Raw genomic sequence first — 55,827 nt, forward strand, 5'->3', positions numbered from 1 at the left:
GCGTTCGGCGCGCGCGCCGTTGAAGGCGTGGGTGTGCAGCAGCATCTGCATTTCGCTGTGCAGGCGGTGCAGGGGGCGGGCCGCGCGCGCGTCGGGCAGCCAGGGGCGCAGGTCGCGCAGCAGCGCCCGCTCCAGGGACGCGGTGGCGAGCGTGGCGAACCACTCGCTGCGCGCGAGCCAGCGCGTGGGCTGGTCGTAGTGCAGGTGGATTCCGTCCTGCGCAAACCAGGGCGCGACGATGGCCAGCAGCGCGCGCGACGCGGCCTCGTCCAGGCCCAGCGCCTCGGGGTCGCACAGGCTCACATGGTCGGCGCCGACCTGCCACTGGCAGGGCGTGACGAAGGCCCAGGCCTGGGCGTCGGCGGGCAGGCCCAGGGAATGCCGGTGCCAGGCGGCCCAGGGGATGCGTCCGTCGGCGCAGGGCAGTCCCAGGGCCTGCGCCAGCGCGCGTTCGTGCGGGGTGGAGTAGCTGGTTTGCGCACCGCTGACCGCGGGTTGCATGGTGAGCCGGGCGAGCAGCCGTTGCAGATGCGGCAGGGCCAGGCCTTGCAGGGTCTTGTGGCAGGCCTCGGATGCGCCTGCGGCGTAGGCAATGATCAGGTGGGCAGGGGCCGGCATCCGGGTATTTTGCGGGATGCCACAATCTGCCCCGGACTGCGGCGGGCAATCGCGCACCGCGCAGGCTTTTCACCACCATGCAAATTCCCTACGAACTGGCGCTGGGCTGGCGCTACACGCGCGCGGGCCGTGCCACGCGGCGCAATGGCTTCATCTCGTTCATCTCGGGCGTGTCCATGCTGGGCATTGCGCTCGGCGTGGCGGCGCTGATCATCGTGTTGTCCGTGATGAACGGCTTTCAAAGGGACGTGCGCGACCGCATGCTCAGCGTCGTCTCGCACGTCGAGATATTTGCGCCCCAGGGCGCGGCGCTGTCCGATCCGGATCGCACGCTGGCGCAGGCCCGGCAGAACCCCGAGGTCATCGGCGCTGCGCCGTTCGTCGCCGCGCAGGCGCTGCTCGCGCGGGGCGAGGACATGAAGGGGGTGCTGGTGCGCGGCATCGACCCCGCGCTGGAAGGCGCGGTGACCGACCTGGCAGCGGTCAACGAAGGGCTGCTGCAGCAGTTGGTGCCCGGCGCGTTCCGCGTAGTGCTCGGCCGCGAGCTGGCGCGCGCGCTGGGCGTGCGCGTGGGCGACGCGGTGACCCTGATCGCACCGTCCGGCCAGGTCACGCCGGCCGGCGTGGTACCGCGCCTCAAGCAGATGAAGGTGGCGGGAATGTTCGACTCGGGCCACTACGAATACGACTCGGCGCTGGTGCTGCTGCACCATGAGGACGCGCAGCGCATCTTCCGCCTCGAAGGCCCGACGGGCGTGCGCCTCAAGCTGCGAGACCTGCACCGCGCGCGCGCGGTGGCGCTGGAACTGACGCACAGCCTGAGCGGGCGCTTGCTGATCCGCGACTGGACGCAACAGAACCGCACCTGGTTTGCCGCCGTGCAACTCGAGAAACGCATGATGTTCATCATCCTCACGCTCATCGTCGCCGTGGCCGCGTTCAACCTCGTCTCGACGCTGGTCATGAGCGTCACCGACAAGCGCGCCGACATCGCCATCCTGCGCACGCTGGGCGCGAGTCCGAAGAGCATCATGGGCATCTTCGTGGTGCAGGGCGCGCTCGTGGGCGCGATCGGCACGCTCGCGGGCCTGCTGCTGGGCCTGGGGGTCGCGTGCAACATCGACGTCATCGTCCCGGCGATCGAGCACGCGCTCGGTGCGAGCTTTCTGCCCAAGGACATCTACCTCATCAGCCAGATGCCCAGCGAGCCGCGCAGCAGCGACATCGTTCCCATTGCCGCCATCTCGCTGGTGCTGGCCTTCGTGGCCACGCTCTACCCGAGCTGGCACGCGAGCCGGGTGAACCCTGCCGAGGCGCTGCGCTATGAATGACCGGAACGACCGCCCCGCACCCGCCGATGCAGGCATTGCGCCGCCCTCCGAAGGAGAGCAGCACCCCCTTGCTGACGCCACGCCGGTTCTCGAAGCCCGGGGCCTGAGCAAGCGCTTTACGCAAGGCGGCCTCGACGTGAGCGTTCTGCGCGGCGTTGACCTGCGCATCCATGTGGGCGAAACGCTGGCCATCGTGGGCGCTTCCGGGTCGGGCAAGAGTACCCTGCTGCACCTGCTTGGCGGCCTGGACGCGCCGAGCTCGGGCAGCGTCCACCTCCAGGGGGAGGCGATCTCGACCCTGCCCGCGCAGCGCCAGGGCGAACTGCGCAATCAGCACCTGGGGTTCATCTACCAGTTCCACCACCTGCTGCCCGAGTTCAGCGCGCTGGACAACGTCGCCATGCCGCTGCGCATCCGCCGCGAGCCGCTGGCTCAATGCCATTCCCGGGCGCAGCGCGTGCTCGCGTCGGTCGGCCTGGGCGAGCGCCTGCAGCACCGCCCGGCGGAACTCTCGGGCGGCGAGCGCCAGCGGGTGGCGATTGCGCGCGCGCTGGTGGCGCGGCCCGCGTGCGTGCTGGCCGATGAGCCGACCGGGAATCTGGACCGCAGCACGGCCGATGGCGTATTCGATCTGCTGCTGCAACTGGCGCGCGGGCAGGGGACGGCGTTCGTTCTGGTCACGCATGACGCGTCGTTGGCGGCGCGCTGCGACCGGGTCGCGCGGCTGGTGGCCGGGGTATTGGTCACGGCCTGAACCGCGCCCCGAGCATCAGGTGTAGCGCTTGGCGCGCAGGTTCTCCTTCATCTGCTGCAGGGTCGGCTGCAAGCGGCTGCCGATGCGCAGCGCCACGCAGGTCGCGAGCACGTCGATGATCAGCAGGTGCAGCAGGCGCGACACCATCGGGCTGTACTGGTCGTAGCTCTCCGGGTGGTCCGCCGCCAGATGAATCTGCAGCTGCGGGCCAGCGCAGAGCCGCTGGCCGTGATGGCGATGGTGGTGGCGCCGTTCTTGCGGGCGATGTCGGCGGCGTCCATCAGGTCGCGCGTGCGGCCCGAGTTGGAGATGATCACCGCGCAGTCTTGCGCGCCCAGCAGCGTGGCGCTCATGACCTGCATGTGGCCGTCGCTGGCGGCGATGGAGGTCACCCCCAGGCGGAAGAACTTGTGCTGCGCGTCCTGCGCCACGATGCCGGAGTTGCCCACGCCGTAGAACTCGATGCGCCGGCCCGTCTTCCAACTGGCCGCAATGGCATCGGCTGCCCGTTTGATGGCCGTGGTGCTGGCGGCGTTGCGGTACTGCAGGAAGGCCGCAGCGGCGTTGTCCACCACCTTCACGAGCACGTCGCCGGTCTTGTCGTCGGCGTCCACGCTGCGGTGGACGAAGGGCACGCCCTCGCTCACGCTGCCGACGAGCTTGAGCTTGAAATCGGCCAGCCCGTCGTAGCCCATGCTGCGGCAAAAGCGCACCACCGTGGGCTTGCTCACCTGCGCGCGCCGGGCCAGCTCGCGCACGGGCAACCGGGAGAAGGCGCGTGCGTCGCTCAGCACCAGCCTGGCCACGCGCTGCTCGGCGGGCGGCAGTGACGGCAGGGAGGCGGTGATGCGATGGAGCATGTCAGTTCTTCGACAAAGGGGCAGGGCGGCCATGGGCACCCTGCGGGGCGGTGCGTGAACGTATTGGAACTGAGTTTCCATGGCTCCGCGCGCATTGGCTGCCATGCGCGGCCACAGGGCGCTGCGGAGGCGGGTGGAATAATGACGCCATGAACCAACTCGATGCCCTCAAACAGTTCACCACCGTGGTTGCCGATACCGGCGACTTCAGGCAATTGGCGCAATTTCGACCCCGCGACACCACCACCAATCCGTCATTGATCCTCAGGGCCGTGCAAGGGCCCGAGTACGCGCCGCTGCTGCATGACACCGTGGCGCGCTGGAAGGGGCGCGCGCTCGACGAAATCGCCGACCGCCTGCTGGTGCGCTTCGGCTGCGACATCCTGGCGCTCATCGAGGGCCGTGTTTCGACCGAGGTGGACGCGCGCCTGAGCTTCGACACCCAGGCCACCGTCACGCGCGCCGAGCGCATCGTCGAGCTGTACCAGGCCGAGGGCGTGCACATCGACCGCGTGCTCATCAAGATCGCCGCCACGTGGGAGGGCATACAGGCGGCGCAAACGCTTGAGCGGCGCGGAATCCATACCAACCTCACGCTGCTGTTTGCGTTTGCCCAGGCCGTGGTCTGCGGCCAGGCCAGGGTGCAGCTGATCTCGCCCTTTGTCGGACGCATCTGCGACTGGCACAGAAAGCAGGCCGGCGCCGGCTGGGACGAGGCCGCCAACGCCGGCGCGAACGATCCGGGCGTGCAGTCGGTGACGCAGATATACAACCATTACAAGCGCTTTGGTATTGCCACCGAGGTGATGGGCGCGAGCTTCCGCAACCTGGGCCAGATCAGGGCGCTCGCGGGCTGCGACCTGCTGACCATTGCGCCCGAGCTGCTGGCGCAACTGGCCGCCAGCGATGCGCCGCTACAGCCCGCGCTCGACGCCCAGGCGGCCAGGGGAATGGACCTGCCTGCCGTGCACTACGACGAGGCCGGCTTTCGCTATGCGCTCAACGAGGACGCGATGGCGACGGAAAAGCTCGCCGAAGGCATTCGCGCTTTCGCGGCAGACGCCGCGCGGCTCGAGCAGCTGATTCGCGCCGTCTGAATCGCTCTGCGAACCAGTTCCGCACGTGGCCCCAATGCAACACACAGGGAAAGCCCTGATGGGGTGATGAATCGATGTAATTAGATTACCGACTTCGCCGATCGGCAATGGTTTTCACGGCGCGACAAAGAATCAGAAGTCATATCGGGGAGGTGAGGGAATGGAAAAGACGACAGGGGCAGCTGCATTCGCGGCGCTGTCTGCCAGCGCGGGGGAGGTCGAGGTTCTGCGCGGGAGGACCCCGGGGTGCGAGGCCAGGTACAAGGGTCCCGCTCCGGTGCGCACGGAGCGGTTTCACGCCCGTGCCCGGTGCTCCGTCCAAGGATTTTGCCGAAGCCGCCAAGGGCAGCAGTTTGGTGCCCGGTGCGGTCCAGGGCATGGCGATTGCGCCCGCGGGCGCTCTCAGGAATGTGGTCAGCCCATTTCGGACTGATGACAGGGAGTGGCGTTGCTGACGCCATAAAAAAAATCGCGGCCGCCGCGAAAACCAAATGGAGCTCTTCAATGATGAAAAAACGCCTTACTGCCGTGGCCTTGGCCGCTGCATGCGCCACCAACGGCGCAATGGCACTGGATGTCGCGGGATTTGAAATCACGGGTTACTCACGCGGGGGGCCGGTGTTCGGCTACTCCGACGACGTTAAAGGGGGACTCTCCCTGGGCGGAGACCTGCAGAAATACCGGCTGGGCAACGAAGGGGATTACGGCATCGAAGTCGGCATTGCGCGCAGCTTCGAGAGCGGTGGCGTCAAGTGGAGCGTGAACTACATGCCCAGCAAGTGGGGCAGCGGCGACGTCGCCACCGAAATGGCGTATGTGGAGATGAGCGGCCTGTCCTTCCTGCCCGACGCCAAGTTCTGGGCTGGCCAGCGCCGCCTGCGCATCGAGGACGTGCACATCGTCGACAACTTCCTGATGAACTACGGCGACTACCAGGGTGCCGGCGTGACCGATATTCCCCTGGGAGGCGCCAAGCTCGGCCTCGGCGTGTTCACCGGCGACCAGTTTGACAAGCGCCTGCCCAGCGGCGTGAAGGCGAACCGCTTCAACGCCGATTTCTCCGAGATCAAGGTCAACCCGGGCGGCAAGCTGCGGGTGCTGCTGACGGCCGTCGGCGGCAAAGGCCAGGTCGGTGGGGGTTCGGGATCAGGTGTTTCGCTGCTGCACAACCAGTCCGACCTCGGGCTCAAGGGCATGAGCAACTCGATGTTCCTGCAAACCTCGCGCGGCCATGCGCGCATCGACGGCGAGTTCGAGTCCATCGACGGCAAGAGCGTCGGCAAGAAGGCGCTGCGCATTGCCGACGCGATCGGCTGGCAAAGCGGCCCCTTCGGCGGCCAGGCGCTGATCGGCTACCAGACCGGCAGGGCCGACGCCGTCGGAGCGGTGACGACCAAGGATTTCTCCTTGGGCGGACGCGCATCGTATGCCTTCACAAAGAATTTCAAGGGCCTGACCGAGGTCTCGACCACCACGCGCAAGAGCGCGGGGATGCCGAACCAGCGCCTGAACAAGTTCACGCTGGCCGGCGCCGTGGCGTTGTCGGAAGATTTCTGGTCGCGCCCCGAACTGCGGTTGTACGTCACCAAGGCCAACTGGAATCGCCCCGCTGCGATGGCGAATGCGGCCAGCTTTGGTGCCAATGGCAAGACCTCGCGCACGCTCATGGGCTTGCAGTACGAAGTTTGGTGGTGATGCCCATTTCCAACTCCGGACACTCCATGAGTCCGTGCTGATTGGTCAGTGATTGGTGTGGGTTACTCTTTGGGGGCTGCAGGCCCCCTTTTTTTTCGCGCCGCAGAAACATTCCCGAAACGATTCATGAAGTCACCGCGTTTGCTGGCCGACATCGGCGGCACCAATATGCGCCTGGCCTGGCAGGAGCGGCCGGATGGCCCGCTGCACGACACCCGCGTTCTGCCCTGCGCAGGCTACCCCACGGTGCACGCTGCGATCGCCGCGTATCTGGCCGGGGCCGCAATCGCCGCCCCGCACGAGGCGGCCCTTGGCATGGCCAACCCGGTGACGGGCGACCTGGTGCGCATGACCAACCACAGCTGGAGCTTCTCGCAGAGCGCCCTGCGCGAGGCGCTCGGGCTGCGGCGGCTGATCGTCGTCAACGACTTCACGGCGCTGGCGCTGGCGCTGCCCCTGCTCACCCCCGACCTGCTGCGCCAGGTGGGCGGCGGCGTGGCGGTCGCGGGCAGCGCGGTCGCGCTGCTCGGGCCGGGAACGGGGCTCGGGGTCTCGGGACTGGTGTTCCCGCCGGGCGCGCACAGCGGCGTCCCCCTGTCGGGCGAAGGCGGGCATGTGAGCGTGGCCGCGCAGACGCCGCTGGAGTTCGAGGTGCTGCGCATCCTGCAGGCGCGCTACGGCCATGTGTCGGCCGAGCGCGCCGTGTGCGGCGCGGGGCTGGTGGACCTGTACCACGCGCTGCGCCAACTGGGTCAGTCGGGCGCAGCCGGGGTCGATTCCGCCGCGCAGGTCAGCGATCTGGCCTTGCAGGACGGGGATCCGCTGGCCTTGCAGGCGCTGGAACTGTTCTGCGGCTTTCTGGGCAACGTCGCGGGCAATCTGGCGCTCACGCTGGGCGCGCTCGGCGGCGTCTACATCGGCGGTGGAATCGTGCCGCGCCTGGGTGCCTGGTTCGATCGCTCGCCGTTTCGCGCCCGCTTCGAGGCCAAGGGGCGCTTCCAGCCCTACTTGGCGGCGATTCCGTGCTGGGTCATCGACCCCGGCGCGACCCCCGCGTTGTACGGCGCGGCGCGCGCGCTGGACATTGCGGGTGCGCAGGGGCGCTGATCCCCGTGCGTGCGCTTGGCGAGCTGCGCGTGCCGTCTGTCAGACCTCTTCGCTCCAGCAATGGCCATCGCGCGCAATCATCGCGCTCGCCGCGCTCGGCCCCCAACTGCCCGCCGCATACGGCCGTGGCCTCACCGGGTCGTTCTTCCAGTGCTGCAAGATGGGCTCGACCCAGTGCCAGGCCTGCGCCTGCTCGTCGCTGCGCACGAACAGGTTCAGGCGGGCGGCGATCACGTCGAGCAGCAGGCGCTCGTAGGCACCCACGCGCTCGGTGCCAAAGCGCTGCTCGAAGTCCAGGTTCAGGTGCGCCTGCGACAGCGCGAGCTCGCCCTGGTGCTGCGCCGCACCCTGCGCCAGCAGGTGCAGTTCCAGCCCGTCGCGGGGCTGCAGGTTGATGACCAGCCGGTTCGCCGCTCCTGCGGGTGTTTTGAAGATCGGGTGCGGAACGGGGCGGAAGTTGACGACGATGTGCGCGTCGCGCCCCGCCAGGCGCTTGCCGGTGCGGATGTAGAACGGCACGCCGGCCCAGCGCCAGTTCAGGATCTCGGTGCGCAGCGCGACAAAGGTTTCGGTGCGGCTGTCGGGCGCCACGCCCTTTTCCTGCCAATAGCCCGCAACCGCCTGGCCCTGCACGGTGCCCGCGGCGTATTGCCCACGGATCACCTGCTGGCCGATGCTCTCCGCGGTCCAGGGCTTGAGCGATTGCAGCACCTTGAGCTTCTCGTCGCGGATGGCGTGCGCGCCGGAGTTGATCGGCGGCTCCATGCCGATCGCGCACAGCAGCTGCAGCGCATGGTTTTGCACCATGTCGCGCAGCGCGCCGGTCTGGTCGTAGAACGCGCCGCGCGTCTCCACGCCCAGGTCCTCGGCGATGCTGATCTGGATGTTGGCGATGGTTTCGCGCCGCCACAGGGGCTCGAACAGCGCATTCCCGAAACGCAGGGCGAACAGGTTCTGCACCGAGGGCTTGCCCAGGTAGTGGTCGATGCGGAAAACCTGCTCTTCGCCGAACACGCGGCGCAGGGTGTCGTTGATCGCCTGGTTCGATTGCAGGTCGTGGCCCAGGGGCTTTTCCAGCACCACGCGGGTCGCGGGGCCGTTCAGGCCCACGGCCGCGATCTGCTCGCACACGGTGGTAAACAGGCTCGGCGCGATGGCCAGGTACATCACCACCGAATCGGCGGCGCGCGCGTTCAGCATCTGCGCCAGGCGCTCGTAGTCCTGCGCCTGCGACAGGTCCATGCGCAGGTAATGCAGCAGGGCCGCGAAGCGGGCAAATTCGTCGGGCGTGGGGCGCTTGGCGAGTTCCACGCCGTCAAAGCGCGACTGGATCAGGCTGCGGTAGCGTTCGTCGCTCAGCGTATCGCGCGCCACGGCAATGATGCGCCCGCCCGGCGGCAGCGTGCCGTGCCGGAACGCCTGAAACAATGCGGGCATGAGCTTGCGCCAGGCGAGGTCGCCGGTGCCGCCAAACAGGACGAGGTCGAAACCCATGGTGTCTCCATGAAAACTGGTTCAGGGGCGTGATTTTGCAGGCTCCGGATTGTAATCATGTTACATGGCGCTCATGCGCTCTGTACTTGCGTGAACGCCTTTCATCGCATGCGTGAAAAACCGGGCTGCGGGGCTGCCATGTAATCAAGTTACTGGCTACCATTGCTACCATCGCGCTGTCCCCGACCCGACCCCATGCATTCCAACCGATCGATGTCCACGCCCATGCCCACGCCCATCCGTTGCGACCAGACTGCGCCCTGGCCCCTGCTCGCGGCCCATTTCTCGGCCCGGGGCCAGCGCCTCGACCTGCGCCAGGCCTTCGCGCAGGATGCGCAGCGCTTCGAGCATTTCAGCCAGTGCGCGCCGCACCTGTTCGCCGACCTGTCCAAGAACCTCTGGGAGCGCGACACCGAAGCCCTGTTGCTTGACCTGGCGCGCAGCTGCGGTCTGGAGCAGCACCGCGCTGCGCTGCTCGCCGGGCAGGCCGTGAACAGCACCGAGAACCGGGCCGCGCTGCACACGCTGCTGCGCCGCCCCGCGGGCCTGGCCTGGCCCGGCGATCGGCCCGAGACGGCGCAGCGCCTGGCCGACGTACACGCCACGCTCGACGCCATGCTGGCCTATGCCGAGCGCGTGCGCGGCGACGACGCCATCACCGACGTGGTGAACATCGGCATCGGGGGCTCGGACCTGGGCCCGCACATGGCGGTGCTCGCGCTCGAGGAATTCCGCATTCCCGGCAAACGCTTTCACTTTGTCTCAAACGTTGACGGGCATGAACTGCACGGCGTGCTCCAGGGCTTGCGCCCCGAAAGCAGCCTGTTCCTCGTGGCCTCCAAGACCTTCACCACCGACGAGACCATGACGAATGCGCGCTCAGCGCTGGCCTGGTTTTCTGCGGCGGGCGGGCGCGACGTGGCGCGGCATTTTGCCGCGCTCACCACGCACACCGAGGCCGCGGGCGCGCTCGGAATCACCACCTGCTTCGGCTTCTGGGACTGGGTGGGCGGGCGCTACTCGCTGTGGTCGGCGATTGGCCTGCCGCTGGCCATTGCCATCGGGGCGCAGGGCTTTCGCGATCTGCTCGCGGGCGCGCACGCCATGGACGGGCATTTCCGCAGCGCACCGCTGGCGCAAAACCTGCCCGTGCGTCTGGGCCTGCTCGATGTCTGGTACCGCAATTTCCATGGCTTTGCGAGCCGCTGCATCGCGCCCTACCACGCGGCGCTGCGCCGCTACCCGGCCTACCTGCAGCAGTTGGAGATGGAGAGCAACGGCAAGCGCGTTGCGCAGGACGGCGCGCCGCTGGCCCACGCGACAGCGCCCGTGCTCTGGGGCGAGCCCGGAACCAACGGCCAGCATGCGTTCTTCCAGATGCTGCACCAGGGCCGCGACGTGCTGCCGCTGGAGATCGTCGCCGTGCGCCAGGCCACGCACCCCCTGCCCGGTCACCACGAGAAACTGCTCGCGAACGCGCTGGCGCAGGCCCAGGCGCTGATGCTCGGCCAGGCCAGCGCGGACGGGCATCGGCACTTTCCGGGAAACCGGCCCAGCACCTTCATCCTGCTGGAGTCGCTCAGCCCCGCGTCCCTGGGCGCGTTGATTGCGCTGCAAGAGCACCGCGTGTTCGTGAGCGGCAGCCTGTGGGGCATCAACAGCTTTGACCAGTGGGGCGTGGAACTGGGCAAGACGCTGGCCAAGGACCTTCAGCAGCGGCTGGCCAGCGGCGACGCGGCCGGTCTGGACGGCTCCACGGCGGGGCTGCTGCGCCGGCTGCGCGCAGGCGCATGACATTTGATTTACCGAGGAGAGACGAATGACCGCAGCCCGGCCGGACTTCCGGTCCAGCGAATTTCTGCGCGCGCACAGCCGCGAGATCATGGCCTTCTACGACCCCGTGGCCACCGACCCCGACGGCGGCATGTACCACTTCTTTCTCGACGATGGCACGGTGTACGAGCAGCGCACGCGCCACCTCGTGAGCGCCACGCGCTTCGTCGTGACGCACGCCATGCTCTACCGCATCACGGGGGAAGAGCGCTACCGCAGAGGCGTTCTGCGCGCGCTGTGGTTCGTGCGCACGGCGTTTCTCGACCGTGCCAGCGGGGGCTACGCCTGGCTCATCGACTGGCACGCGGGCGCCGCGACGCCGCTCGACGCAACGCGCCACTGCTACGGCATGGCCTTTGTGATGCTCGCCTGCGCGCACGCGCTGCAGGCCGGCGTTGCCGATGCGCGCGGCTGGCTCGCCGAGTCCTTCGAGATGGCCGAACAGCACTTCTGGCAAGCGGACGCGGGCCTGTACGCCGACGAGGCCGACAGCGGCTGGACCCTCACCGGCTACCGCGGCCAGAACGCCAACATGCACGCCTGCGAGGCCATGATCGCGGCCTTCCGCTTCACGGGCGAGCCCCGCTACATCGAACGCGCCGAGCAACTCGCGCAGGGAATCTGCCAGCGCCAGGCGATGCTCTGCGGCGGCTGGGTGTGGGAACATTTCCATGCCGACTGGTCGCCGGACTGGGACTACAACCGCCACGACCGCAGCAACATCTTTCGCCCCTGGGGCTACCAATTGGGCCACCAGACCGAGTGGGCCAAGCTGCTGCTGCAACTCGACACGCTGCACCCCGCGCCCTGGCATCTGCCCTGCGCCCGGCGGTTGTTCGACACGGCCATCGAAAAGGGCTGGGACCAGGCGCACGGCGGCATCTTCTACGGCATGGCGCCCGACGGCAGCATCTGCGACGACAGCAAATACCACTGGGTGCAGGCCGAGAGCCTGGCCGCCGCCGCCTTGCTCGCGCTGCACACCGCAGAGAAACGCTATGCGCACTGGTACGAGCGCATCTGGGACTACTGCTGGACGCATTTCGTGGACCACAAGCATGGCGCCTGGTTCCGCATCCTCGACGGCGCGAACCGGAACCACACGCGCGAAAAAAGCAACGCCGGCAAGGTGGACTACCACAACCTGGGCGCGTGCCACGACGTGCTCATGGCGCTCCAGGCACATGACAAGCAGCGGCTCTGAAACCCGCTGCGGCAGACGGCGGGGTCGGGCGCAATTCCTGTTGCGCAGGAACAAGGGGAACTGAGCGACGGCTGTCCTGGCCCGGTCGAGGCCGCTTTCAGGCTGCGATGCCGTGCGCCGGCTGCGCGTCCGTCCCCGTGCCGCAGGCATGGCAGAAACGGACAAAGGCGCTCTTGCGGGTGCGGCAATGGTCGCAGTGCTGAAACAGGCAGATGCCGCAGTGCGCGCAGAAGTCGATTTTCTCGTCCCGGCTGTCCACCGGGCGCTCGCAGCCCGGGCAAACGTTCTGCGCCAGGCGCGCCAGGGCCACGTCGTAGCCGAGTTCCTTGCGGCGCTCCTGGTCGGGCAGGGACTCGACCTGCTTTTGGCGCTCCAGGTAGCGGGTGAGCGCCAGGATGGCGGAGCGCCCCACCAGCAGCGTCACCACGATGCCGACCGTATAGCGCACATAGCCGCCGTAGCTGGGCAGGTAGGGCACCAACTCCACGAAGAAAGCAAACAGCGCAAAAAAGATGAAGCCCCACACGAATGGCCAGTAGGTGCCCTTGCGCTTTCTGACGTACAGCCAGCCCGCCAGCGCCAGCAGCGGCAGGGTAAGCGCCAGGCGGTACAGGAACACGCGCAACTCCACCTTGCGGCGCGCGGAGTTCAACTTTTCGTGGGCTTCGGACTCCAGCCGGCTCAGGTGCTCCTGCGCCGCTGCAGCGCCCTGGCGCGCGTCGAGTGCGGCCTGCTCCTGGCGCTCGACCGCTTGCTCGGCCTTGCGCTCGATGCGCTTGAGGGCGTCCAGCGCCTGGGTGCGTGCGATGACTTCCGGATTCTGCTCGGAGCTCTGGGTCACGCTGCGTGCGGCCAACCAGTTGTTGAAGGTCTCGCGCTCGGCCCGGCTCTCGTTGTGCGCCTTGTCGCGTTGCAACTTGGCCTGCTCCAGCGCGGTCTCGGCATCGCGCTCGGCCCGGCGCGCATCCCGCATTTGGTCGCGCAGGGGCTGCGTTGCCTGCATGTCCAGAAAGTCATCCACCTCCAAGGGGGTTTCGACCTTGGGCAGGTCGCTCACAAGGGCGCTGCCCAGGCCGATGAGAAAGCTGGAAAACACCAGCGCCACCAGCCACAGGCCACGCCGGAACCATTGTTCGGACAGTCTCAGGGATTTACTCATGGGCTTCTTTCCAGTACGCCGAGCGTCCAGACCACCCAGACGTCCTTTTCGAGCAGATGGGTGGGACGGCCCGTCTTTTCCCGGGCCTGTTCCAACACGTCGTCCTGGTCCTCCCGATCGAGGGCAAAGCAGGACTCATCCACGGATTGCTTCTTCGCCAATGGCCCTTGCCATCCAGGATGGCAAGGTGGCGCGCGCCGATGCCAGCGTCTGCCAATCCGAGGGTGGCAGTGTGCTGTGCAAGGTGGTCAGCGCTTTGCCCGCATGGGTCGGCCCCAGCCAAGCCAGCGCGCGCACGGCCGCACCGGCCAGCCCGGATCCCGGCGCCAGCATCCAGCGCGGAGCGTGTTTGAGCATGACCTCGGCGCGCCCGAGCTTGAGCTTGCGGGTACGTCCCGAGGTCAGGTAGACCTGCCGGATTGGCAACTGCTGCAGTCAGGCCCAGCGCGTTTGCCGCGTGGGCCCCGTGGGGCGTCACGACCTCGCCAGTTTGGGCGGCCAGCGCTTGCACCACCTTTTCGGGCGCCGGCGCACGCGTCCCGAACCGGCTCGACACCGGTGCGACATAGCTGCCACGCACGACACGCAGCAGCCGGCCTTCCTTGGCGAGCCGGGACAGCGCCTGATCGACAGCGGCACGGCTTGCGAGGTGCAGAAACTCCTTGGGCGACAGCACACCTCCCTCGGCGAGGGACTGTGCGTGCAGCAAGATGGATTCGGGGAGCAGTTTCATGGCCACATCCGGAGCTGGATATCAGAACAATATCCCTGTTTCTGACATTATCCTGGGTCACCCGCCCAGGGCGGAATCCGGACACAAAAATCAGGTCGACAATGCGCGCACCACGGCGTCCGCGCACAGCGCCATCAGGCCGCCGGGCAGCAGGCCGAGAACGAGGATCAGTGCGCCGTTGAGCGCGAGCACCACGCGCACGTCGGTGGGCGCCGAGACATTCGCCGCCGTCAGCGGGGCGTCGAAATACATGAGCTTGACCACGCGCAGGTAGTAGAAGGCGCCAATCAACGACATGAGCACGGCAAACACCGCGAGCGCGATGTACCCGCCCTGGCCGGACGCGAGCAGCGCTTGCAGCACCGACAGCTTGGCGTAGAAGCCGACCAGCGGGGGAATTCCGGCCATGGAGAACAGGCACAGGGCCATGACGCCGGCGTACAGCGGGCTGCGCTGGTTGAGGCCGGCCAGGTCCGAGATTTCTTCGCTCTCGAAGCCCTCGCGCGCCAGCAGCAGGATCACGCCGAACGCCGCCAGCGTGGTCAGCACATAGGTGAGCACGTAGAACATGGCCGCGCCGTAGGCGTTCTCCACCGCTGCCGCGTCAACATGGCCGTTCACTACGCCGGACATCAGGCCGAGCAGAACGAAGCCCATCTGCGCGATGGTCGAATACGCCAGCATGCGCTTGAGGTTGGTCTGCGCAATGGCCGCCAGATTGCCCACGAGCAGCGACCCGATGGCCAGCAGCGCGAGCATCTGCTGCCAGTCGATCGCCAGCGGCAGCAGGCCATCGACCAGCAGGCGCAGGGTGATGGCAAAGGCCGCGAGCTTGGGCGCGCCGCCGAGCATCAGGGTCACGGCGGTCGGGGCGCCCTGGTAGACGTCGGGAATCCACATGTGAAACGGCACCGCGCCGAGTTTGAACGCCAGGCCCGCGACGACGAACACCAGGCCGAAGATCAGCACCTGGTGCCGGATCTGGCCGGCGTTGATGGCCTTGAACACCTGGCCGATGTCGAGCGACCCCGTCGCGCCGTAGAGCATCGACATGCCGTACAGCAGGAACCCGCTGGCCATGGCGCCGAGAACGAAGTACTTCATTGCGGCCTCGGTCGCCGTGGCGTTGTCGCGGCGCAGCGCCACGAGCGCGTAGCTCGACAGCGTGAGCAGTTCCAGGCCCAGGTAGAGCACCAGGAAGTTGTTGCCGCCGATCATGATGAACATGCCCAGCAGGGAGAACATCGACAGCGTGAACAATTCGCCGCCGCGCAGCATGCCGCGGTCCGCCGCGTAGGGGCGGCCGTAGACCAGCGTGAGCATCGTGGCCACGCAGGCAAAGCACTTGAGCCAGTTGCCCATGGCGTCGCTGACCAGCATGTTGCCAAAGCCGTAAAGGGTGTTTCCACTGCTCGCGTACAGCGCCTGCAGCACGGCCACCACGGCGAGCGTGAGCATGCTCAGCGCATAGGTTGCGCCGCGGCGTGCGCTGCTGACGTCCAGATCGACCAGCGCGATCATGCAGGCCATGGCCAACAGCACGATCTCGGGGTAGATCACGAGCCAGCTGATGTTGTCTATCATTTTGAATTCCTCCGTCCGCTCAGTTCAGCTTGGACAGCGCGACATGCCGCAGCAGTTGCGCCACCGAGGCGTCCATCACGTCGGTGACGGGACGGGGGTACAGGCCCATGGCCAGCACGGCGCTGGCGAGCAGGGTGAGCACGAGGAATTCACGCCGGCCGATGTCGCTCAGCCCGCGGACGCTGTCGTGCACCACGGGGCCCAGGTACACGCGCTTGACCATCCACAGCGTGTACGCGGCGCCAAAGACCAGCGCCGTGGCGGCGACGAGCCCGATCCAGAAGTCGGCCTTCACGGCGCCCAGAATGACCATCCATTCGCCGACGAAGCCCGCGGTTGCGGGCAGTCCGCAATTCGCCATGGCGAACAGCAGCGCGAACGCCGTGAACCGCGGCATGGTCTCGACCACGCCGCCGTAGGCGGCGATCTCGCGCGAATGCACGCGCTCGTACAGGACGCCGATGCACAGGAACATGGCGCCCGAGACGAAGCCGTGCGCGATCATCTGCACCAGGGCGCCCGAGACGCCGAGTTCGTTGAACAGGAAAAAGCCCAGGGTCACAAAGCCCATGTGCGCCACCGACGAGTAGGCGACGAGCTTTTTCATGTCCGTCTGGACCAGGGCCACCAGGCCCACGTAGACCACCGCGATGAGCGACAGGGCGATCATCAGCCAGGCCCATTCGCGCGCGGCGTCGGGGGCAATCGGCAGCGAGAAGCGCACGAAGCCGTACGCGCCCAGCTTGAGCATGATCGCCGCCAGAACGGCGGAGCCGCCGGTGGGCGCCTCCACGTGCACGTCCGGCAGCCAGGTGTGCACCGGCCACATCGGCACCTTGACCGCAAACGCGGCGAAGAAGGCGAAGAACAGCAGGGTCTGCGCCTGGCCGCCGAGCGGCAGCCGGTGCCAAGTGGCGATGTCGAAGCTGCCGCCCGACTGGTTGTACAGGTAGATCAGCGCGATCAGCATCAGCAGCGAACCGAGCAGCGTATACAGGAAGAACTTGAACGCCGCATAGATCTTGTTCGGGCCGCCCCAGATGCCGATGATCAGGTACATCGGGATCAGCGTGGCCTCGAAGAACACGTAGAACAAAATTCCGTCGAGCGCGCTGAATACGCCGATCATCAGGCCCGAGAGGATCAGGAACGCGCCCATGTACTGGTTCACGCGCTCGGTGATCGCCTCCCAGGACGCGAGCACCACGATCAGCGTGATGAAGGCCGTCAGCGGAACGAACCACAACGAGATGCCGTCCACGCCCAGGTGGTAGTGGACGTTGAAGCGCTCGATCCAGGCCGCTTTTTCCACGAACTGCATGGCCGCGCTGCCCGGATCGAAGCCGCCGTACAGGGGCAGGGTGACCAGGAAACCGAACGCGGCCCCGAGCAGCGCCATCCAGCGCACCATGGGCGCATGCTCGTCGCGCCCGATGGCGAGCAGCAGCGCGCCGAAGGCAATCGGGATCCAGATGGCAAGACTCAACAAACCCATTTTTGTTCTTCTCCTACTTGTTGAGCCAGACGAAGTACGTCATGAGGGCAAAAACACCCAGGACCATCACCAGCGCGTAGTGGTAGAGATAGCCCGTCTGCATCCGGCGCACGACGCCCGCGACCCAGCGCACCAGCTTCCAGGAGCCATTCACCAGCGCGCCGTCGATGAGCGCCTGGTCGCCGCCCTTCCACAGACCGGTGCCCAGCGCCCGCGCGCCGCGTGCCAGGAGCTTTTCGTTGATCCAGTCGAGGTAGTACTTGTTTTCCAGCAGGCCGTGCAGCGGCCGCAGGCGCGCCGCGATCGCGGCGGGCAGCGCGGGCCTGCGCAGATACATGTAGTACGCGAGCGCGACGCCCGCGAGCGCGAGCCACAGCGGCGCCGCCTGCAAGCCGTGCAGGGCCATGGCCCAGGCGCCGGGAAAGTGCGCGGTCATTTGCGCCATCGACGGGTGCCGGGCCGCGTCCACCACGATGGCCCCTGCGAAGAAGTCACCGAACAGCATGGGCTCGATGAACAGCAGGCCCGCGAGCACCGAGGGAATCGCCAGCAGCATCAGGGGCACCGTCACCACCCAGGGCGACTCGTGCGGCGCATGCGGGTGGGGGTCGGCGTGCCCGCCATGGTCATGGTGTGCGTCCGGGTTCTGGTCGTAGCGTTCCTGGCCGTGGAACACCAGGAAGTACATGCGGAACGCATAAAAGGCCGTCACGAAAACGCCGGCCAGGACGGCGAAATGCGCAAACCCCGCGGCGGGCAGGCGGCTCAAGTGGACCGCGTCGATGATGCTGTCCTTGGAGTAAAAGCCCGCGAACAGGGGCGCTCCGATCAGCGCCAGCGAGCCCAGCAGCGAGGTGATCCAGGTGATCGGCATGTGCCGGCGCAGCGCGCCCATCCAGCGCATGTCCTGGTTGTGGTGCAGGCCCATGATGACCGAGCCGGCGCCCAGGAACAGCAGGGCCTTGAAAAACGCGTGCGTCATCAGGTGGAACACCGCGGCCGAATACGCCGAAGCGCCCAGGGCCACCGTCATATAGCCCAGTTGGGACAGCGTGGAGTAGGCCACGACGCGCTTGATGTCGTTCTGGACGATTCCCAGAAAGCCCATGAACAGCGCAGTGATCGCGCCCACCACCAGGATCAGGTTCAGCGCCGTGTCGGACAGTTCGAACAGCGGCGACATGCGCGCCACCATGAAGATCCCTGCCGTGACCATGGTCGCGGCGTGGATCAGCGCGGAGATGGGCGTCGGGCCTTCCATGGAATCGGGCAGCCACACGTGCAGCGGGAACTGCGCGCTCTTGCCCATGGCGCCGATGAACAGGCAGATGCAGATCGCGCTGATCAGCATCCAGTCGGTTCCCGGGAGCGTGAGGCCGCCGAGCCGCCCGGCCTGGAAAAACACCTCGGCGTAGTTCAGCGTTCCGGTGTAGGCCGCGATCAGACCGATTCCCAGGATGAAGCCGAAGTCGCCCACGCGGTTCACCAGAAAGGCCTTCATGTTGGCAAACACCGCCGACGGCTTGTGGAACCAGAAGCCGATCAGCAGGTACGACACCAGGCCCACGGCCTCCCAGCCAAAGAACAGTTGCAGCAGGTTGTTGCTCATGACCAGCATGAGCATGGAGAAGGTGAACAGCGAGATGTAGGCGAAGAAGCGGTTGTAGCCCGGGTCCTCGCGCATGTAGCCAATGGTGTAGACGTGCACCATCAGCGACACGAAGCTGACCACCACCATCATCATCGCGGTCAGGCCGTCAATCAGGAAGCCGACCTCCATCCGCAGGCCGCCGGCGAGCATCCAGGTGTAGAGCGTTTCGTTGAAGCGCGCGCCGTCCAGGGCCACGCTCTTGAGCGTCATGGCCGACAGGACGAAGGACACGAGCACCCCGGAAACCGCCAGGCTGTGGCCCAGGCGGCGGCCGATCCGGTTGCCGCCAAGGGCCGTGCCGAAGATTCCGGTCAGCACGGCGCCCGCCAGCGGAGCCAATGCGGCGGCCAGGAGCGTTGAAGCAGAGAGGGTTTGACTCATTCTTGAGAACCTTGGGGGAATACTGCGGTGCCGACCCGTCAACCCTTGAGGGTGTCGAGGTCTTGCGCGCTGATGCTCGAGCGGTTGCGAAACAGCAGCACCAGGATGGCCAGACCGATGGCCGACTCGGCGGCCGCCACCGTCAGGATGAAGAACACGAATACCTGGCCGTGCATGTCGCCCAGGTAGTGGGAGAAGGCCACGAAGTTCGTGTTCACCGCGAGCAGCATCAGCTCGATCGCCATCAGCAGCACGATCAGGTTCTTGCGGTTCAGGAAGATCCCGACCACCGCCAGCGCGAACAGCATCGCCCCCAGCGAGAGGAAATGGCCCAGGGTCAGCGTCATGCGGTTTTCTCCTCGGCAGCTGGCGGCTTGGCCGGAACGTCGGCGTCCGCCTTGCGCGTGGCGGCAAACTTGAGCACCTGCAAACGGTCGCGGGCGCGCACGCGGACTTGCGCCGAGGCGTCGATGGCCTTGCTGTCCTTGCGCTGGCGCAGGGTCAGCGCGATGGCGGAGATCATGGCCACGAGCAGGATCACCGCCGCGATCTCCACCGGGAGCAGGTATTCGGTATAGAGCAGTCTGCCCAGCGCCTGGGTGTTCGAGTGCGCGGCATCGACGACGGCCGACTTGGGCTCGTCCATGCCGCGAAAGCCGCCCATCAGCACGGCGGCCATCTCCAGCGCAATCAGCGCGCCCACGGTCGCGGCCAGCGGAAAGTGCTTCCAGAAACCCGTGCGCAGGCGGTCGATGTGGACGTCGAGCATCATCACCACGAACAAAAACAGCACCAGCACCGCGCCCAGGTACACCAGCACCAGCGTGATCGCGAGGAACTCGGCCCGGAGCAGCAGCCAGACCGCAGCGGCCTGCGAAAACGCAAGCATCAGGTAGAGCACCGCGTGCACCGGGTTGCGCGCGGTGATCACGCGCAGGGCGGCAAACAGCAGCACGGCCGAAAAGAGGTAGAAGAAACCGGTCTTGGCGTCCATGAATCGGGTCTTTATGGAAAGTCGGGTCCCGCAGCGTTTAGCGGTACTTGGCGTCGGCCGCCCTGGCCGCGGCGATTTCGGCCTCGTAGCGGTCGCCAACGGCCAAGAGCATGTCCTTGGTGAAGTACAGGTCGCCGCGTTTCTCGCCGTGGTATTCGAAGATGTGCGTCTCGACGATCGAGTCCACGGGGCAACTTTCCTCGCAGAAGCCGCAGAAGATGCACTTGGTCAGGTCGATGTCGTAGCGCGTGGTGCGGCGCGACCCGTCGGCGCGCACGGTCGATTCGATGCTGATCGCCACGGCAGGGCAGACGGCCTCGCACAGCTTGCAGGCGATGCAGCGCTCCTCGCCGTTGTCGTAGCGGCGCAGCGCGTGCAGGCCGCGAAAGCGCGGCGAAAGGGGCGTTTTCTCTTCCGGGAACTGCACCGTCACCTTGCGGCGAAAGGCGTAGCGCCCGGTCAGGGCCATTCCCTTGAACAGTTCGACGAGCAGAAAGCTCTTGAAGAAATCCTTGAGCGAAAAAGGTGCGGCAGCAATGGCAGTCATCGGGGTCCTCTTATTGCCAAATGTTCCAGGGCGAGAGCAGCCACCCGCCAACGATGAGCAGCCACACCAGCGTGACCGGAATGAAAACCTTCCAGCCCAGGCGCATGATCTGGTCGTAGCGAAAGCGCGGGAAGGTGGCGCGGATCCAGATGAACATGGACACCACCAGGAAGGTCTTGATCCCGAGCCAGATCCAGCCGGGGACCGCGTTGCACAGCGCGCTGTCGATGGGCGGCAACCAGCCGCCCAGGAACAGCAGCGTTGCCAGGATGGAGACCAGCCACATGCTCGCGTATTCGGCCAGGAAGAAGACCGCAAAGCCCATTCCGGAGTACTCGACCATGTGCCCGGCGACGATTTCCGCCTCGCCCTCGACGACGTCAAACGGATGGCGGTTGGTCTCCGCCACGCCCGAGATCAGATGCACCAGGAAAATCGGCAGCAGCGGCAACCAGTTCCAGGACAGGAAGTTCAGGCCCTTGTCCGCGGCCATTCCGCGCCCCTGCCCGAGAACGATCTCGGTCAGGTTCATGCTGCCCGAGACCATGATGACCACCAGAAAGCAAAAGCCCATGGCGATCTCGTAGCTCACCATCTGCGCCGACGCGCGCAGCGCGCCCAGAAAGGCGTACTTGGAGTTCGACGCCCAGCCGGCAATGATCACGCCGTAGACCTCGATGGACGTGATCGCCATGACCAGCAGCAGGCCGGCGTTGACGTTCGCCAGCGCCACGTCGGGGCCAAAGGGAATCGCCACCCAGGCGGCGAGCGCCGGCATGATCGCCATGATCGGACCGAGCACGAACAGGCCCCGGCTCGCGGCCGCGGGGTGGATGATTTCCTTGGTCAGCAGTTTCAGGGCGTCGGCAATGGGTTGCAGCAGGCCGAAAGGGCCCACGCGGTTCGGACCATGGCGCACCTGCATGAAACCCAGCAGCTTGCGCTCCCACAGCGTCAGGTACGCGACGGCGCCCATCAGCGGGACCAGGACGCAAACGATCTTGAGCAGGATCCAGAGCACCGGCCAGGCCATGCCGCTCCACCAGCCCACCGCCAGCAGGTTGCGTCCCGTTTCGTAGAGCGCGTCGATCATGCGGCGACTCCTTCAGCGGCCTGGCGTGCGTCGGCCGTGCGTTGCAGCGACGCCGCGCGGCGCACCAGGCTGTCGAGTTGGTAGATGGAGGCGACCACGGGTTCGCTCGCCACCCCGGTCAGCGGGGCGGACTGCGCGGCGTTCGACACCGCGTTCGACAACTGGTCGGCCGGCAACTGCGTGATGCTGCCCGCGGGCGCATTCGTTGCGCGCGCCAGCACCTCCTGCGCGCTCTCGAAGTCAAAGCCGGGAACCTCCAGCAGATTTGCGAGCACGCGCAGCACCTTCCACGCGGGACGGGCTTCGCCCGGCGGGCGGACTACGGCGTGAAAGCTCTGCAAACGGCCTTCGGCGTTGACAAAGCTGCCCGGGGTTTCCGTGAATGCGGCGATCGGCAGCAGCACGTCGCTGAATTCCATATTCGCCCGGAACGGGCTCAGGGTCACGACCATTTCGGCCGCGGCCAGCGCTGTCGCGGCCCGCACGCCGGCGGCCGAGTCGTGCACGGGTTCGGTGTTGAGCAGCAGCGCGGCCTTCAGCGCGCCGCCGAGCATTTCACCGGCGTGCAGGCCGCCGTTCACGGGCCAGGCGCCCGCAAACTGCGCGCCCACGGTGTTCGCCGCTTGCGTGAGGTAGCCGACCGTGGCCCCCGTGTGCGTGCCAATCCAGTTGGCAAGCGCGAGCAACTGCGTGGCCTGGGCGTGGTGCGCGGCCGCATTGCCGAGCAGCACGGCCTTGCGCTCACCGCCGAGCAGGGAGCGGGCAATCGCGGTTTCCGCGGCGGTATCGGACCCATCGGCCCCATCGGACGAGAGCACGCCCTGCGGCGCAGCGATGCCCTTCTCCCGCGCGAGCGCTGCGGCAATGCCACCGAGCGCCCGCACCCATTGGCCGGCGCCGTGCACCACCAGCCTGTGCGCGACCGGCAGGGCCCAGTCGCGCGCCACCGAGTCGAGCGCGCTGACCTCGCAACCATGGCGCGCGGCCTGGCGGATGCGCTGCGCAAACAGCGGATGGTCCTTGCGCAGGTTCGACCCCACGACGAGCACGCGCTGCAGCGTCGAGAGCGCAGCGATCGAGGTCCCGAGCCAGCGAATGCCCTCGGGGGCGGCGAATTCGGCGTTGCGCAGGCGGTGGTCGACGTTGTCGCTGCCCAGGCCGCGCAGCAGCGCCGCTGCCAGGTAGAGCTCTTCGAGCGTGCTGTGCGGGCTGAGCAGCGCGCCAATGCTGCCCGCGCCATGCGCGCTGCGGATGCTGCGCAGGCCCTGCGCAACGTACTCCAGCGCGCTCTGCCAATCGACTTCCTTCCAGACCCCGCCCTGCTTGAGCATGGGCCGGGTCAGGCGGTCCTCGGCGTTCAGCGCCTCGTAGGAGAAACGGTCGCGATCGGCGATCCAGCATTCGTTGACGGCCTCGTTCTCGAACGGCAGGACGCGCATCACCCGGTGGTTCTTGACCTGCACGATCAGGTTCGCACCCGTGGAATCGTGCGGGCTCACCGAGCGCCGGCGCGACAGCTCCCAGGTCCGGGCGCTGTAGCGAAAGGGCTTGCTGGTCAGCGCGCCGACCGGGCAGATGTCGATCATGTTGCCCGACAGTTCGGAGTCCACCGTGCCGCCCGTCACCGTGGTGATTTCCGCATGCTCGCCGCGGTGGATCATTCCCAGTTCCATCACGCCGGCCACCTCCTGACCAAAGCGCACGCAGCGCGTGCAGTGGATGCAGCGGTTCATCTCTTCCATGGAGATCAGCGGGCCCACGTCCTTGTGCGGGACCACGCGCTTTTCCTCCGTGTAGCGCGAGGAGCTGCTGCCGTAGCCTACGGCCAGGTCCTGCAGCTGGCATTCGCCGCCCTGGTCGCAAATCGGGCAGTCCAGCGGGTGGTTGATGAGCAAAAACTCCATCACCGAGCGCTGCGCGCGGATTGCCTTGTCGCTGTGCGTGCGCACCACCATGCCTTGCGCGGCCGGCGTGGCGCACGCGGGCATGGGTTTTGGCGCTTTCTCCACGTCAACCAGGCACATGCGGCAGTTGGCGGCGATGGAGAGTTTCTTGTGGTAGCAGAAGTGCGGAATATAGGTTCCCGCCTTCTCGGCCGCGTGCATCACCATGCAACCTTCGGCGACCTCCACCTTGCGACCGTCGAGTTCAATTTCAAGCATATGTGTTTCCCGCGATCAGGCGGCGGGCTGACTGGCCTGGGCCGTCCGGCTCTGGATCAGGGCCTCGAACTCGGGACGGAAATGCCGGAGCATGGCGCGCACCGGCATCGCTGCGGCGTCGCCGAGCGCGCAAATCGTGCGCCCCTGGATGTCGTCCGCGACCGAGTTGAGCAGGTCCAGGTCGTCCGCGCGGCCCTGTCCCTTCCGGATGCGCTCGAGCACGCGCCACATCCAGCCCGTGCCCTCGCGGCAGGGCGTGCATTGCCCGCAGGACTCGTGTGCGTAGAAGTACGACAGGCGCAGCAGGCTCTCGACCATGCAGCGCGAGTCGTCCATCACGATCACGGCGCCGGAGCCGAGCATCGATCCCGCCTTGGCGATGCTGTCGTAGTCCATGCTGCATTCCATGATCACCGCCGCCGGCAGCACCGGCGCCGAAGAGCCGCCGGGAATCACCGCCTTGAGCGTGCGGCCCGCGCGCACGCCCCCGGCGAGTTCGAGCAGCCGGGGAAACGGTGTGCCCAGGGGCACTTCGTAGTTGCCGGGCTGCTCCACGTCGCCCGAGACCGAGAAGATCTTCGTTCCGCCGTTGTTCGGCTTGCCGCACGCAAGGTACGCGGCCGCGCCATGGCGGATGATCCACGGCACGGCCGCGAAGGTCTCGGTGTTGTTGATCGTCGTGGGCTTGCCGTACAAGCCGCAGCTCGCGGGAAACGGCGGCTTGAAGCGCGGCTGGCCCTTCTTGCCTTCGAGCGATTCGAGCAGGGCGGTTTCCTCGCCGCAGATGTACGCGCCAAAACCATGCGCTGCGTGCAGCTCGAAGCCAAAGCCGCTGCCGAGGACGTCGCCGCCCAGATAGCCCGCGGCGCGCGCTTCGCCGAGCGCCGCCTCGAAGCGTTCGTAGGTCTGGAAGATCTCGCCGTGGATGTAGTTGTAGCCCACGGAGATGCCCATCGCGTAGGCCGCGATGGCCATGCCCTCGATGACGACGTGCGGGTTGAACTGCAGGATGTCGCGGTCCTTGCAGGTTCCCGGCTCGCCCTCGTCCGAATTGCAGACCAGGTATTTCTGGCCCGGAAAGGCGCGCGGCATGAAGCTCCACTTGAGCCCGGTGGGAAAGCCCGCACCGCCGCGGCCGCGCAGGCCCGACTCCTTGACCATGGTGATCACCTGCTCCGGGCTCAGCCCCGCGCTGCCGTCCTTGCCGAGAATGCGGCGCAGCGCCTGGTAGCCGCCGCGCGCCACGTAGCCCGCAAGGCCCCAGTTGCTGCCGTTCAGGCCGGCGTAAATCTGCGGTTCGATATGGCGGCCATGAAAGCAGGTTTGCACGCCCGTCGCCCGGAACTCGGAGAGAATTTGTTGCGCTGTGCTCATGGCCCGTCCTCCGTGCGAAGCGCCGTTGTGCCCTCGGCCTGGCGCAGGCCATCGACGAGCTGATCGAGCTTGTCGGGGTCCATGAAACTGCACATCGTGCGGTCGTTGACGAGCATCACGGGTGCGTCGGCGCAGGCGCCCAGGCATTCGCACTGCTGCAGCGTGAACAGGCCGTCGGCCGTGGTCCCGCCCATGGACACGCCGAGCTTTTGCTCCAGATGCTGCAACGCCTGCTGACCCCCGCGCAGCTGGCAGGGCAGGTTCGTGCAGACGTTGAGCTTGTAGCGGCCGGCCGGCTGCTGGTTGTACATGTTGTAGAAGGTCGTGACCTCGTGCACGGCAATCGGCGCCATCCCCAGGTACTGCGCGACCGCCGCCTCGCTCTCGGCGCTGACAAAGCCCTGCTCCTGCTGCACGATGGCCAGGCAGGCCATGACCGCAGACTGCTTCTGGTCTGCGGGGTACTTGGCCACTTCGCGCGCAAAACGCGCACGCGTCGTTTCGTCAATCATCGGTCAATCTCTCCGAACACGATGTCCATGGTGCCAATGATGGCCACGGCGTCGGCGAGCATGTGGCCCCGCGCCAATTCATCGAGCGTGGCCAGATGCGCAAAACCGGGCGCGCGGATCTTCAGGCGATAGGGTTTGTTCGCGCCATCGCTCAGCAGATAGATGCCGAACTCGCCCTTGGGGTGCTCCACGGCGGCGTAGGCCTCGCCCTCGGGAACGTGAAAGCCCTCGGTGAACAGCTTGAAATGGTGGATCAGCTCCTCCATGCGGGCCTTCATCGATTCGCGCCCTGGCGCCGCCACCTTGTGGTTGTCGGTGATCACCGGGCCGGGGTGCGCGCGCAGCCAGTCCACGCATTGCGCGATGATGCGGTTGGCTTCGCGCATCTCCTGCACCCGCACCAGGTAGCGGTCGTAGCAGTCGCCCGTGCGGCCCACGGGAACGTCGAAGTCCATGTGCTCGTACACCTCGTAGGGCTGGGTCTTGCGCAGGTCCCAGGCGACGCCCGATCCGCGCAGCATGGGGCCGGTCATGCCAAGGTTCAGCGCGCGCTCGGGCGAGACCACGCCGATGCCCACCGTGCGCTGCTTCCAGATGCGGTTGTCGGTGAGCAGGGTCTCGTACTCGTCCACGCAGCCCGGAAAGCGCTGGCTGAAGTCGGCGATGAAGTCCAGCAGCGAGCCCTGGCGGTTGCGGTTCAGTGCCGCGATCGCCCGGGCGTTGCGGATCTGGCCGGCCTGGTACTGCGGCATGCTCTCGGGCAGGTCGCGGTACACGCCGCCGGGACGGAAATACGCCGCGTGCATGCGCGCACCCGACACCGCCTCGTATATGTCGAACAGGTCTTCGCGCTCGCGGAAGGTGTAGATCAGGATCGTCGAACTGCCGCAGTCGTTGCCGTGCGAGCCGAGCCACATCAGGTGGTTCATCAAGCGGGTGATCTCCGAGAACAGCACGCGGATGTACTGCGCGCGCAGCGGCACTTCCAGGCCGAGCAGTTTCTCGATCGCCAGGCAGTACGCGTGCTCGTTGCACATCATCGAGACGTAGTCGAGCCGGTCCATGTAGGGCAGGGACTGGATATAGGTCTTGTGCTCGGCGAGCTTTTCGGTGGCGCGGTGGAGCAGACCGATATGCGGGTCGGCGCGCTGCACCACTTCGCCGTCGAGTTCCAGCACCAGACGCAGCACACCGTGCGCCGCCGGGTGCTGTGGACCAAAGTTCAGGGAGTAGTTCTTGATTTCAGCCATGGTGGATCACAGGGGCGCGCCGCGGCGCAGGCCTGCATACGATTCCTCGCGGACGATGCGCGGCGTGTTCTCGCGCGGCTCGATGCTCACGGGCTCGTAGACCACGCGGCGCAGTTCGGCGTCGTAGCGCATTTCCACATGGCCGGACAGCGGGAAGTCCTTGCGCATCGGGTGGCCGACGAAGCCGTAGTCGGTGAGGATGCGGCGCAGGTCGTCGTGGCCGTCGAACACGATGCCAAACAGGTCGAAGGCCTCGCGCTCGTACCAGTTCGCCGAATTCCACAGCCCGGACACGGAGGCCAGCAGCGGCAAATCGTCGTCCGGGCAGAACACCTTCACGCGCAGGCGCTGGTTCAGGCTGACGGACAGCAGATGCACCACCACGCAGTAGCGCGGCCCCTCGTGCACCGCGTCGGCGTACGTGGAGTAGTCCACGCCGCACAGGTCGATCAGTTGCTCGAAGCGGCAAGCCTCGGCGTCGCGCAGCACGCGCATCGCGTCGAGGTAGTCGGCGGCGGCGAGCAGCACGCTGACCTCGCCCAGCACCCGCGTGCTCTGGCGCACCCGGGCGCCGAGCGCCGCGCAGACAGTGTCCTGGAGTTTTTCTGGCCGAATGGCAACAGCGCTCATCATCGATCCTTCAAGCGCGCGCAATGGTGTGCGTGCGGCGAATTTTTTGCTGCAACTGGATGATTCCGTAGAGCAGCGCCTCCGCCGTCGGCGGGCAGCCGGGCACGTAGACATCGACCGGAACGATGCGGTCGCAACCGCGCACCACCGAATAGCTGTAGTGGTAGTAGCCGCCGCCGTTGGCGCAGGAGCCCATGGACAAAACCCAGCGCGGCTCGGACATCTGGTCGTAGACCTTGCGCAGCGCGGGCGCCATCTTGTTGCACAGCGTTCCGGCAACGATCATCAGGTCGGACTGGCGCGGGCTCGCGCGAAACACCTCGGCGCCAAAGCGGCCGATGTCGTAGCGCGCCGCAGCCGAGTGCATCATCTCGACGGCGCAGCAGGCCAGGCCAAAGGTCATCGGCCACAGCGAACCGGTCTTGGCCCAGTTCACCACGGCGTCGTAGCTCGTGGTGGCAAAGCCCTGCTTCATCACGCCTTCAATCATTGCATCCTCCTTGGTTTGCTGCGGCCCGCTCATTCCCAGTCCAGCGCCCCCTTTTTCCATTCGTAGACAAAGCCCACGATCAGCACGGCCAGGAAGATCAGCACCGCCACGAAGCCGGTGCCGCCGACCTCGCGCAGCGTCACCGCCCAGGGGAAGAGGAACGCGATTTCGAGATCGAACAGGATGAACAAAATGGCCACGAGGTAGTAGCGCACGTCGAACTTCATGCGCGCGTCTTCGAAGGCTTCAAAGCCGCATTCGTAGGGGGAGTTCTTCGCGGCGTCCGGGCGATTCGGGCCCAGTATGCGGCCGATGACGAGGGGGACGACGCCAACCGCGCTGCCGACCAAGATGAACAAAAGGACGGGGAGGTACTGATCGAGGTTCATCTTGCGGATTGGATCATCGCTGTGGCCCTGCCAAGCCATGCGGGCAGGCCTTTGCTTTGTTCTGGTGCCGTCGGCGAGACTCGAACTCGCACAGCTTGCGCCACTACCCCCTCAAGGTAGCGTGTCTACCAATTTCACCACGACGGCTGTCTTTCGCGTCCGGATGGCATGAGGAACCCTGCGGTTTTGGCTGGTCCGGACAATCGGCGATTCTACTCCGGAAAAACCCTGTGGGCTCTCTGCGATCTCCAGATTATTTGGTCGGAATCTGCGCGGCGCCCGAGGCCGGCGTCGCTGGTGGCGCGGTGGCGGCCGACGCCGCGTCCGCGGGCTGCGCGGCGGCAGCAGCAGGGGCCTCCAGCACGCTGCCCGAACCTGCGGGACGGGCGTGGCCAAAGTACGCCAAGGCCAGCGTGGAGGCGAGGAACACCGAAGCCAGCACCGCCGTGGTACGCGACAGGAAGTTGGCGCTGCCGCTCGCGCCAAACAGGCTGCCCGAACTGCCGCTGCCAAACGCCGCGCCCATGTCCGCGCCCTTGCCGTGCTGGATCAGGATCAGACCGATCATCACCAGCGCCGCGAGCATCTGCACGGCAAAAATCACATTCACGATCACGTTCATTCTTTGCCCACTCCTGATGCGATGACTGCGGCGCCATGGGCCGCGGCAATGATTGCCAAAAAGTCGGGGGCCTTGAGCGAGGCACGCCGACCAACCCCCCGTCGATGTCGGGCTGCGCCAGCAAGGGCGCCGCGTTCGCCGCGTTCAGACTGCCGCCGTAGAGCAGGCGGATGCGCCCGGCCTGCGCGCTCGCGGCGCGCAGTTGCGCGCGCAAAACGGCGTGCACCGCCTGCGCCTGCGCGGGCGACGCCGTGTGCCCCGTGCCGATCGCCCAGACCGGCTCGTACGCCAGCGCCACTTCGCTGATGCAATGGCCGTTGCGCTGGATCACCGCCGCAAGCTGGCGCCTGACCACGGCCTCGGTCTGGCCGGCCTCGCGCTCTTGCAGCGTCTCGCCCACGCAGACGATGGGCGTCAGGCCCGCAGCCAGCGCGCGCTGCGCCTTCTGCGCCACCACCTGGTCGGTTTCGCCGTGGTACTGGCGGCGTTCCGAATGCCCCACCAGCGTGTAGCGCACGCCAAAGTCCCTGAGCATGGCCGCGGAGACCTCGCCGGTGTACGCGCCCGCTTCGTGCTGCGACACGTCCTGCGCCGCCAGCGCGAGCACCGTTCCCGCAGTCAGCGCCTGCACCTGCGCCAGATAGGGCGCGGGCACCGCGAGCGCCAGGTCGCAGGCCGCGTCTCCGATTCCGGCGAGGATGGCGTGCAACAGGGCCTCGTTCGCCGCCAGGTCGCCGTTCATCTTCCAGTTGGCCGCGATGAGTTTTTTCTTGTCGTTCATGGTGACCAGGTCAAAACAATTTTTCCGATATGCCGATTCGATTCCATCAGCGCATGCGCCTGCGCCGCATCCGCCGCAGAGAACGTGCTGTGAATCACGGGACGCACCTGGCCCGAGGCCAGCCGGGGCCAGACCTGCTCGCGCAGTGCGCGCGCAATCGCCCCCTTGAACGCCACGGGGCGGGGGCGCAGGGTCGACCCCGTGATCGTGAGCCGGCGCCGCAGCACCAGCCCCGCGTCGAAGCCGCTGCGCACGCCGCCTTGCACTGCGATGATGGCGATGCGGCCATCCTCGGCCAGGCATTCCACTTCACGCGCCACGTAGTCGCCGGCGACCATGTCGAGCACCACGTCCACTCCCTTGCCCTGCGTGATGCGCCGGACCTCCTCGACAAAGTCCTGCGTGCGGTAGTTGATCGCCTGTTGCGCGCCCAGCGCCAGGCAGGCCGCGCATTTCTCCTCGCTGCCCGCGGTGGCGATGACCGTGGCGCCAAAGGCCCGCGCCAGCTGGATGGCTGCGACGCCGATACCGCTTGTCCCGCCCTGCACCAGCAGGCTCTCGCCCGCCTGCAAGCGGCCGCGGTCAAAGACATTGCTCCACACCGTGAAAAAGGTCTCGGGCAGCGCGGCCGCCTGCACATCGCTCAGGCCCTCGGGAACCGGCAGGCATTGCACGACCGGCGCGACGCAGAACTCGGCGTAGCCGCCGCCGGCAAGCAGCGCGCAGACGCGGTCGCCGACCTGGATTCCCGCCTCGGCCATGGCCGCAGAGTCCCCCGACTCGACCACGCCGGCGACTTCCAGCCCCGGAATGTCCGACGCGCCCGGTGGCGGGGCGTAGTGCCCGAGCCGCTGCAGCACATCGGGGCGGTTCACGCCGCTGGCGCGAACGCGGATCAGCAGTTCGCCCGCGCCCGGCTGCGGCACCGGGCGTTCGCCCGGGAGCAGCACCTCGGGCTTGCCAAAGGAGGTGATCTCGACAGCGCGCATGCTGCGGTTCATCGATGCATGGGGTTGAGAAATGGTGTGGGCTGCCCGCCTGGGTGGCGGGCGCAGCCCAAGGCAGAAAAGCTCAGTCCAGGACCTGCCTGGACGCCGCGTCGTCGTCGGGCTGCTGCAAGGGCAACGGCTGTTGGTGCTGTTGCTCCACCGGCTGGCGCCCCGCGTCACGCCCCTGGTGGCGCGGCTCGCGCTCGGCAAACGCAGGGCGGTCGCCGCTGCCCCCGGCGGGGCGCTCGGCGAGCACCTTCATCGACAGCTTGATGCGGCCCTTTTCGTCGGTCTCCATGACCTTGACCTTCACGACCTGGCCCTCGCTCAGGTAGTCGGAGACCCGCTCGACGCGCTCGTGCGCGATCTGGCTGATGTGCAGCAGACCGTCCTTGCCGGGCAGCAGATTGACCAGCGCGCCGAAGTCCAGAATCTTCGTCACCGCGCCCTCGTAGATCTTGCCGATCTCGACCTCGGCCGTGATCTGCTCGATGCGGCGCTTGGCCTCGTCGGCCTGGGCGGCCTGCGTCGCGGCGATGGTGATCGTTCCGTCCTCGCCGATGTCGATCTGGCAACCGGTCTCCTCGGTCAGCGCGCGGATCACCGCACCGCCCTTGCCGATCACGTCGCGGATCTTCTCGGGGTTGATCTTCATCGTGTAGAGCTTGGGCGCGAAGTGCGACACCTCGGCCTTGGACTCGCCCATGGCCTCCTGCATCTTGCCCAGGATATGCATGCGCGCCTCCTTGGCCTGCGCCAGAGCCACCTGCATGATCTCCCGGGTGATTCCCTGGATCTTGATGTCCATCTGCAAGGCGGTGATTCCCTCGGTCGTGCCGGCGACCTTGAAGTCCATGTCGCCCAGATGGTCCTCGTCGCCGAGGATGTCGGTGAGGACGGCAAAGCGGTTGCCGTCCTTGATCAGGCCCATGGCGATGCCCGCGACATGCGCCTTCAGCGGCACGCCTGCGTCCATCAGCGACAGGCAGCCGCCGCAGACCGAGGCCATCGACGAGGAGCCGTTGGACTCGGTGATCTCCGAGACCACGCGCAGGGTGTAGGGGAACTCTTCCTTGCTCGGCAGCACGGCCGCCAGCGCGCGCTTGGCCAGACGGCCGTGGCCGATTTCGCGGCGCTTGGTCGAACCCATGCGGCCCACCTCGCCGGTGGCGAAAGGCGGCATGTTGTAGTGCAGCATGAAGCGGTCCTCGTACTCGCCCGCGAGCGCGTCGATGCGCTGCGCGTCGCGCTCGGTGCCCAGCGTGGTCACCACCAGCGCCTGCGTTTCGCCGCGCGTGAACAGCGCCGAGCCATGCGCGCGGGGCAGCACGCCGCTGCGGATTTCGATGGCGCGCACGGTGCGCGTGTCGCGGCCGTCGATGCGCGGCTCGCCCGCCAGGATCTGGCTGCGGACGATTCCGGCCTCGATGTCGAACAGCATGCCCTCGACCTTCGTGGCGTCGAACCCCAGGCCCCCGGCCGCGAGGTCCGAGAGAACCGCGGCGTAGGCTTCGCGGCAGGCCTGCGTGCGCGCCTGCTTGTTGCGCAGCTGGTACGCGGCGCGCAGCCGGTCGTTGGCCAGCGCCGTGACCTTGGCGATCAGGGCCTCGTCACGGGCGGGTGCCGCCCACTGCCACACGGGCTTGCCGGCCTCCCGCACCAAATCGTGGATCGCGTCGATCACCACCTTGCCCTGCGCATGGCCGAACACCACGGCGCCGAGCATGATTTCTTCGGGCAACTGCCGGGCCTCGGATTCGACCATCAGCACGGCGGCCTCAGTGCCGGCGACGACCAGGTCCAACTGCGAGTTCTTGCGCGCCGTCGGGCCCGGGTTGAGCCGGTACTCACCGTCGATATAACCCACGCGCGCGGCGCCGATGGGGCCGTTGAACGGAATGCCCGAAATGGCCAAGGCCGCGCTGCTGGCGATGAGCGCGGCGATGTCGGCGTCCACCTCGGGGTTCAGCGACAGGGTGTGGATGACCACATGCACTTCGTTGAGAAAGCCCTCGGGGAACAGCGGACGGATCGGGCGGTCGATGAGCCGGCTGGTCAGCGTCTCGTGTTCGCTGGGCTTGGCTTCGCGCTTGAAGAAGCTGCCGGGGATCTTGCCCGCTGCGTAAGTCTTCTCGATGTAGTCCACGGTCAGCGGGAAAAAATCCTGGCCGGGCTTGGCCGACCTGGACGCGACCACGGTGGCCAGCACCACGGTGTCGTCGATAGCCACCAGCACCGCGCCAGAGGCCTGGCGGGCGATTTCGCCGGTCTCCATGACGACGGTCTTGTCGCCCCATTGGAAGGTCTTGCTGACTTTGTTGAAAATACCCATGTCGAACTCCTGTTGTAATGGCTGGCAGCACGCTGCCGGATGGTCTTCGAGGGCAATTCACAGAACACGATGCCATTCCAGTGGAACTGCCACCGGGGGCGCCAAGCCCATTGGAATGACACAGCTTCGCTCTGTTTCGCAGCCCCGAAGCAAAAAACGCCTGAGAGCGGCCCCAGGCGTCTTTGTGCAGGGAAGTATTACTTGCGCAACCCCAGCTTGGCGATCAGGGCGGTGTAACGGTCTGCGTCCCGGGCCTTGAGGTAGTCGAGCAGCTTGCGCCGGCGGCTGACCATGCGCAGCAGGCCGCGGCGACCATGGTGGTCCTTGGCGTTCGCCTTGAAATGCGGGGTCAGCTCGTTGATGCGGGCAGTCAGCAGGGCCACCTGCACTTCCGGGCTACCGGTGTCGTTGGCCGAGCGGGCGTTCGCCTTGACGACCTCGGCCTTGATGGAGGATGCGATCATGATTTTCCTTGGAATGGAGCGGCCCGCCGCTGACGACAGACCACGGTTTTGACTTGCGCCAGCAGTTGGAACGGCCGCCGGCGTGCGTTTTGCACCATGCAAAACCGGCGAATTATAGCCCGAGCCGATTCTGAGCCGCTGCGAGCCTTGTCCAACGTGGTGAATCTGAAGGGGCGGTTCCAGGCCCCGAGCGAGGGTGGGTTGATCATCAGGAAATGGTGGTCAACATGGACGAGACGCGGCGCACGACGATCGCGCAAATTGAGCAGTTTTTGGTCGCCAGCGCGGTGGTGCAATTCACCCCCAGCCAGGACGATGAGGAGCGCTACGCACACATCAGCCGGGTGCTCAAACGCTTTGACTATTCCTGCGCCTCGGCAAGGCCGACAAAGGGGTGCTGCTGCGCTACCTGGGCCACACCAGCGGCTACAGCCGCCAGCAGCTCACGCGGCTGGTCTCCCGCTGGCAGAGCAACCGCCTGGCACCTACCCCACTGGTCAAGCGCTACATGGCTCCAAACGCCCCGTTTGCACGCAAGTACACCAGCGCCGATATGTATATTTGCCATCGCCATTGGTTGCCGCATGCATGTGGAACTGGAAGCGGCGTAATCCGTGCTCAGGCGGCTATGGACGACTGACGGGCGTTGCATGGCCTTGGCACCAACTGTTTCCACTGGTTCGTGCCGCCCGGCGCGCAGCTGTGCTACATTGCCCGCCATGCAAGCGCACGGCAGGTCTTACTTCTGGTCCTTTATCTCGCCCCCCGGCGGATGAGAGGCGCGCGCGCAAGCAGACACGAGCTCCCCCTACCAACCGCCGACGCTCCCGGGCCCGGCGGTTTTTTCGTTTTTCAGCCCTTCCGCTCTCATTCATCACGTCTCCACGAGGAAGCCCCATGACGGCCCAAGCCACCCCTCCAGCGATGCCTGGTACCGCAGCGTCGAGAAAACCAGCCAGACCGACGACGAACGCATCAAGGACATCACCGTGCTGCCCCCTCCAGAGCATCTGATCCGCTTTTTCCCGATCCGCGCAACGCCGGTCGAGACGCTGATCACCCAGACCCGCAAAAGCATCCACCACATCATGGCGGGCAAGGACGACAGGCTGTTGATCGTCATCGGTCCCTGCTCGATCCACGATCCGGCGGCCGCACTCGAATACGCACGCCGCCTCGCGGCAGCGCGTGCGCAGTACGCCGACACCCTGGAAATCGTGATGCGCGTGTACTTTGAAAAGCCGCGCACCACGGTGGGCTGGAAGGGGCTCATCAACGACCCCTACCTGGACGAGAGCTACCGCATCGACGAGGGCCTGCGCATTGCGCGCCAACTGCTCATCGAGATCAACCGCCTGGGCGTTCCGGCCGGCAGCGAGTTTCTGGACGTGATCTCGCCGCAATACATCGGTGATTTGATCAGCTGGGGCGCGATCGGCGCGCGCACCACCGAAAGCCAGGTGCACCGCGAGCTGGCCTCGGGCCTGTCCGCGCCCATCGGCTTCAAGAACGGCACCGACGGCAACATCCGCATCGCCACCGACGCCATACAGTCGGCGGGCCGGGGGCACCACTTCCTGTCGGTGCACAAGAATGGCCAGGTGGCCATCGTCAACACCAAGGGCAACAAGGACTGCCACGTCATCCTGCGCGGCGGCAAAGTCCCGAACTACGATGCCGCGAGCGTCGCCGCCGCCTGCAAGGACCTGCAGGCCGCCAAGCTGCCCGCCACGTTGATGGTCGATTGCAGCCATGCGAACAGCAGCAAGCAGCATGAAAAGCAGCTCGACGTGGCACGCGACGTCGCGGCGCAACTTGCAGGAGGATCGCGCAGCGTCTTCGGCCTGATGATCGAAAGCCACCTGAACGCGGGGGCCCAGAAATTCACGCCGGGCAAGGATCTGCCGGTCACGCTCGAATACGGCAAGAGCATTACCGACGCCTGCCTGGGTTGGGACGATTCACTGCGGGCCCTGGCGGATCTGGCGCACGCCGTGCAGGCGCGTCGCGCACGCTGAGCGCTTGGACTGTGCCGCTGACGGGGTGACCGGGTGGCCGCCGCACGGGTGCTTGGGCGCGGCATTCAGCCCTGGCGATCCCAGTCAAAGCGCAGGGGTTCGCGGGCCTGGAACCGGGCCACGGCCTGCTGGTGGTAGTCGGTGCTGTGGGCCACCGTCTGGGCGTAGGCCTCCATCTCGGCCATGGCGTGGGCGTCAAGCTGGAAAGCCTGGTTCATGATTGACTTGGCCATTCCCAGGGCCGCCGTGGAGGCGTCGGCAAAGCGCGCAGCGAGCGCGCGCGCCCGGGTTTGCAACTGCGCCTCGGGGACGATGTCGTACACGATGCCCAGCGCACGCGCTTCCTCGGCCGCCATGGTGCGCGCGGTGAACACCAGTTCCTTCGCGCGCTGCAGGCCCACGATGCGCGGCAGCAACTGCATGGCGCCGAGGTCGGGGACGAGCCCGATGCGACCGAACACGGCGCAAAAGCGCGCGCGTGGCGTGGCCAGAATGAAATCAGCGGCCAGCGCCAGGCTGAACCCGGCGCCAAAGGCCGGACCGTCAACGGCGGCAATGACGGGTTTTTCCATATTCATCAGTTCGGGGAGCCAGCGGTGCAGTTGCCGGATGCGCTCGCGCCAGGCCATGCCGCCCTGCGTGGCGTCGAGCATCTGGGTAATGTCGCCGCCGGAGCAGAAAGCGCTCCCCGCGCCGCTGAGCAGCACGGCGTGCACGGTGTCGGCGTCGCGCACCCGGGCAATCGCTGCGGCCAGTTCCTCGCGCATCTGCTGGCTCAGGGCGTTGCGCGTCCGGGGGCAGTTCAGGGTGATTTGGGCAATGCCCTCGGAGCAATCGAGCAGGACGGCGGCTTCGGTCATCGGGATTCATTCCAACAAGAATGGCGCGCGGTAGCCCGGTAGTCGATTGGCGTGCTGCGCGGGAGGGCAGGGGCCCGGATGGGCTCAGATCGGGTTCTGACCGAACAACGTCGGCCGGACTCGGGCACCTCATCCTATGCGACCATGACCCATGCGGGCATCGGGCATACCGCCACGCGGACCTGCATGCCGGATGCTGCGACGGCATCCGATAATGGGGGCCGCCGATTGGTCGCAAATTCTTTGCGTCTGTGTTCTTCGGACTCGGGCTGACAGCGCTTGCGGGAACTCAAGCAGCGGCCGGCCTGTCGTAGCCGATGTGCGGTCAGCGCAGCCACCGGCCGGCCTGGACGGTGCTACCTGCGGTTATCGCCGCCCTGCAGAACAGGGGCCGGGCATCGTTGACAATGCTGCGCTGCGCAAAAATTCCAAGACCCTTCCGCAACGACTCTTCCATGAACTCCCCAAACATGTCCATCGTCTCTCTGGTGCTGCACGCCAGCTGGGTGGTGCAACTCGTCATGCTGCTGCTGCTGGGCGTATCCGTCGCCAGCTGGGCGGCGATTTTCCGCAAGCTGTTTTCCTTGAAGCGCGTGAAGGCGCTGAACGAAGATTTCGAGCGCGAATTTTGGTCCGGCACCAGCCTCAATGAGCTGTACGCCGGCGCCGCCCGAAACGCCGCACGGATCGGCCCCATGGAACGCATCTTTGCCAGCGGAATGCGCGAGTACCAGAAGCTGCGCGAGCGCCGCATCATGGACTCGGGAACCCTGCTTGACGGCACGCGCCGCGCCATGCGCGCGAGCTTCCAGCGCGAGATGGACATGGTCGAATCCAGCCTGTCGTTCCTCGCCTCCGTGGGCTCGGTGTCTCCGTATGTGGGTCTGTTTGGCACGGTTTGGGGCATCATGCACGCCTTCACGGGCCTGGCCGGAATGGAGCAGGTGACGCTGGCCACCGTGGCCCCCGGGATTGCCGAGGCGCTGGTGGCCACGGCCCTCGGCCTGTTTTCCGCGATCCCGGCCGTGATTGCGTACAACCGCTTTGCGCGTGACATCGACCGCGTGGCCACGCACCAGGAGACCTTCATCGAGGAGTTCTCCAACATCTTGCAGCGCAATCTGGGCGCGCAGCCCGCACACCACTGACTCTGAAGGAACCCGTATGCGGACCATGTCCACCACGGCGTCGCGCAGTCGCCGCACGATCAACGAAATCAACATGGTGCCGTTCATCGACGTGATGCTGGTGCTGCTCATCATCTTCATGGTGACGGCGCCCATGCTCACGCCGGGAACGATCGACCTGCCCCGCGTGCGCAAGAAGAGCCAAGACCTGCCCCGGGTGATGGCGCAGGTCATTGTCCAGAAGGACGGCTCGCTCCAGTTCAAGACGCCCGAGGCCAGCGTCAGCCTGAGCCGGCGTGAAATCGGTGACGCAGCGCTCCGCTGGCAAAAAAGCCGGGGGCAGGACGGCGCGGTGCTCATCAGCGCCGACAAGGGCGTGCCCTACGAAACGGTGGTCCAGGCCCTGGACGCGCTGCACCAGGCGGGCGTGCAGCGCGTCGGTCTGTCCGTCAGACAAGGTGTCTGAACCGAACCCGCCCCGCGTGAATCAGACGCCCATGCACGCGCACGACGACCACGACCAATTTGCCCCGCCCCGCGCGCCTGCGCGCCTGCGCGCCATCGTGCTCGCGGTGCTGGTCCACGCGGTGTTGATCGGCGCACTGACCTGGGGGGTGCATTGGAAGAACAGCGCTGACACGCCTGCGGTGGAGGCGCAGCTGTGGGCCGTCGTGCCCGAACACGGCGCCGCACCTGCACCGCAGCCGGTCACGCCACCGCCGCAGCCGCAACCGGTTACGCCCCCCCTCCGCCGCCGCGTGCCGAGGAAGAGCCCGACACCCGCGTGGCCGACATGGCCATCGAACGCGAGAAAAAGCGCTTGGAACAGGAGCGCAAACGCAAGGAGGAAGAGCGGCGCAACCGCCTGGAGCAGGAAGAGCGTCAGCAAAAAGCGCAGCGCGAGCAGCAGCTTGCCGAGCAAAAAAAGGCCGAGCAGGACAAGCAAAAGAAACTCGTCGAGGACCGGCGCAAGGCCGAGGCGGAGGCCAGACAGCTGGCCGAACTGCGCGAAGCCAACCTGCGCCGCATTCAGGGCATGGCGGCGGGCACCACCGGCAGTGCCCAGCGCAGCGCGGGGCCTTCGGGCAGCTATGGCGATAAGGTGGCCGCCAAGGTCAAGTCGAACATCGTGTACCCCGACGCGCTCTCGGGAAACCCGCGCGCGGTGGTTGAGGTGCGGGCCGCCCCCGAGGGCAGCATCGTGGGCAAGCGCCTGATTCAGTCCAGCGGCAACAAGGCCTGGGACGAGGCCGTGCTGCGCGCGCTCGACAAGACCGAGACGCTACCGCGTGATGTGGATGGGCGGGTTCCCCCTGCGCTGGAAATCGGCTTCCAACCCCGGGATTCCCGAGATTGAGCCGGAGGCGCTACCGTGCATGAGCCGGAGCGCTGCGGCGGGAATCAAAGATCAATGGTCGGCGTGGCGGGATTCGAACTCGCGACCCCTTGCACCCCATGCAAGTGCGCTACCAGGCTGCGCTACACGCCGAAAGAGGGTGGATTATAGGCAGAAAAATCCCCCGTCCGGATCCAACAGTGCACGAATTTCAAATAACTCCTTGCGCACTGCATCCGCGTCCAGCGGGCCACCCTGGGCATCGGTGCCTGGCGCGCACAGACTCTCCTCCGGCGTTCCGGGTGCTTGCGCATCGGGCGCCGCGGCATCGAACCCGTCGGGCTCCTGCTCTTGCAGGCGATTGCGCGCCCCGTTGATGGTGAAGCCCTGCTCGTACAGCAGGTTCCGGATGCGGCGAATCATGAGCACTTCATGGTGCTGGTAGTAGCGCCGGTTGCCACGGCGCTTCATGGGGCGCAGTTGGGTGAACTCCTGCTCCCAGTAACGCAGGACATGGGGCTTGACGCCGCACAGCTGCGCCACCTCACCAATCGTGAAGTAGCGCTTGGCCGGGATCGAGGGAAAGGGTGTGTCCATGGGGTGCTGGATTCAGCAAGTCAAGCAGAAAAAACCGGCAAGCGTACCGCAGACGCACGGGGCTACGCAATGCATTCACGTGGCGGTCGCGATCTGGATCTGTTCCTTGAGTTTGCTGCTGGCATGAAACGTCACCACCCGGCGTGCGCAGATCGAAATCGCCTCGCCGGTGTGCAGATTGCGCCCCGGACGGGGGAGCTTGGCGCGGGTCTGAAAATTGCCAAAGCCCGTCAGTTTGACGTCCTGGCCCTGCGCCAAGCTGTGCGTGATCAGCGCGAAGAACGCGTCGATCATGTCCTTGGATTCGCGCTTGTTCAGGCCGATCTGCTCGAACAGCAGGCCGGCCAGTTGCGCCTTGGTCAGCGCCGGGGTCTCCAGGCTTTCGACTGCCAATTCGAGCATGGCTTCACTCCTTTTGAAAACACCATCAGACACGCAGCCTGGCACCCGTGCACTGGGCCAGCCGGGCCACCACCGCCTGCACTGCGGCATCGATTTGCGCCTCGGTCAGCGGGGCCTCGTCGTGCCCCAGGGTCAGGCGCAGGGCCAGGCTTTTCTCACCTGCTGCCAAGCCACCTGCGGGCGTTTCTTCGCCCGCACGCCGGGCCTTCGGGCGGTACAGATCAAACAGCACGGCCGCGCGCAGCATGGTGCCGGGTACGGCCTGCTGCGCCGCGGCCATGATCTCGGCGTGCGTCACGCGCTCGGCGACCACCACGGCCAGATCGCGCTCCACCGCCTGCTGCCTGGGCACGGGCTGGAACCGGGGCAGCACGCGCTGCTGCACGGCGTCGAGCGCCAGTTCGAACAGCACCGGAGCCTGCGGCAGTTCCCACGACTGGCGCCACCGGGGATGCAGTTCACCGAGAAAACCGATGGTGTCCCCGTGCAGCAGCACGCGCGCGCAGCGGCCGGGGTGCATGGCGGGGTGGCTGGCCGGCTCAAAATCGGCTTGCAGCGGGGCCAACAACGCCTCGACGTCGCCCTTCACGTCGAAGAAATCGACGGCCTGCTCCTTGCGCCCCCATTGCAGCGCATCGTTCGGGCCGTAGGCCAGGGCGGCGACGCGCATGGGCTGGTGAATGCCTTCCACGGTGCTGTCGCTGGCGCGCACGCTGGCGTCGCGCAGGAACACGCGGCCCAGTTCGAACACGCGCACGCGCTCGCTGCGGCGGTCCAGGTTGAACTGGAGTACCTGCAGCAGCGAACCGAGCAGGGTCGAGCGCATCACGCCCATTTGGCTGGCGATGGGGTTGAGCAGTTTGATGGGCTGGGTATTCGCGGCGAGTTCATGCTCCCAGCGTTCCTGCACGAAGCTGAAGTTGATCGTTTCCTGATAGCCCAGGCCCGCCAGCGCGCGGCGCACGGCAAATGGGCTGCGCCGGGTCTCGGTCGCAGGCCGGGGCGTGATCGGTGCCAGGGGGGGCGTGTCGGGCAGCTTGTCGTAGCCGAGCGTGCGTGCCACTTCCTCGATCAGGTCTTCCTCGATCGCGATGTCAAAGCGGTACGCGGGCGGCGTGACCGTGAGGCAGCCCTCGCCCGGCACCACGGGCAGGCCCAGGCGCTGCAGCGCGTCGGCGCATTGCGACTGCGTGAGCGGCATGCCGATGACCTTCGCGGCGCGCGCCACGCGCAGCGTTACGGGCTGTGGCACGGGCAGATTCAGGATCTGGTCGTCAACGGGTCCGCAGACGGTCTGCGGCGTTGCGCAGATGTCGATGACCAACTGCGTGATGCGCTCGATATGCTCCACGGTCAGGCTCGGATCGACGCCGCGTTCGAAGCGGTGGCCGGCTTCGGTCGCGAAGTGGAAGCGGCGCGAGCGCCCGGCCAGCGCCTTGGGCCACCAGAACGCGGCCTCGATGTAGATGTTGCGCGTATCCTCCGACACCGCCGTGGCGGCGCCGCCCATGATTCCGGCCAGCGATTCGACCTGCTGCGCGTCGGCGATCACCCCCACCTTGTCGTCCAGCGTGACGCGGCGGCCATCGAGCAATTCGAGTTGCTCGCCGGGCCGGCCCCAGCGCACGTCCAGGCCGCCGTGGATCTTGTCGAGGTCAAAAATATGCGAGGGGCGTCCGAGTTCGAACATCACGTAGTTGGAGATGTCCACCAACGGCGCTACGCCGCGCTGACCGCAGCGCGCCAGGCGCTCGAGCATCCACTGCGGTGTGCGGGCGCGGGCGTTCACGTTGCGCACGATGCGGCCGGAAAAGCGCCCGCACAGGTCGCTGGCGCTGACCTTCACGCGCAGCGTGTCGCTGAGCCCGGCTGCGACTGCGGGAAACGGGGGCTGCTGCAACGGCGCGCCGGTGAATGCCGAAAGTTCGCGCGCAACGCCATGGACGCTCAGGCAATGCGCGAGATTGGGCGTGAGCTTCAGGGTGAACAGGGTGTCGTCCAGGTCCAGGTGCACGCGGATGTCCTGGCCCGGGGGGGCGCCGGCGTCGAGTTCGAGCAAACCGCCGTGCTCTTGCGATAGCCCGAGTTCGCGGGCCGAGCACAGCATGCCCTGGCTTTGCACGCCGCGCAGTTCGCTTACCCGAATCAGAATGGGCTTGCCGCCCTCACCGGGCGGCAGTTCGGCGCCCACCAGGGCGCAAGGCACCTTGATTCCCGCGCGGGCGTTCGGCGCGCCGCACACGACGTCGAGCAAGGCCGCCTGCCCCACGTCAACCTGGCACAGGCGCAGGCGGTCGGCGTCGGGGTGGCGCACGGCCTGCCGGATCTCGCCCACCACGACCTTGCTGAAAGGCGGCGCCACGGGGCGCAGTTCCTCCACCTCGAGGCCGGCCATGGTCAGCGTTTCGGCCAATTCGGCCGTCGTCAGGGGCGGGTTGCAGAACGTGCGCAACCAGGATTCAGGAAATTGCATGCTCGGACTCTGGTGGGTAGCGGGGCGCGGCCACCGGGAGCGCGCCCCGCGGAAGGAATCTGCGGTATCGGCTTTACTGGAACTGCGACAGGAAGCGGATGTCGCCGTCAAAGAACAGGCGCAGGTCGTTGACGCCATAGCGCAGCATGCTCAGGCGGTCTGGTCCCATGCCAAAGGCAAAGCCGATGTGCTTCTCGGGGTCGAGTCCCATGTTGCGCACCACGTTGGGATGCACCTGGCCCGATCCGGCCACCTCCAGCCAGCGGCCCGCGAGCGGCCCGGTCTGGAAGCGGATGTCGATCTCGGCGCTGGGCTCGGTGAACGGGAAGAAACTGGGGCGAAAGCGCAGCACCAGGTCTTCGTGCTCGAAGAACGTGCGGCAGAAGTCGGTGAAGACGACCTTCAGGTCCTTGAAGCTCACGTTCTCGCCAATCCACAGGCCTTCGCATTGGTGGAACATGGGCGAGTGCGTGGCGTCGCTGTCAACGCGGTAGGTGCGGCCCGGGGCGATCACCCGGATCTCGGGGATGGACTGGCCTGCATCGAGCGCCGCCCGGTGCTTCTTCACATGCTGCAGCGCGTGGCGGATCTGCATGGGGCTGGTGTGCGTGCGCAGCAGGTTGGGCGCGCCGGCGCTGCCGCCCTCGACGTAGAAGGTGTCGTGCATGGAGCGCGCGGGATGGTCCTCGGGCGTGTTCAGCGCGCTGAAGTTGAACCAGTCGGTCTCGATCTCGGGACCTTCGGCGACGTCGAAACCCATGGAGCCGAAGATGCCCTGGATGCGCTCGAGCGTCAGCGACACCGGGTGCAGCCCCCCCGGTCCGCGCTGGCGGCCCGGCAGGCTCACGTCCAGCGCTTCGGCCTCGAGTTGCGCCTGCAGTTCGGCGTCGGCCAGGGCTTGGCGGCGTGCGTTCAGGGCCGCCTCGACGGCCTGCTTGGCCGCATTGATGGCCGCGCCGCGGGCTTTCTTTTCCTCCACGCCAAGCTGCGCCAGGCCCTTCATGAGCTCGGTCACGCGGCCCGAACGGCCCAGAAACTGCGCCTTGGCGTTTTCCAGATCGGCCGGGGTGGCACTTTGGGCAAAGCGTTGCACCGCGCTCTCGACCAGGGAATCCAACTCATTCATGGCAACTCTTGAAAATGCACGAGGGCCAGCGCCTTTTCACAAGCCCTGACCCTCGTTGTTTGTCTGCGCGGCAAGCGAACCAGTGTTCTGCCCCGCGTCATGTGCCGATCTTCGCGCGGCAGGACACCAGGTCACCGGTCGTGAACACTCAAGCCGCCAGCCTGGCCTTGACCTGCTCCACGATGCTGCCAAAGGCCGCCCTGTCGTGCACCGCGAGGTCGGCGAGCATCTTGCGGTCGATCTCGATCGAGGCCTTCTTCAGGCCGTCAGCGAACTGGCTGTAGGTCAGGCCCAGTTCCCGGGCGGCGGCGTTGATGCGGGCAATCCACAGTTGGCGGAATACGCGCTTCTTGGTGCGGCGGTCGCGGTAGGCGTACTGCCCGGCCTTCATGACCGCCTGTTTGGCGATCCGGAAGACATTGCCGCGGCGACCACGGAAACCCTTGGCAAGGGCGAGAACTTTCTTGTGACGGGCACGGGCCGTTACACCACGTTTGACGCGAGGCATGTGAGTACTCCTTGTTCGTCGGTTGTCAAAGTCCGGCGCCCGGCAGCATCTGTGCAATGGAGCCCATGTCGGCCCCATGCACGGCAACCGAACCCCGCAGGTGGCGCTTGTTCTTGGTGCTCTTCTTGGTCAGGATGTGGCGTTTGAAGGCTTGGGCGCGCTTGACGGTACCACCGGGACGAACACGGAAGCGCTTCTTCGCGCTGCTCTTGGTTTTCATTTTGGGCATGTGACTGCTCCTGTTCATTGTGCTCGTGAGGCGTTTGCAAACCGATCTGCAAACTTGTTGGCCCCGAGCCACTTTTGTCGAAGTGGCTTTCGCCCTTCGTTCGGCGCCGCCGTGGCAGCGCCTGCGAACACCAGCGCCTTGCGGGCGCGGCGCGCGCATTCTCTCAGATTCCCGAATACTCCCGGATTCGGCCGTCAGGCCGTAGCGCCCGTTGCGGAAGCGGCTTCCGAAGCCGGTTTGGCAGCCGCCGGCTTTTTCTTGCCCGGGGCAATCATCATGATCATCTGGCGGCCTTCCAACTTGGGAAACTGCTCGATGATGATGCTGTCAGCCAGATCGTCGCGGATACGATTCAGCAGGGCCAAGCCCAGTTCCTGGTGCGTGATTTCACGTCCCCGGAAGCGCAGCGTGATCTTGCACTTGTCGCCATCGGCCAAGAAGCGGCGGATGTTGCGCATCTTGATGTTGTAGTCGCCATCATCGGTACCGGGGCGGAATTTGACTTCCTTGATTTCGATGACCGTCTGCTTGGCCTTGGCCTCGGCCGCCCGCTTTTGTTCCTGGTACTTGAACTTGCCATAGTCCATCAGGCGGCACACCGGGGGTTTCGCCGTGGCAGCGATTTCCACCAGATCCACGTCCAACTCACCCGCCATGCGCAGGGCTTCCGTCAGGCTCACGACGCCCAGAGGCTCGTTTTCCGGCCCGGAGAGGCGGACCTCCGGAGCCAGGATTTCCCGGTTCAGGCGGTGCTTGCGCTCTTCGCGGTGGCGACGATCACGAAATTCAGTAGCGATGACTATCTTCCTTTAATTCAAATGCTACAAATTATGTAGCTACAAACGCGTGCATGGCTGGCGCCAAAGAATTCATGCATACCAGAATCAGACTTTGGTGGCGATGTCCTGGGCGATCAGTTCGGCGAAAGCTTCAACGGACATCACGCCGAGGTCACGGTTGCCCCGGCCACGCACTGCGACAGCGCCTGCGGCCTTTTCCTTGTCGCCTGCGACGAGGATGTACGGCAGCTTTTGCAACGAGTGCTCGCGTATTTTATAGGTGATCTTCTCGTTTCGTAGATCGAGCGCAACCCTGAGGTCTTGACCCGGCAGCATTTTTTGCAGCTTTGCGGCAATTTCGCGACAGTAGTCGGCCTGCGCGTCGGTGATGTTGAGCAGCGCCAACTGCACCGGCGCAAGCCAGACGGGGAGGGCGCCCGCGTAGTGCTCGATGAGCATGCCGATGAAGCGTTCCATGCTGCCCACGGTGGCGCGGTGCAGCATCAGCGGGCGCTTGCGGCTGCCGTCCTCGGCCACGTACTGCGCGTCCAGGCGCTCGGGCAGGTTCGGGTCGATCTGTAGCGTCCCGCACTGCCATTGGCGGCCCAGCGCGTCCTTGAGCGTGTATTCGATCTTCGGGCCGTAGAACGCGCCCTCGCCTGCAGCGATCTCGAACGCGCAGCCCGAATGGCGCAGGCCGTCCATCAGCGCCTTCTCGGCCAGGTCCCAGGATTCGTCCGTGCCGATGCGCGCATCGGGCCGCGTCGCCAGCTTGTAGATGATGTCGGTAAAACCGAAGTCCTTGTAGACCTTTTGCACCAGGGCCGTGTAGTTGGCGCACTCCTGGAGCACCTGCTCCTGCGTGCAGAAGATATGGCCATCGTCCTGCGTGAAACCGCGCACGCGCATGATGCCGTGCAGGCCACCCGTGGGCTCGTTGCGGTGGCAGGCGCCGAACTCGCCGTAGCGCAGCGGCAGATCGCGGTAGCTCTTGATCCCCTGCTTGTAAATCAGGATGTGGCCGGGGCAGTTCATCGGCTTGAGCGCGTAGGCGCGCTTTTCCGATTCGGTCGTGAACATGTTGTCGCGGTACTTGTCCCAGTGGCCTGTTTTCTCCCACAGGCTCTGGTCCAGGATCTGCGGGCCCTTGACCTCCTGGTAGCCGTTGTCGCGGTACACGCGGCGCATGTACTGCTCCACCTCCTGCCACAGGGCCCAGCCCTTGGGGTGCCAGAACACGGTGCCCGGCGAGTGCTCGTCCAGGTGGAACAGGCCCAGCTCGCGGCCCAGCCTGCGGTGGTCGCGCTTCTCGGCCTCTTCGAGCACGCGGAGGTATTCCTGCAGTTCCTCCCGGCTCGCCCAGGCCGTGCCATAGATGCGCTGCAGCATCTCGTTGCGGTGGTCGCCGCGCCAGTAGGCGCCCGCCACCTTCATGAGCTTGAAGAATTTCAGCCGGCCCGTGCTGGGCACATGCGGGCCGCGGCACAGGTCTTCGAAATGGCCTTCGCGGTACAGGCTCAGTTCTTCGCCGCCGGGGATTGCGGCAATGATCTCGGCCTTGTAGTGCTCGCCCAGGCCCTTGAAGTAGGCCACGGCCTCGTCGCGCGGCAGCACGCGGCGCACGACGGGCTCGTCCCTTGCGGCCAGTTCCTGCATGCGCTTCTCGATCGCCGCCAAGTCTTCGGGCGTGAAGGGGCGCTGGTACGCAAAGTCGTAGAAGAAGCCGTTTTCGATCACCGGACCGACGGTCACCTGCGCTTCGGGGAACAACTCCTTGACGGCGTAGGCCAGCAGGTGGGCCGTGGAGTGGCGGATCAGTTCCAGCCCTTCGGCGTCCCGGGCCGTGATGATGGACAGCGGGCTGTCCGCCGTGATCTGGTGGCTGGTGTCCACCAGCCTGTCGCCAATCTTGCCGGCCAGGGCGGCCTTGGCCAGACCCGGGCCGATGGATGCCGCCACCTCGGTCACCGTCACGGGGCCCGGAAATTCGCGCTGCGCGCCATCGGGGAGCGTGATCCGAATCATGGGAGTCATTCTTTCCTTGCCAATGGGGCGCGTGCGCCAGGCCCGGCAACAAGCATGGCGCGCATCCCCTCTGCTGCTTTATGTGGAGGATGCACAAAGACGCCGCTCGAGCGCTGCATTCATGGCACCAAAGCCACGCTCGGTGTCATGCCGAATGCTGTGGAATATGGGTGCCGACAAGAGACCGGAGAAAGTCTCGCTATGCGTCAGTTCGGTTCTTGCATTCGGCAAGGACCGAAGGTCGAACTGGTGCAGGCCACAGAAAAGCCATGTGCTGCCTTTCCAGGACCCACGCCATGCCAGCGATTGCGCGGGGACCAGGGTGAGCAGTGTCGCTTCAAAGGTTTGGCGTTTGGGGGGCTGCAAGGTCACCGCAATGCGCAAGGACGCACCCAGCGTGCACTGCCCGGAAATCTCGACGATAAACGGATTCCAGGAAGGGTAATTTGCAAAATCCGCGAGTACGGCCCATACGTCATTCACAGGTGCGTCCATCTGGATCCGGGTGGTGATTTTCTTGGTCATGACGGGGGGCCATCCCGTACCGGTGCGTACGGCCAGCCTCAGCGGCCGGGGGAGTGATCTCGTGGAATGAATGGGCGCGCATCTTACCTTGTCGGAACATGACGCGAACTGCTTGCGTTTCCTTTCGTGCTGCCATTTGCGGGTCAGGACACCCGTGCGGGTGCTCACCGCTCTCTGGAAGGAAGCAAGGAATCGGCACCGGCGGCTTGAAAGTTCATGAGCCGCAGCCCCTCTACCTCGTCGCTGAGCGGCGGGTAGTCGCGCCAGTGCGGCAGGTTGTAGTGCCACCACTCCTTCGGGTTGTGCGCAAAGCCGCTGGCCACCATCAGGCCGAGCAATAGCGCGCGGTTGCGCTGGGCCACGATCGGCACGTCGATGCGGCCGTGGCCGGACTGCGCCGTCATGTCGTCAAAGTCGGTGCCCATGTCCAGCGGCTCGCCCGCGCTGTTGGCCAACGTCAGGTCAACCGCCACGCCCCGGCTGTGCATCGGGCCCTGGCGTGGGTCGGCAACGAAGTTCGGGTCGGGTAGCACCTTCCACAACAGCCATTGGGCCGCCACCGGGCGGTAGGCGTCAAACACGCGCAGCCGCAGGTTCTGCGCTGCGGCGAGCGCAGCGGCGCGCAGCAGGGCCTGCAATGCATGCGGATGCAGCAAGGCGACCGTGCGCTGGTAGATGGGCCGCCGGGTCAGGTTGTCGGCGCTGGCATAGAGCAGGTCGATGTCGATCGAAGGGTGAGAAATGGTTTCGAGAAGCATGGGGTCATGGGTGGCGTTCATGCAAGGGCACTGCGCAATCGCTCGCGTGCACGGATGGCGCTGCTTGCAGCCACGGCAGTGTAGACGCAGCCGTCGCGGGGCCGGCCGGGTGAGCGGCGGATGGCAGAATGCCGCCATGTTCACAGGCATCGTCCAGGCCACCGCCGCCATCGCCGCAGTCCACGCGCGCGCGGGGCTGCGCAGCCTGCTCCTGGAATTCCCCGCGGGCTTCTGCGAGGACCTGGGCATCGGCGCGAGCGTGTCGGTCGATGGCGTGTGCCTCACGGTCACCGGGCGGCCCTCGCCGACCGCGGCCGCGTTCGACGTGATGCAGCAGAGCCTGAACCTGACCACGCTGGGCGATTACGCGCCGGGCGAGCGCGTGAACGTGGAGCGCGCTGCCAGGGACGGCGCGGAGATCGGCGGGCACCCGCTGTCGGGGCACATCGACTGTGCGGCCACGCTCGCCGGGGTGCGCGCGGCCGAGGGCAATCTGGTGTGGCGCGTGGCCGTGCCGCCCGCGTTTTGCAAATACCTTTTTGCCCGGGGCTACATCGCCGTCCATGGCGCGAGCCTCACGCTGTCCGAGGTGAACCGCGCCGAAGGCTGGTTCGAGGTGTGGCTGATTCCCGAGACGCGCCGCGCCACGGTGTTCGAGCACAAGCGCGCCGGCGACCGGTTGAACATCGAGATCGAACGCAGCACGCAGGTGCTGGTGGATACCGTGCGCGAGGCGGTGCACGAAAGCCTGGGTCGCCTGCAGCCCGTGCTGGAGGAATTGCTTGCGCAAAAGGGCCTGGCGCTCGAAGACTTCATGCCGTCGGCGTGGCCACCGCACGCAGGCGGGCCGCCTGCTGCGCCGTGAGCCCGGCGTGTGTAGCCGGGCTCGACGAGCAAGGCCCTGCTCGTCGAGCGCATCGCGCACCGCCGGATGGATCGGCGGCTTCGGTCTGTCCGCATGAAGTGATGGTGCGCGCGCCATACCCCGAGACTCTCGCATGAACTTTGACCTCACAGAAGAACAAAGCGCCTTTGCCCGGAGCGCGCGCGCCTTTGCCCGGGCTGAATTCGCGCCCCACGCCGCACGCTGGGACGCCGAGGCCATTTTCCCCAGGGAGGCGATTGCCCAGGCCGGAAAGCTCGGTTTCTGCGGCCTGTACGCTCCCGAGGCTGCGGGCGGTCTGGCGCTGCCCCGGCTCGACGCCACGCTGGTGTTCGAGGAACTGGCGGCCGTCGATCCGTCGACCAGCGCCTTCATCAGCATCCACAACATGGCAACCTGGATGCTCGGCACCTGGGCCACGCCCGCCGTGCGCGAGCACTGGGGTCCGCTGCTGAGCGCGGGCGAAAAGCTGGCCTCGTACTGCCTGACCGAACCCGGTGCGGGATCGGACGCCGCGGCGCTCAAGACCCGGGCCGAACGGGTGCGCGACGAATACCACATCGATGGCAGCAAGGCCTTCATCTCGGGCGCGGGCAGCACCGACGTGCTGCTGCTCATGGCGCGCACCGGCGGCGCAGACTCGGGCGCGGGCGGAATCAGCGCGTTCGTGGTTCCGGCCGACGCCGCGGGAATCAGCTATGGGAAAAAGGAGCACAAGATGGGCTGGAACAGCCAGCCCACGCGCAGCATCCGCTTCGACGGCGTGCGCATCCCCGCTGACCACCTGCTCGGCCGCGTGGGCGAAGGCTTCAAGATCGCCATGCAGGGGCTGGACGGCGGGCGCATCAATATTGCCGCTTGCTCGGTCGGCGCGGCGCAGGGTGCGCTCGAAGCCGCCCGGCAGCACATGCACGAGCGCTGCCAGTTCGGCCAGCCGATCGCGCACTTTCAGGCGCTGCAGTTCAGGCTCGCCGACATGGCCACCGAACTGGTCGCCGCGCGCCAGATGGTGCGCCTGGCGGCGAGCAAGCTCGACGCGGGTGCGCGCGACGCCAGCACCTATTGCGCCATGGCCAAGCGTTTCGCCACCGACGCGGGCTTTGCCGTGTGCAACGAGGCGTTGCAACTGCACGGCGGCTACGGCTATATCCGCGAGTACCCTCTGGAGCGCCTGCTGCGCGACGTGCGCGTGCACCAGATCCTCGAAGGCAGCAATGAAATCATGCGCGTGATCATTGCGCGGCGCATGCTCGACGGCGACGCCCCGGATACCATCCGTTAGCGTTGGACCTTGCCCCTTGGACGGCCGGCGCAAGCGGCATTTTTTACCGAAAAACGGGAGACAAGCGCATGAAAATCGCATTCATCGGCCTGGGCAACATGGGCAGCCCCATGGCTCTGAACCTGCACCAGGCAGGCTACTCGGTACAGGCGTTTGACCTCTCACGCCCCGCGTGCGACAGGCTCGCCGCTGCGGGCGTTCCGATCGCCGCCGATGCCGCCACGTCGGTACAGGGCGCGCAGATCGTGATCAGCATGCTGCCCGCGAGCCGGCATGTCGAAGCGCTCTTTCTGGGGGATGGCACGCGGGCGGGCCTGTTGCCGCTGCTCACCGCGGGCACGCTGGTGATCGACTGCTCGACCATCGCCGCAGCGGCCGCGCGCAAGGTGGCTGACGCGGCGCATGCCCGGGGCGTTCTGTTCATCGACGCTCCCGTCTCGGGCGGAACGGGCGGCGCCGTGGCAGGCTCGCTGACCTTTATGGTGGGGGGCGACGCCGCAGCGCTGGAACGCGCGCGCCCGGTGCTGGAGAAGATGGGCGCGAACATCTTCCACGCGGGCGGCGTGGGCGCGGGCCAGACGGCGAAGATCTGCAACAACATGCTGCTGGGAATCCTGATGGCAGGCACCAGCGAGGCCATCGCCCTGGGCGTGGCCAACGGCCTGGACCCCAAGGTATTGAGCGAAATCATGCGCCGCAGCTCGGGCGGCAACTGGGCGCTGGAGAAGTACAACCCCATGCCTGGCGTGATGCAGACGGCTCCTGCCGCCAAGGGCTACACCGGTGGCTTTGGCACCGACCTGATGCTCAAGGACCTGGGCCTGGCGCAGGAAAGCGCGACCGCGGTGCAGGCTGCCACCCCCCTGGGCGGACTGGCGCGCAGCCTGTACGCCGCGCACAGCCTTGCGGGCAACGGCGCGCTGGACTTCTCGAGCATCATCTGCATGCTGCAAAAACGCTGAGGCGCAGAGGCCATCGGCCATCAGGCCAGGGTATGCAGCGGAATGTCCTGTGCCTGCGCGAGCGCGTCGAGCTGCGCGCGGGTCTGCGTGCGCAGGAACCCGGCGATCGCCTGGTGCGTGGCCGGGGCGTGGAGCCGCAGCGCGTCCCCGGTGGCGGGCAGGCCGGCGGCGGCGCATAGGCGTGCGGCAAAGTGCGGCTCCAGCGCGGCCACGGCGACCCGTCCGTCGGCGCAGGGGTAGACGCGGTAGCCCGCGTGCCCGCCGCCCACGGGGCCCTCGGGCGTGGTCAGGCCCCAGTCGCGTGGCAGGGCCAGCCAGGCTGCGGCGTCCGCCAGCGCGACCTCGATGCACGCGCCGGCGCCGGTGTGGGCGCGCTCCAGCAGGGCTTGCAGAACGGCCTCGCTGGCCATCAGGGCGCCGCCCATGTCGGCGTAGAGCGTGGGCGGCATTTCGTCTCCCGTGACCAGGCCGGCCTTGGCCAGGTAGGTCAGATCGTGGCCCGGCTCTTCGGCGCGTTCGCCCGCGGTGCCCACGATGCGTATCAGCGACAGGCGGGGGTAGCGCGCCTGCAGGGTGTCCTGGTCCAGCCCCAGCCGGGCCAGCGCAGACGGCCGAAAGGAGGTGAGCAGCGCGTCGCTGCGCGCCAGTTCCGCGTGCAGGCTGGCCTGGCCTGCGGGCGTTTTCAGGTCCGCGTACAGCAGCCTCACCCCCGCGTGCAGCGTGGCATGGACCGCGGGGTCATGGCTGGCCATGGGGTCGGCACTGCATTGGCCGGGGGCGGGTGGGGATTCGAGCTTGCTGCATTCGGCGCCCATGCGCGCGCAGCGCATCAGCGCCGCAGGGCCGGGCAGATTCAGCGCCAGGCTCAGGATGCGGGTGTTGCGCAGCGGTTGGGGCAGGGCAGGGGGCATGGGGCGGTGCTCTTGCGCTGCCGTCAGAGCACTTGCGCAATGGCCCGGCAGACGTAGCCCATGTTCCTGTCGTTGAGCGCGGCCACGCACATGCGGCCGGTGTCGGTGCCGTATACGCCGAATTCATTGCGCAGGCGCAGCATTTGTTCGCGGCTCAGGCCCGAGTAGCTGAACATGCCGATTTGCCGGGCGATGAATCCCATGTCCTGCTGCACGCCGGCGGCCTTCAGTCCATCGACCAACTGCTGGCGCACGGCCTGGATGCGCGTGCGCATGTGCGTCAGCTCTTTCTCCCACAGGGCGCGCAGTCCGGGGTCGTTCAGCACGGCGGCGACAACGGCGCCACCGTGGGTCGGGGGCGTGGAGTAGTTGGCGCGGATGACGATTTTGAGCTGGCTCAGCACCCGGCTGGCTTCCTGCTTGTCGGCGCAGAGCACCGACAGGCTGCCCACGCGCTCGCCGTACAGGCTGAGGTTCTTGGAAAACGAGGTGGACACGAGGAAGTCCAGGCCGGCAGCGACGCATTTGCCGATTACCGCGCCGTCTTCGGCGATTCCCTGGCCAAAGCCCTGGTAGGCCATGTCGAGGAAGAGCGTGAGGCCCCGAGCCTGGAGTACGGCGATGACCTGGTCCCACTGCGCGGAGTCGAGGTCGCAGCCGGTGGGGTTGTGGCAGCAGGCGTGCAGCACGACGATGCTGCCGGGGGCGGCAGCGTTCAGGTCCGCGAGCAAGGCTTCGATGTTCAGGCCGCGCTTTGCGGCGTCATAGTAGGTGTAGCTGCCGACGGCAAAGCCCGCCTGGGTGAACAGGGCGCGGTGGTTTTCCCAGCTCGGGTCGGAGATCAGCACCCGGGCGTCGGGGCTGAGCTTTTTCAGGAAGTCGGCGCCGATCTTCAGGCCACCGGTGCCGCCGATGGCCTGCACGGTGGCCACGCGGCCGGATTGGACGGGCTCGCTGTCGGCGCCGAACACCAGGCTCCTGACGGCCTGGTCGTAGGCCGCGATGCCGTCGATGGGCAGGTAACCGCGCGCGCTGGGGGCGCGCATCAGGTTTTTTTCGGCAGCCTGCACGCATTCCAGCAGGGGCAGCTTGCCGTGCGCGTCGAAATAAACGCCGACGCCCAGGTTCACCTTGTCGGCCCTGGTGTCGGCGTTGAACTGCTCGCTCAGGCCCAGGATGGGGTCGCGCGGGGCCATTTCGACGGCGGTGAACAAGGACATGAGAATTCTCCAGAGCTTGGTCGATGGCAAAGCAAAGTGGTGTTACCGTGCCGGGTTGGGTCAATTCTAGTGCGCTGGAGAGGCCCGCCCATCCCCACCGCTGAGCGCAACCATGCCGGATATCACACAGGCCCTGACGGATAAGCAGGACGGCGAATTCGTTCGTTTTCCCGATTCCCCTTTTGAATTGTTCCAGCCCTACCCCCCGGCGGGCGATCAGCCCGAGGCCATCGCCAAACTGGTCCAGGGGCTGATCGACGGCGAGGCATTCCAGACCCTGCTGGGCGTGACGGGATCGGGAAAGACCTTCACCATGGCGAACGTCATTGCCCGCATGGGGCGCCCGGCGATCGTGTTCGCGCCCAACAAGACGCTGGCCGCGCAGTTGTACAGCGAGTTCCGCGAGTTCTTCCCGAAGAACGCGGTCGAGTACTTCGTGAGCTACTACGACTACTACCAGCCCGAGGCCTATGTGCCGCAGCGCGATCTGTTCATAGAAAAAGACAGCGCGATCAACGAGCACATCGAGCAGATGCGCCTGAGTTGCACCAAGAGCCTGCTGGAGCGGCGCGACGTGCTGATCGTGGCCTCCGTGTCGGCGATCTACGGCATCGGCGAGCCGCAGAGCTACCACCGCATGGTGATGACGCTGCGCGTGGGCGACGGGCTGGGCCAGCGCGAGGCGATTGCGCAACTCATCCGCATGCAGTACCAGCGCAACGATGCCGATTTTTCGCGCGGCAAGTTCCGCGTGCGCGGCGAGACCATCGACGTGTTCCCGGCCGAGCACTCCGAGCTGGCCCTGCGCATCGAACTGTTCGACGACGCGGTGGAAAGCCTGCAACTCTTCGACCCGCTCACCGGGCACATCAGGCAGAAAATCCCGCGCTTTACCGTGTACCCCGGAAGCCATTACGTGACGCCGCGCGACAAGGTGCTGGCGGCGATCGAGACCATCAAGCTGGAACTCACCGAGCGCCTGGCGCAACTGCTCGCCGACGGCAAGCTGGTGGAGGCCCAACGGCTCGAGCAGCGCACGCGCTTCGATCTGGAGATGCTCGTCGAAGTGGGGCATTGCAAGGGAATCGAGAACTACACGCGCCACCTCTCGGGGGCGGCGCCGGGCGACCCGCCGAGCACGCTGACCGATTACCTGCCCAAGAACGCGCTGATGTTCCTCGACGAGAGCCACCAGATGATCGGCCAGCTCAACGCCATGTACAGCGGCGACCGCTCGCGCAAGACCACGCTCGTCGAGTATGGCTTTCGCCTGCCGTCGGCGCTGGACAACCGGCCGCTGAAGTTCGAGGAGTTCGAGCGGCGCATGCGGCAGGTGGTCTTTGTCTCGGCCACGCCCGCCGGCTACGAGAGGACCCACTCCGGTCAGATCGTGGACCAGCTGGTGCGGCCCACCGGCCTGGTGGACCCGCAGGTCGAGGTGCGCCCCGCGACGCACCAGGTCGACGACGTGCTGCAGGAAATACGCATCTGCGTGGAAAAGCGCGAGCGCGTGCTCATCACCACGCTGACCAAGCGCATGGCCGAGCAGCTGACCGACTACCTGACGGACAACGGCGTGAAGGTGCGCTACCTGCACAGCGACGTGGACACGGTCGAGCGCGTGGAGATCATCCGTGACCTGCGCCTGGGCGCGTTCGACGTGCTGGTGGGGATCAACCTGCTGCGCGAGGGGCTGGACATCCCCGAGGTGTCGCTGGTGGCGATCCTGGACGCCGACAAGGAGGGCTTTCTGCGCGCCGAGCGCAGCCTGATCCAGACCATAGGCCGCGCGGCGCGCAATCTCAATGGACGCGCCATCCTGTACGCGGACCGGATCACCGACTCCATGCAAAAAGCCATGGGCGAGACGGAACGCCGCCGGACGAAGCAGATCGCGCACAACGTGGAGCACGCCATCACGCCGCGCGGCATCGTCAAGCGGGTCAGAGACCTGATCGACGGCGTCCACAGCGAGAAAGCGGGCAAGGACGCGCAGCGGCTGGAACAGGAAGCCATGCAGCGCGCGCAGCTGCAGGACATGTCCGAAAAAGATTTGGCGCGCGAGATCAAGCGGCTCGAAAAACGCATGCTCGAGCACGCGCGCAATCTGGAGTTCGAGCAGGCGGCCCAGATGCGCGACCAGCTCACGCGGCTCAAGGGCCAGGCGTTTGGCGCGCATGG

The 55,827-nt window shown here is 66.6% G+C and carries 49 protein-coding genes, 2 tRNA genes and 5 pseudogenes (1 of these 56 only partly in view); 16 read left to right on the forward strand and 40 right to left on the reverse strand.

The window, feature by feature from the left end; all coding sequences use genetic code 11:
• Positions 1 to 618: pseudogene (locus VTU_RS0106795) on the reverse strand (phosphoglycerate mutase); the annotation flags it as partial.
• A gap of 77 nt (positions 619 to 695) precedes the next feature.
• Between VTU_RS0106795 and VTU_RS0106800 the strand changes: the two are divergent.
• Together VTU_RS0106800 and VTU_RS0106805 are read left to right on the forward strand one after the other, a co-directional pair.
• The gene (locus VTU_RS0106800; RefSeq protein ID WP_010102618.1) at positions 696 to 1,949 is read left to right on the forward strand and encodes a lipoprotein-releasing ABC transporter permease subunit; all 1,254 of its coding nucleotides are present in this window, start codon (positions 696 to 698) and stop codon (positions 1,947 to 1,949) included.
• Entirely contained in the window at positions 1,942 to 2,703 is a 762-nt protein-coding gene (locus VTU_RS0106805) for an ABC transporter ATP-binding protein (RefSeq protein WP_010102620.1), read from the forward strand. The genes VTU_RS0106800 and VTU_RS0106805 overlap by 8 nt, the downstream gene beginning before the upstream one ends.
• A 15-nt stretch (positions 2,704 to 2,718) precedes the next feature.
• Here VTU_RS0106805 and VTU_RS26395 read toward each other — a convergent pair.
• Positions 2,719 to 3,563: pseudogene (locus VTU_RS26395) on the reverse strand (MurR/RpiR family transcriptional regulator).
• 149 nt (positions 3,564 to 3,712) lie between these two features.
• Between VTU_RS26395 and tal the strand changes: the two are divergent.
• The 3 genes from tal to glk all read left to right on the forward strand — a co-directional run bounded on the left by tal (position 3,713) and on the right by glk (position 7,462).
• Entirely contained in the window at positions 3,713 to 4,660 is a 948-nt protein-coding gene (gene tal, locus VTU_RS0106815) for a transaldolase (RefSeq protein WP_010102622.1), read from the forward strand.
• A gap of 507 nt (positions 4,661 to 5,167) precedes the next feature.
• Positions 5,168 to 6,355: a carbohydrate porin gene (locus VTU_RS0106820; RefSeq protein ID WP_236610652.1), complete on the forward strand. Its 1,188-nt coding sequence runs from the start codon at positions 5,168 to 5,170 to the stop codon at positions 6,353 to 6,355.
• Between the two features lie 126 nt (positions 6,356 to 6,481).
• Positions 6,482 to 7,462, forward strand: coding sequence for a glucokinase (gene glk, locus VTU_RS0106825; protein WP_010102624.1), 981 nt, complete (start codon positions 6,482 to 6,484; stop codon positions 7,460 to 7,462).
• 39 nt (positions 7,463 to 7,501) lie between these two features.
• On the opposite strand, the gene zwf is transcribed toward glk, so the two are convergent.
• The gene (zwf, locus tag VTU_RS0106830; RefSeq protein WP_010102625.1) at positions 7,502 to 8,956 is read right to left on the reverse strand and encodes a glucose-6-phosphate dehydrogenase; all 1,455 of its coding nucleotides are present in this window, start codon (positions 8,954 to 8,956) and stop codon (positions 7,502 to 7,504) included.
• 225 nt (positions 8,957 to 9,181) lie between these two features.
• Between zwf and pgi the strand changes: the two genes are divergently transcribed.
• Positions 9,182 to 10,750: a glucose-6-phosphate isomerase gene (gene pgi, locus VTU_RS0106835; RefSeq protein ID WP_138927816.1), complete on the forward strand. Its 1,569-nt coding sequence runs from the start codon at positions 9,182 to 9,184 to the stop codon at positions 10,748 to 10,750.
• Positions 10,751 to 10,775: 25 nt separating this feature from the next.
• Entirely contained in the window at positions 10,776 to 11,993 is a 1,218-nt protein-coding gene (locus tag VTU_RS0106840; protein ID WP_010102628.1) for an AGE family epimerase/isomerase, read from the forward strand.
• 97 nt (positions 11,994 to 12,090) lie between these two features.
• Here VTU_RS0106840 and VTU_RS0106845 read toward each other — a convergent pair whose 3' ends face one another.
• From VTU_RS0106845 to rpsO, 23 genes and pseudogenes are all read right to left on the reverse strand, one after another.
• Positions 12,091 to 13,152 carry a hypothetical protein gene (locus VTU_RS0106845; protein WP_010102629.1) on the reverse strand — a complete coding sequence of 354 codons (1,062 nt, stop codon included), beginning with the start codon at positions 13,150 to 13,152 and terminating at the stop codon, positions 12,091 to 12,093.
• Positions 13,149 to 13,295 (reverse strand): hypothetical protein, encoded by a 147-nt coding sequence (locus tag VTU_RS32605; RefSeq protein ID WP_010102630.1) that lies wholly within the window; start codon positions 13,293 to 13,295, stop codon positions 13,149 to 13,151. Before VTU_RS32605 ends, VTU_RS0106845 begins: the two co-directional genes overlap by 4 nt.
• Positions 13,288 to 13,885 (reverse strand): annotated as a pseudogene (locus VTU_RS31245) (DUF6088 family protein). The gene VTU_RS32605 and the pseudogene VTU_RS31245 overlap by 8 nt, the downstream one beginning before the upstream one ends.
• A gap of 90 nt (positions 13,886 to 13,975) precedes the next feature.
• Entirely contained in the window at positions 13,976 to 15,469 is a 1,494-nt protein-coding gene (gene nuoN / locus VTU_RS0106865; protein WP_010102633.1) for an NADH-quinone oxidoreductase subunit NuoN, read from the reverse strand.
• 19 nt (positions 15,470 to 15,488) lie between these two features.
• The gene (locus VTU_RS0106870) at positions 15,489 to 16,964 is read right to left on the reverse strand and encodes an NADH-quinone oxidoreductase subunit M (protein ID WP_010102635.1); all 1,476 of its coding nucleotides are present in this window, start codon (positions 16,962 to 16,964) and stop codon (positions 15,489 to 15,491) included.
• Between the two features lie 13 nt (positions 16,965 to 16,977).
• Positions 16,978 to 18,996: an NADH-quinone oxidoreductase subunit L gene (gene nuoL, locus VTU_RS0106875; RefSeq protein ID WP_010102636.1), complete on the reverse strand. Its 2,019-nt coding sequence runs from the start codon at positions 18,994 to 18,996 to the stop codon at positions 16,978 to 16,980.
• A 38-nt stretch (positions 18,997 to 19,034) separates the two neighbouring features.
• Entirely contained in the window at positions 19,035 to 19,343 is a 309-nt protein-coding gene (gene nuoK, locus VTU_RS0106880; protein WP_010102637.1) for an NADH-quinone oxidoreductase subunit NuoK, read from the reverse strand.
• A complete protein-coding gene (locus VTU_RS0106885; RefSeq protein ID WP_010102638.1) occupies positions 19,340 to 19,990 on the reverse strand; it encodes an NADH-quinone oxidoreductase subunit J in 651 nt (216 codons plus the stop codon). The genes nuoK and VTU_RS0106885 overlap by 4 nt, the downstream gene beginning before the upstream one ends.
• A gap of 37 nt (positions 19,991 to 20,027) precedes the next feature.
• Positions 20,028 to 20,537 (reverse strand): NADH-quinone oxidoreductase subunit NuoI, encoded by a 510-nt coding sequence (nuoI, locus tag VTU_RS0106890; protein WP_010102639.1) that lies wholly within the window; start codon positions 20,535 to 20,537, stop codon positions 20,028 to 20,030.
• A gap of 10 nt (positions 20,538 to 20,547) precedes the next feature.
• Complete coding sequence (gene nuoH, locus VTU_RS0106895; protein WP_010102641.1) at positions 20,548 to 21,630, reverse strand: NADH-quinone oxidoreductase subunit NuoH; 1,083 nt, start codon at positions 21,628 to 21,630, stop codon at positions 20,548 to 20,550.
• Positions 21,627 to 23,792 (reverse strand): NADH-quinone oxidoreductase subunit NuoG, encoded by a 2,166-nt coding sequence (gene nuoG, locus VTU_RS0106900; protein ID WP_010102643.1) that lies wholly within the window; start codon positions 23,790 to 23,792, stop codon positions 21,627 to 21,629. Before nuoG ends, nuoH begins: the two co-directional genes overlap by 4 nt.
• 15 nt (positions 23,793 to 23,807) lie before the next feature.
• The gene (nuoF, locus tag VTU_RS0106905) at positions 23,808 to 25,166 is read right to left on the reverse strand and encodes an NADH-quinone oxidoreductase subunit NuoF (RefSeq protein WP_010102645.1); all 1,359 of its coding nucleotides are present in this window, start codon (positions 25,164 to 25,166) and stop codon (positions 23,808 to 23,810) included.
• Positions 25,163 to 25,678, reverse strand: coding sequence for an NADH-quinone oxidoreductase subunit NuoE (gene nuoE / locus VTU_RS0106910; RefSeq protein WP_010102647.1), 516 nt, complete (start codon positions 25,676 to 25,678; stop codon positions 25,163 to 25,165). Before nuoE ends, nuoF begins: the two co-directional genes overlap by 4 nt.
• Positions 25,675 to 26,928, reverse strand: a complete 1,254-nt coding sequence (locus VTU_RS0106915; RefSeq protein WP_010102649.1) for an NADH-quinone oxidoreductase subunit D — start codon at positions 26,926 to 26,928, stop codon at positions 25,675 to 25,677. Before VTU_RS0106915 ends, nuoE begins: the two co-directional genes overlap by 4 nt.
• A gap of 6 nt (positions 26,929 to 26,934) precedes the next feature.
• Complete coding sequence (locus VTU_RS0106920) at positions 26,935 to 27,558, reverse strand: NADH-quinone oxidoreductase subunit C (RefSeq protein ID WP_029554168.1); 624 nt, start codon at positions 27,556 to 27,558, stop codon at positions 26,935 to 26,937.
• A 10-nt stretch (positions 27,559 to 27,568) separates the two neighbouring features.
• Entirely contained in the window at positions 27,569 to 28,048 is a 480-nt protein-coding gene (locus VTU_RS0106925; RefSeq protein ID WP_010102653.1) for a NuoB/complex I 20 kDa subunit family protein, read from the reverse strand.
• A gap of 29 nt (positions 28,049 to 28,077) precedes the next feature.
• Complete coding sequence (locus tag VTU_RS0106930; RefSeq protein WP_029554169.1) at positions 28,078 to 28,437, reverse strand: NADH-quinone oxidoreductase subunit A; 360 nt, start codon at positions 28,435 to 28,437, stop codon at positions 28,078 to 28,080.
• A 62-nt stretch (positions 28,438 to 28,499) separates the two neighbouring features.
• A tRNA-Leu gene (locus VTU_RS0106935) sits at positions 28,500 to 28,584 on the reverse strand.
• Between the two features lie 106 nt (positions 28,585 to 28,690).
• Positions 28,691 to 29,059 (reverse strand): preprotein translocase subunit SecG, encoded by a 369-nt coding sequence (gene secG / locus VTU_RS0106940; RefSeq protein WP_029554170.1) that lies wholly within the window; start codon positions 29,057 to 29,059, stop codon positions 28,691 to 28,693.
• Positions 29,056 to 29,840, reverse strand: a pseudogene (gene tpiA, locus VTU_RS26400) (triose-phosphate isomerase). The gene secG and the pseudogene tpiA overlap by 4 nt, the downstream one beginning before the upstream one ends.
• Complete coding sequence (locus VTU_RS0106950; RefSeq protein WP_010102660.1) at positions 29,837 to 30,829, reverse strand: NAD(P)H-quinone oxidoreductase; 993 nt, start codon at positions 30,827 to 30,829, stop codon at positions 29,837 to 29,839. The pseudogene tpiA and the gene VTU_RS0106950 overlap by 4 nt, the downstream one beginning before the upstream one ends.
• Positions 30,830 to 30,911: 82 nt before the next feature.
• Positions 30,912 to 33,161 carry a polyribonucleotide nucleotidyltransferase gene (pnp, locus tag VTU_RS0106955; RefSeq protein ID WP_010102662.1) on the reverse strand — a complete coding sequence of 750 codons (2,250 nt, stop codon included), beginning with the start codon at positions 33,159 to 33,161 and terminating at the stop codon, positions 30,912 to 30,914.
• Between the two features lie 197 nt (positions 33,162 to 33,358).
• On the reverse strand, positions 33,359 to 33,625 hold the full coding sequence (gene rpsO, locus VTU_RS0106960) for a 30S ribosomal protein S15 (protein WP_010102664.1): 267 nt from the start codon (positions 33,623 to 33,625) through the stop codon (positions 33,359 to 33,361).
• A gap of 394 nt (positions 33,626 to 34,019) precedes the next feature.
• On the opposite strand from rpsO, the gene VTU_RS0106965 reads away from it, so the two are divergent.
• Both VTU_RS0106965 and VTU_RS0106970 read left to right on the forward strand, forming a co-directional pair.
• A complete protein-coding gene (locus VTU_RS0106965) occupies positions 34,020 to 34,265 on the forward strand; it encodes a hypothetical protein (RefSeq protein WP_010102666.1) in 246 nt (81 codons plus the stop codon).
• 229 nt (positions 34,266 to 34,494) lie between these two features.
• The gene (locus VTU_RS0106970; protein ID WP_050809444.1) at positions 34,495 to 35,643 is read left to right on the forward strand and encodes a 3-deoxy-7-phosphoheptulonate synthase; all 1,149 of its coding nucleotides are present in this window, start codon (positions 34,495 to 34,497) and stop codon (positions 35,641 to 35,643) included.
• A gap of 65 nt (positions 35,644 to 35,708) precedes the next feature.
• Here the strand turns inward: VTU_RS0106970 and VTU_RS0106975 are convergent, their stop codons facing one another.
• Complete coding sequence (locus VTU_RS0106975) at positions 35,709 to 36,503, reverse strand: enoyl-CoA hydratase/isomerase family protein (protein WP_010102670.1); 795 nt, start codon at positions 36,501 to 36,503, stop codon at positions 35,709 to 35,711.
• A gap of 455 nt (positions 36,504 to 36,958) precedes the next feature.
• Between VTU_RS0106975 and tolQ the strand changes: the two genes are divergently transcribed.
• The 3 genes and pseudogenes from tolQ (at position 36,959) to VTU_RS26405 (ending at position 38,987) form a co-directional block, all read left to right on the forward strand.
• On the forward strand, positions 36,959 to 37,651 hold the full coding sequence (gene tolQ, locus VTU_RS0106980) for a protein TolQ (protein WP_029554171.1): 693 nt from the start codon (positions 36,959 to 36,961) through the stop codon (positions 37,649 to 37,651).
• Positions 37,652 to 37,667: 16 nt separating this feature from the next.
• Positions 37,668 to 38,096, forward strand: a complete 429-nt coding sequence (locus VTU_RS0106985; RefSeq protein ID WP_010102674.1) for a biopolymer transporter ExbD — start codon at positions 37,668 to 37,670, stop codon at positions 38,094 to 38,096.
• 31 nt (positions 38,097 to 38,127) lie between these two features.
• Positions 38,128 to 38,987, forward strand: a pseudogene (locus VTU_RS26405) (TonB C-terminal domain-containing protein).
• Positions 38,988 to 39,042: 55 nt separating this feature from the next.
• Here VTU_RS26405 and VTU_RS0106995 read toward each other — a convergent pair.
• The 11 genes from VTU_RS0106995 to ddpX all read right to left on the reverse strand — a co-directional run bounded on the left by VTU_RS0106995 (position 39,043) and on the right by ddpX (position 48,388).
• A tRNA-Pro gene (locus tag VTU_RS0106995) sits at positions 39,043 to 39,119 on the reverse strand.
• Between the two features lie 12 nt (positions 39,120 to 39,131).
• Positions 39,132 to 39,563, reverse strand: a complete 432-nt coding sequence (locus tag VTU_RS0107000; protein ID WP_010102676.1) for a MerR family transcriptional regulator — start codon at positions 39,561 to 39,563, stop codon at positions 39,132 to 39,134.
• 75 nt (positions 39,564 to 39,638) lie between these two features.
• The gene (locus VTU_RS0107005) at positions 39,639 to 39,965 is read right to left on the reverse strand and encodes an integration host factor subunit alpha (protein WP_010102677.1); all 327 of its coding nucleotides are present in this window, start codon (positions 39,963 to 39,965) and stop codon (positions 39,639 to 39,641) included.
• A 25-nt stretch (positions 39,966 to 39,990) separates the two neighbouring features.
• The gene (gene pheT, locus VTU_RS0107010) at positions 39,991 to 42,438 is read right to left on the reverse strand and encodes a phenylalanine--tRNA ligase subunit beta (protein ID WP_010102681.1); all 2,448 of its coding nucleotides are present in this window, start codon (positions 42,436 to 42,438) and stop codon (positions 39,991 to 39,993) included.
• Positions 42,439 to 42,511: 73 nt separating this feature from the next.
• Positions 42,512 to 43,564: a phenylalanine--tRNA ligase subunit alpha gene (gene pheS / locus VTU_RS0107015; RefSeq protein WP_010102683.1), complete on the reverse strand. Its 1,053-nt coding sequence runs from the start codon at positions 43,562 to 43,564 to the stop codon at positions 42,512 to 42,514.
• Positions 43,565 to 43,712: 148 nt separating this feature from the next.
• A complete protein-coding gene (rplT, locus tag VTU_RS0107020) occupies positions 43,713 to 44,072 on the reverse strand; it encodes a 50S ribosomal protein L20 (protein WP_010102685.1) in 360 nt (119 codons plus the stop codon).
• 25 nt (positions 44,073 to 44,097) lie between these two features.
• Complete coding sequence (rpmI, locus tag VTU_RS0107025; RefSeq protein WP_010102687.1) at positions 44,098 to 44,301, reverse strand: 50S ribosomal protein L35; 204 nt, start codon at positions 44,299 to 44,301, stop codon at positions 44,098 to 44,100.
• A 194-nt stretch (positions 44,302 to 44,495) separates the two neighbouring features.
• The gene (gene infC, locus VTU_RS0107030; RefSeq protein WP_169315374.1) at positions 44,496 to 45,098 is read right to left on the reverse strand and encodes a translation initiation factor IF-3; all 603 of its coding nucleotides are present in this window, start codon (positions 45,096 to 45,098) and stop codon (positions 44,496 to 44,498) included.
• A gap of 87 nt (positions 45,099 to 45,185) precedes the next feature.
• Positions 45,186 to 47,105: a threonine--tRNA ligase gene (gene thrS, locus VTU_RS0107035; protein WP_010102691.1), complete on the reverse strand. Its 1,920-nt coding sequence runs from the start codon at positions 47,103 to 47,105 to the stop codon at positions 45,186 to 45,188.
• Between the two features lie 78 nt (positions 47,106 to 47,183).
• Positions 47,184 to 47,630 carry an SRPBCC domain-containing protein gene (locus VTU_RS0107040; protein ID WP_010102692.1) on the reverse strand — a complete coding sequence of 149 codons (447 nt, stop codon included), beginning with the start codon at positions 47,628 to 47,630 and terminating at the stop codon, positions 47,184 to 47,186.
• Positions 47,631 to 47,794: 164 nt separating this feature from the next.
• Entirely contained in the window at positions 47,795 to 48,388 is a 594-nt protein-coding gene (ddpX, locus tag VTU_RS0107045; RefSeq protein ID WP_138927814.1) for a D-alanyl-D-alanine dipeptidase, read from the reverse strand.
• Positions 48,389 to 48,524: 136 nt separating this feature from the next.
• Between ddpX and VTU_RS0107050 the strand changes: the two genes are divergently transcribed.
• The 3 genes from VTU_RS0107050 (at position 48,525) to mmsB (ending at position 51,515) form a co-directional block, all read left to right on the forward strand.
• Complete coding sequence (locus tag VTU_RS0107050; RefSeq protein WP_010102697.1) at positions 48,525 to 49,253, forward strand: riboflavin synthase; 729 nt, start codon at positions 48,525 to 48,527, stop codon at positions 49,251 to 49,253.
• A 133-nt stretch (positions 49,254 to 49,386) separates the two neighbouring features.
• Complete coding sequence (locus VTU_RS0107055; RefSeq protein ID WP_010102699.1) at positions 49,387 to 50,553, forward strand: acyl-CoA dehydrogenase family protein; 1,167 nt, start codon at positions 49,387 to 49,389, stop codon at positions 50,551 to 50,553.
• Between the two features lie 68 nt (positions 50,554 to 50,621).
• Positions 50,622 to 51,515: a 3-hydroxyisobutyrate dehydrogenase gene (gene mmsB / locus VTU_RS0107060; protein WP_010102703.1), complete on the forward strand. Its 894-nt coding sequence runs from the start codon at positions 50,622 to 50,624 to the stop codon at positions 51,513 to 51,515.
• A gap of 20 nt (positions 51,516 to 51,535) precedes the next feature.
• On the opposite strand, the gene VTU_RS0107065 is transcribed toward mmsB, so the two are convergent.
• Both VTU_RS0107065 and VTU_RS0107070 read right to left on the reverse strand, forming a co-directional pair.
• Positions 51,536 to 52,426, reverse strand: a complete 891-nt coding sequence (locus VTU_RS0107065; protein WP_010102705.1) for a CoA transferase — start codon at positions 52,424 to 52,426, stop codon at positions 51,536 to 51,538.
• Between the two features lie 23 nt (positions 52,427 to 52,449).
• The gene (locus VTU_RS0107070; RefSeq protein WP_010102707.1) at positions 52,450 to 53,646 is read right to left on the reverse strand and encodes an amino acid aminotransferase; all 1,197 of its coding nucleotides are present in this window, start codon (positions 53,644 to 53,646) and stop codon (positions 52,450 to 52,452) included.
• A gap of 112 nt (positions 53,647 to 53,758) precedes the next feature.
• On the opposite strand from VTU_RS0107070, the gene uvrB reads away from it, so the two are divergent.
• Positions 53,759 to 55,827: the 5' portion of an excinuclease ABC subunit UvrB gene (uvrB, locus tag VTU_RS0107075; RefSeq protein WP_010102709.1), read on the forward strand. The gene runs 22 nt beyond the window's last position; the window shows 2,069 of its 2,091 coding nt (coding positions 1–2,069); its start codon is at positions 53,759 to 53,761; its stop codon lies beyond the right edge, outside the window.

This window comes from Verminephrobacter aporrectodeae subsp. tuberculatae At4, from assembly GCF_000193225.1.
Classification (GTDB): Bacteria; Pseudomonadota; Gammaproteobacteria; order Burkholderiales; family Burkholderiaceae_C; genus Acidovorax; species Acidovorax aporrectodeae.

Bases quoted from the DNA above. Each gene is read 5' to 3' on its own strand.
- VTU_RS0106800 (WP_010102618.1), top strand. From the start codon at position 696: ATGCAAATTCCCTACGAACTGGCGCTGGGCTGGCGCTACACGCGCGCG.
- VTU_RS0106805 (WP_010102620.1), top strand. From the start codon at position 1,942: ATGAATGACCGGAACGACCGCCCCGCACCCGCCGATGCAGGCATTGCG.
- tal (WP_010102622.1), top strand. From the start codon at position 3,713: ATGAACCAACTCGATGCCCTCAAACAGTTCACCACCGTGGTTGCCGAT.
- VTU_RS0106820 (WP_236610652.1), top strand. From the start codon at position 5,168: ATGAAAAAACGCCTTACTGCCGTGGCCTTGGCCGCTGCATGCGCCACC.
- glk (WP_010102624.1), top strand. From the start codon at position 6,482: ATGAAGTCACCGCGTTTGCTGGCCGACATCGGCGGCACCAATATGCGC.
- zwf (WP_010102625.1), bottom strand. From the start codon at position 8,956: ATGGGTTTCGACCTCGTCCTGTTTGGCGGCACCGGCGACCTCGCCTGG.
- pgi (WP_138927816.1), top strand. From the start codon at position 9,182: ATGCCCACGCCCATCCGTTGCGACCAGACTGCGCCCTGGCCCCTGCTC.
- VTU_RS0106840 (WP_010102628.1), top strand. From the start codon at position 10,776: ATGACCGCAGCCCGGCCGGACTTCCGGTCCAGCGAATTTCTGCGCGCG.
- VTU_RS0106845 (WP_010102629.1), bottom strand. From the start codon at position 13,152: ATGAGTAAATCCCTGAGACTGTCCGAACAATGGTTCCGGCGTGGCCTG.
- nuoN (WP_010102633.1), bottom strand. From the start codon at position 15,469: ATGATAGACAACATCAGCTGGCTCGTGATCTACCCCGAGATCGTGCTG.
- VTU_RS0106870 (WP_010102635.1), bottom strand. From the start codon at position 16,964: ATGGGTTTGTTGAGTCTTGCCATCTGGATCCCGATTGCCTTCGGCGCG.
- nuoL (WP_010102636.1), bottom strand. From the start codon at position 18,996: ATGAGTCAAACCCTCTCTGCTTCAACGCTCCTGGCCGCCGCATTGGCT.
- nuoK (WP_010102637.1), bottom strand. From the start codon at position 19,343: ATGACGCTGACCCTGGGCCATTTCCTCTCGCTGGGGGCGATGCTGTTC.
- VTU_RS0106885 (WP_010102638.1), bottom strand. From the start codon at position 19,990: ATGGACGCCAAGACCGGTTTCTTCTACCTCTTTTCGGCCGTGCTGCTG.
- nuoI (WP_010102639.1), bottom strand. From the start codon at position 20,537: ATGACTGCCATTGCTGCCGCACCTTTTTCGCTCAAGGATTTCTTCAAG.
- nuoH (WP_010102641.1), bottom strand. From the start codon at position 21,630: ATGATCGACGCGCTCTACGAAACGGGACGCAACCTGCTGGCGGTGGGC.
- nuoG (WP_010102643.1), bottom strand. From the start codon at position 23,792: ATGCTTGAAATTGAACTCGACGGTCGCAAGGTGGAGGTCGCCGAAGGT.
- nuoF (WP_010102645.1), bottom strand. From the start codon at position 25,166: ATGAGCACAGCGCAACAAATTCTCTCCGAGTTCCGGGCGACGGGCGTG.
- nuoE (WP_010102647.1), bottom strand. From the start codon at position 25,678: ATGATTGACGAAACGACGCGTGCGCGTTTTGCGCGCGAAGTGGCCAAG.
- VTU_RS0106915 (WP_010102649.1), bottom strand. From the start codon at position 26,928: ATGGCTGAAATCAAGAACTACTCCCTGAACTTTGGTCCACAGCACCCG.
- VTU_RS0106920 (WP_029554168.1), bottom strand. From the start codon at position 27,558: ATGAGCGCTGTTGCCATTCGGCCAGAAAAACTCCAGGACACTGTCTGC.
- VTU_RS0106925 (WP_010102653.1), bottom strand. From the start codon at position 28,048: ATGATTGAAGGCGTGATGAAGCAGGGCTTTGCCACCACGAGCTACGAC.
- VTU_RS0106930 (WP_029554169.1), bottom strand. From the start codon at position 28,437: ATGAACCTCGATCAGTACCTCCCCGTCCTTTTGTTCATCTTGGTCGGC.
- secG (WP_029554170.1), bottom strand. From the start codon at position 29,059: ATGAACGTGATCGTGAATGTGATTTTTGCCGTGCAGATGCTCGCGGCG.
- VTU_RS0106950 (WP_010102660.1), bottom strand. From the start codon at position 30,829: ATGCGCGCTGTCGAGATCACCTCCTTTGGCAAGCCCGAGGTGCTGCTC.
- pnp (WP_010102662.1), bottom strand. From the start codon at position 33,161: ATGGGTATTTTCAACAAAGTCAGCAAGACCTTCCAATGGGGCGACAAG.
- rpsO (WP_010102664.1), bottom strand. From the start codon at position 33,625: ATGATCGCATCCTCCATCAAGGCCGAGGTCGTCAAGGCGAACGCCCGC.
- VTU_RS0106975 (WP_010102670.1), bottom strand. From the start codon at position 36,503: ATGACCGAAGCCGCCGTCCTGCTCGATTGCTCCGAGGGCATTGCCCAA.
- tolQ (WP_029554171.1), top strand. From the start codon at position 36,959: ATGAACTCCCCAAACATGTCCATCGTCTCTCTGGTGCTGCACGCCAGC.
- VTU_RS0106985 (WP_010102674.1), top strand. From the start codon at position 37,668: ATGCGGACCATGTCCACCACGGCGTCGCGCAGTCGCCGCACGATCAAC.
- VTU_RS0107000 (WP_010102676.1), bottom strand. From the start codon at position 39,563: ATGGACACACCCTTTCCCTCGATCCCGGCCAAGCGCTACTTCACGATT.
- VTU_RS0107005 (WP_010102677.1), bottom strand. From the start codon at position 39,965: ATGCTCGAATTGGCAGTCGAAAGCCTGGAGACCCCGGCGCTGACCAAG.
- pheT (WP_010102681.1), bottom strand. From the start codon at position 42,438: ATGCAATTTCCTGAATCCTGGTTGCGCACGTTCTGCAACCCGCCCCTG.
- pheS (WP_010102683.1), bottom strand. From the start codon at position 43,564: ATGAATGAGTTGGATTCCCTGGTCGAGAGCGCGGTGCAACGCTTTGCC.
- rplT (WP_010102685.1), bottom strand. From the start codon at position 44,072: ATGCCTCGCGTCAAACGTGGTGTAACGGCCCGTGCCCGTCACAAGAAA.
- rpmI (WP_010102687.1), bottom strand. From the start codon at position 44,301: ATGCCCAAAATGAAAACCAAGAGCAGCGCGAAGAAGCGCTTCCGTGTT.
- thrS (WP_010102691.1), bottom strand. From the start codon at position 47,105: ATGATTCGGATCACGCTCCCCGATGGCGCGCAGCGCGAATTTCCGGGC.
- VTU_RS0107040 (WP_010102692.1), bottom strand. From the start codon at position 47,630: ATGACCAAGAAAATCACCACCCGGATCCAGATGGACGCACCTGTGAAT.
- ddpX (WP_138927814.1), bottom strand. From the start codon at position 48,388: ATGCTTCTCGAAACCATTTCTCACCCTTCGATCGACATCGACCTGCTC.
- VTU_RS0107050 (WP_010102697.1), top strand. From the start codon at position 48,525: ATGTTCACAGGCATCGTCCAGGCCACCGCCGCCATCGCCGCAGTCCAC.
- VTU_RS0107055 (WP_010102699.1), top strand. From the start codon at position 49,387: ATGAACTTTGACCTCACAGAAGAACAAAGCGCCTTTGCCCGGAGCGCG.
- mmsB (WP_010102703.1), top strand. From the start codon at position 50,622: ATGAAAATCGCATTCATCGGCCTGGGCAACATGGGCAGCCCCATGGCT.
- VTU_RS0107065 (WP_010102705.1), bottom strand. From the start codon at position 52,426: ATGCCCCCTGCCCTGCCCCAACCGCTGCGCAACACCCGCATCCTGAGC.
- VTU_RS0107070 (WP_010102707.1), bottom strand. From the start codon at position 53,646: ATGTCCTTGTTCACCGCCGTCGAAATGGCCCCGCGCGACCCCATCCTG.